Source organism: Pseudomonas sp. BN102, assembly GCF_029871245.1.
Lineage (GTDB): Bacteria > Pseudomonadota > Gammaproteobacteria > Pseudomonadales > Pseudomonadaceae > Metapseudomonas.
On the sequence record NZ_SSON01000071.1, the window covers coordinates 78,638 to 136,308 of the forward strand.

Below are 57,671 nucleotides of genomic sequence, written 5' to 3' on the forward strand. Positions count from 1 at the left end.
CCGCGTCAGGTCATGGCTGCGGTGGCCGAAGTCGGCGGCGGCCGCCTCGATGATTTCCTCCTGGTGGTCTACCAGCATGCCGGCCAGGCGGTCCAGCAGTTCGCAGCGTTGCTCGGCGGTCCAGTTGTCCTGGGCCAGGTAGGCGGCGCGCTGCCGGGCGAGAATCTCGCGCAAGCCGGCCGCTTCAGGTAATTCGATCTTGCTCATGCTTGCCTCGTCATCGTCGGTGCCTTTGGCGCGGCCGCCGGTGCGACGGCAGTTGCCGAAGCTGCCAGACATATGGATCTGAGTGAATCACTTGTTATTGTTTTCACTGCGGGGCTCCAGGTGGGAAAGCCGAGCTGATCCAGCTCGAAAGGGGTTCGTGCCGAATATAGGGAGCCGCTCCTTCTTAACTACCACCCGAAATCGGTAGGTCCGCGGCATCGCGTGGACAGCGCGTTCGGGAGGAGCTGTTCGCCAACGCCGCGCAGATGCCCATCGCCGGACGTGTGGCACCCGGCGTCCTGGCCTATGCCGCTGCGGCTAATGTGCACCTGCGCCAGCCTCGCCAACTGAACGCGTGCTGGCGGGCGCTCGTTTCCCTCTCGAATCGGATCGATCGGTTTCGAGCCTGGAAACTCGGTCCGTGATCGATCCGTTTCGCCTACCCACCGTGGGTAGGACTCCGCCGGCTTCCATGAACGCAAGATTTCTCCAATACCCGGACCGGTGGGCGCTTGCCCCACGGCCGCCGGCCGGACCTGCCACGCACATTGGAGAGCTCCTATGCACATTCAACGATCCATCTTCCGTGAAGACCACGAAATGCTCCGCGAAACCGCGCGACGCTTCTTCGAGCGCGAGTGCGTTCCGCGCCAGGCCGAATGGGACAAGGTCGGCCAGGTGGACCGCGAGACCTGGCTGAAGGCCGGCCGCGAAGGCCTGCTCTGCACCATGGTGCCGGAGGAATACGGCGGCGGCGGCGGTGACTTCGGCCACGCCACCGTGATCGTCGAGGAGATGCATCGCGCCGGAGTCTCCGGCGTAGGCTTTCCCCTGCACTCGGATGTCATCGCCCAGTACATCGTCCGCCTGGGTACCGAAGAGCAGAAACGCAACTGGCTGCCGGGTATTTGCCGTGGCGAAACCATCCTCGCCATCGGCATGACCGAGCCGGGCAGCGGCTCCGACCTGAAGGCCGCGCGTACAACCGCCGTACGCGACGGCGACGAATACGTCATCAACGGCAGCAAGACCTTCATCAGCAACGGCCTGAACTGCGACATGATCGTGCTGGCCTGCAAGACCGACCCGGCTGCTGGCGCCAAGGGCATCAGCCTGATCTGCGTCGAGGCGAATCGCGAAGGCTTCCGTCGTGGCCGCAAGCTGGACAAGGTAGGCCAGCCCGCTGCCGACACCACCGAACTGTTCTTCGACAACGTCCGCGTACCGGTCGGCAACCTGCTCGGCGAGGAGGGCAAGGGCTTCGTCTACATGATGCAGGAGCTGCCCCAGGAACGCCTCTACATCGCCATTGGCCAGGCCACCCAGCTGGAGCGCCTGCTGGATATCACCCTGGACTACGTCAAGGAGCGCAAGGCCTTCGGCCAGACGATCTGGGACTTCCAGAACACCAAGTTCAAGCTCGCCGACGCCAAGGCAGCCTGCGTGGCGGTACGCACCATGGTCGACTACTACGTCGGCGAACACATGCGCCGCAAGCTGACCGTGGAAGAGGCGGCCATCGCCAAGCTCTATGCCACCGAGACCCTGTGGAAGCACCTGGACGAGATGGTCCAGCTCCATGGCGGCTATGGCTACATGCTCGAGTACCCCATCGCCCGCGCCTTCACCGACCTGCGGGTGGCACGCGTGGTCGGCGGCGCCAGCGAGGTCCAGCGGGAGCTGATTGCTCGCAAGCTCTGAGGCAATCGATCCGGGCCGCACCGTGCGGCCCGATTTCGCCCAGTCGTTTCCAAGGAGTGAAGATGAACGCACCAACCATTACCCGCCAACTGCTGCACACCCGCGAGATCGTCTGCCGGGGTTACCTGCGCAGCGATGGTCTGCTCGATGTCGATGGTTGCATCCAGGACGTTCCCGCCGAAGCCAGCGATCTGCCATTCCACCGGGTTGAGGCAGGTGATCCGGTACACGATATGCGACTACTCATGACACTGGATACGAACCTGCTCATCCAATCCATCACCGCAGTCACCAGCGCCGGTGCCACGCCGGTCTGTGGCGCCATCGCCTCGGCGTACGCCAGCCTTGCCGGCTTGAAGATCGGTCCCGGTTTCAAGCAGGAGGTCAAGGCGCGGGTGGGCGGAACAAAGGGCTGCACCCATCTGACCGAACTGGTGGAACGCATGGCCAGCGCCGCCATGCAGGTGCGTTTCACCCTTGGTCGGGCGCAGCAGATGCACCTTCTGCCTGGCACCGAGCCGCCGGCCAGGAGGCACAGCTGGGTGCTGGATACCTGCCACGCCTATCGCCGTGATGGCGAGGTGGTCCGGCTCCTGGGCCTGGTCAGCGACACACCGGCGGGTCCTCCCAAGTCCTGAGCCACTTTTCAGCCGAACCCCGACCGCAGCGACTTCAAGAGCACAACAAGAAATGGACAATCCCAGATACCTCGGCGATTTCGCCACCCTGACCCCGGAAAAGCCGGCCGTGATCAACGGCAGCACGGGGGAACAACTGAGCTTTCGCGAACTCGACGAGCGCTCCAATCGCCTGGCCCGCTATCTGCTGGACGCCGGGCTGCGGCACGGCGATGGCCTCGGCATGTTCCTGGAAAACAATATCCGCTGTTTCGAGGTGTGCTGGGCCGCACTGCGTTCCGGCTTGCAGATTGTGCCGATCAATCGCTTCCTGACCCCGGAAGAGGCGGCCTACATCGTCAACGACAGTGGCGCCAAAGCCCTGGTGACATCCTGGGACCGCCGGGATACCGTCCGGGACCTGTCGGCGCTGATTCCAGACTGTTGCCAGCGACTGATGCTCGATGGCTGCATCGAGGGCTGGACCTGCTACGAGGACGCCATCGCCGCGTTCCCCGCCGAGCGCCTCGAGGAAGAATGGCTCGGCGGCCTGATGCTCTACAGCTCGGGTACCACCGGCCGCCCCAAGGGCATCTATAAGCCGATGCCGAAAGTCGCCGCCAATGTCGGCCTGCCGCTCAACCCGGTGTTCGCCCGCTGCAACTTCGACCAGGACTCGGTCTACCTCTCCACCGCCCCGCTCTACCATTCCGCACCGATCGGCAACGCCCTGGCCATCCAGTGCATCGGTGCCACCGTCGTCTTCATGGAGAAGTTCGATGCACTGCGCGCGCTGGAACTCATCGAGCACTATCGCATCACCCATAGCCAGTGGGTACCGACCATGTTCGTACGCCTGCTGCGATTGTCCTCCGATGAACGCAAACGCTACGACCTGACGAGCCTACGCATGGCCAACCATTCAGCGGCGCCCTGCCCTCAGGACATCAAGCGGCAGATGATCGACTGGTGGGGGCCGATCCTCATCGAGTACTACGGCAGCACCGAAACCGGGGCGGCGACCGTCCTCGACAGCCATCAATGGCTGCAGCACCCGGGCTCGGTGGGCCATCCCATCCCCGGCGTCACGCTGCACATCTGCGACGACGAGGGCAACGAGGAGCCCACCGGCACCGCCGGCCTGATTTACATCGAGCGGCCCGGGCCCGGTTACCTGTACCACAATGATCCCGGCAAGACCCGCGAGGTACAGCACCCGCGCCAGCCCACCTGGACCTGCGTTGGAGACATCGGCTACCTGGATGAGGACGGCTACCTGTACCTGACTGATCGCAAGTCGTTCATGATCATTTCCGGCGGCGTCAACATCTACCCGCAGGCCATAGAAAACGCCCTGGTGATGCACACCAGCGTCGGCGACGTGGCGGTGATCGGCGTCCCCAACGCCGAGATGGGCGAAGAGGTCAAGGCCATTGTCGAACCCGCGCCGGGCGTTACCCCATCGGAGGCCCTGGCCTGCGACCTGCTCGCCTTTCTGGACGGTAAGATCGCCCGCTACATGATGCCGCGCTCCATCGAGTTCATGGATCAGCTGCCGCGCCTGCCTACCGGCAAGCTCTACAAGCAGCAACTGCGCGAGCGCTATTGGCCCAAGGGCTGAGCTCTGTTCCCGTGAGCACAAAGCCGGAGTTCGTCTCCGGCTTTTTTGTGGCTCATCGGGATTGCAGGGGTTGGTGTTGGGCTACACGGGATTGGCTATAACGTGTGAATTGTCAGAGTCCGCGCTTGCGGATACGACCCTCACCCGCGGCCTCTCCCCCAGAGAATGTTGGACCTCGCTGCACTCGGACCAACCTACGAAGTCGAGCTTCGGAAGGTGGGGCGGGCAGCGTTCCGCTGGAGCGAAGCGAAACCCAACGTTTGGCGGCCTGATCCGGCATGCGTGCAGACGGGACTCTTAGTGGGTGAACGAACGATGCAGTGCGATTCACACCCTCCCACCCATCCACAATGAGCAAAAGAAAGCCGGGGCAATGCCCCGGCTAGTTCTTGCAGTGTCAGTCCCTCACCCCAGGTTTTCACCGATGACGCCGGAATCGCGCCAGCGGCCGATCTCCGCTATCGGCAGCCAGCCTTCCAGTGCCGCGTCGATGCCGGCCAGGGTAGCCGGCTGCGGCGCAGTGGGAACGGCCGGCGCGGTGCGGCTGAAACGCGGGGCCGGAGCGGGCTGCTGGATGCCATTGACCTCGACGAAGGTGCCACGGGCCTTGAGATGCGGGTGCTCCGGTGCCTCGGCGAAGGACAGCACCGGGGCGAAGCAGACGTCGGTTCCTTCCAACAGCGCGCACCATTCCTCCCGCGTGCGCCGCTTGAAGGCCTGGGCGAACAGTTCGCGGGCCTTGGGCCAGTTGCGCGGGTCCTGCTGCGCGCCGATGGCCGCCGGGTCAATGTCCAGCTGCTTGAGCAGCTCGGCGTGGAAACGCCCCTCGATAGGCCCCACAGACACGAGCTGGTCGTCCTTGCAGGCGTAGACGTCGTAGAAATGCGCGCCGGAGTCGATCACGTTGCTGCCGCGCTCGTTCTTCCATTGCCCACTGGCCACCAGGCCGAAAAAGCCCAGCGCCATGGAGGCGGTGCCATCGCAGATGGCCGCGTCCACCACCTGGCCCTGGCCGGACTGGCGCGCTTCCAAGAGCGCCGCGAGCATGCCGATGGCCAGGTAGAGGGCGCCGCCGCTCATGTCGCCGAGCAGGGCCAGCGGAATGGAAGGCAACTGGCCCTTGCGGCCGATGGCATTGAGCACGCCGGTCAGCGCGATGTAGTTGATGTCATGGCCGGCGGCGTGGGCCAGCGGGCCGGTCTGGCCCCAGCCGGTGATACGGCCGTAGACCAGGCGCGGATTGACCTCCAGGCAGGCCTCAGGGCCCAGGCCAAGGCGTTCGGTGACGCCGGGACGGAAGCCTTCGATCAGGCCATCGGCATCCTTGAGCAGGTCCAGCACCAGTGCCACGGCCTGCGGATCCTTGAGGTCCAGGGCGATGGCCTTGCGGTTGCGCAGCATCAGGTTGTACTTGAACTCCTTCTTCACCCCCAGCTCAACGGCCTCACGCCGTTCTATGCGCAGTACGGTAGCGCCGAGGTCGGCGAGCAGGGTCGCGGCCATCGGGCCCGGGCCGATGCCGGCCAGCTCGATGATTTTCACTCCAGCCAATGGTCCCATAGTTCTCTCTCACTCTATCCAGGTTCGGGCACTGCCGGCGGCGGTGCCACAGGGTCAGGCCGCCTCGCCGGGCGACAGGTGGTTACGCACGAAATCGAACAGCGTGCTTCCCGCTTCCGCCAGCAACGCCTGTCCGAGTCGCTCGGCGCAGCGCAACTCGTTGCCTGGCGCCATGCGCCACTCGTGCAAGCGGGCGGCGAACAGACCGAGCGGATGCTCCTCGGTTATGCCGATGGCGCCCAGCACGGCATGGCCGATGGCGACAACCCGGCTAGCCGCCTCGCACGCACGCAGCTTGGCAGTCGCCGCCAGCAGCGGATCGGGCAGGTAGCCCTCGGCGGCACAACCCATGCGCGAAGCCAAAGCGGCGGAGCTGACCTGCTCGGCGAGCGCGGCCAATTCCTGCTGCACGGCCTGGAACTGGCCGATCGCCCTGCCGAACTGCCGACGATCGTTGGCGTACTCGACGCTGAGTTCCAGCACACGCTCCATGGCGCCAGCCATGGCCACGGCATGCAGGGCATTGCAGAGGGTTTCAGCGTCCGCGTCCGGGCGCTTGAAGCGGAACAATGCCAGGTCCTCCGAGTACCAGGTCAGGGACGCGGATGCCTGGCGGCGATAGCTGCCGGCGACGACATGGGCGTCGGCGCGGGCCAGCAGCAGCCACTCGCCATTCCACTCCACTAGCACCCGCGATGCCAACAGGGCCCCTGGCACGTCGGCGCAGAACATGCCGCCCTCCGCAGTAGGTTCGGCCCTGGCCAGGGCGATGCAGGCGCCATCGTTGCGGTAGCCGGCCTCGGCCAGCAGCGCTCGAGCCATGGCGGTCTCGCCGAGCGGCAGGCCCAGGCCGGCCTTGCTGGCGGCAAACAGCATGTCCTGCACCAGGGCCAGGGAAAGTCCCGCGCCGCCCAGTGCCTCGGGCACCAGGGCATCGGTATAGCCGAGAGCATCGATGGCGCTCCACAGCTCGGCGGCGTTCTCGTCACGCTCCTGCTCGCGCAGGCGGTCCAGGGGGCAGAGGTCGAGCAGCGCGCGCTCGAACCCGTCGAAAATGGCGTCAGTCATGATGTCTCCCGATCAACGAAGGCCAAGGCCGCGAGCGATAATGCCGCGCAGGATCTGCCGGGTGCCGCCGCGCAGCGAGAAGCTGGGGCAGATCTGGGTGATGTAGGCGAGGGTCTCGCGCAGTGCCGGTGGCGGCGGATGATCGCGGGTCAGCTCCAGGGCTTCGGCGATCCAGCCAGGTACCGCCTGTTCGAATTCGGTACCCAGGTCCTTGACCAGCGCGGCCTCCAGGTCGACGTGTTCGCCCCGGTCCAGCTTGTGCGCCACCGCCAGCGACATGGCGCGTAGCACCGCGAGGCGACCGGCCATCCGCCCCAGCAGCGCGGTCACCGCCCTGCCGGGCTCGACAATGGCACGCAGCTCCGCCAGCCAGCCCTCGATCAGGACCATGGCCGAGTAGATGCGGTCGGGGCCGCTGCGTTCATAGGAGAGTTCGGAGGTGACCTGCTTGAAGCCGGAACCTTCTTCGCCGATCAGCGCGTCGGCGGGCAGCAGGACATTCTCGAACAGTACTTCGCAGAAATGCTCATCGTCGGCCAGGTCCTTGATCGGGCGAACGGTCACGCCCGGCAGGGACAGGTCGATGATCATCTGAGACAAGCCCTTGTGGCGGTCCTCGGTGGTGCCGGAGGTGCGCACCAGGGCACACATGTAGTGCGCGTGCTGGGCGTTGGAGGTCCAAATCTTGCGGCCATTAAGCCGCCAGCGGCCATCCTCGATGCGCACCGCCCGGCTGCGTATGCTGGCCAGGTCGGAGCCGGTGTCCGGCTCGCTCATGCCGATGCAGAAGAAGATTTCTCCGGACAGCATGCGCGGGACGAAGTACTCCCGCTGCGTCTGGTTGCCGAAGCGCAACAGCAGCGGCGCGGTCTGCCGGTCATTGACCCAGTGCGCGGATGACGGCGCGCCACAGGTCAGCAGTTCTTCAACCAGCACGAAGCGCGCGAAGTAGCTGCGCCCTCCCCCGCCATGCTCCCTGGGCAGGCTCAGGCCGATCAGGTGCTGTTCGGCAAGCCTGCGGCTGAAGCCCGGGTCCGCTTCGGAAACGCCACGGGCTCGCATGGCCATGGGGATGCCGCGCAGCGTGTCCTGCAGGAAGACCCGGATGGGCTCGCGCAGCGCCTCGTCTTCCGCTGGCACTGTGGCCAGTCTCAAGGGGGAAAGGATCGAACTCATGATCTCTCTCGAATGGTCGTCAGGGGATGCCCGCCAGCGTGCAGTTACCGCTGGCACTACAGCCGGCAGGCAGGTGCGTGACATAATTTGTTCTCCACCCGGGCGCGTCCAATTCCGCTTTCGGATCGACCGATACACGCGACGCTACCCGGCTCCGAACTACCCCATCGCAATGGCCCCGATATGGAATTCCGTCAGCTCAGGCAGGCGCTCGTACTTGCCGAAACGCTCAACTTCCACCGTGCCGCCGAGCAGCTGAACATGACCCAGCCGCCGCTCTCCACCTCGATCAAGAAGCTCGAGGACGAACTCGGCGTGTTGCTGTTCGAGCGCCTGCCCAGCGGCCTGCGCCTGACCTCGGCAGGCGAAGCCGTTCTGCGCAACGCACGCAGCGTGCTGTTCTTCGCCGAGGAGATGCGCCGCGCCGCGCGCGAAGGCGAGGCCGGCGAGCGCGGCCAGCTTCGCGTGGGCTTCGTTGGCTCGGCCGCCTACGCCTTGCTCCCGAACATCATTCGCAGCTTTCACGAGCGCTATCCGCACGTCGATCTGGTACTGGAAGAAGGCGTCGGCAGCGAGCTGCTGCAACGCCTGGATGAACACGAACTGGATGTGGCGCTGGTGCGCTACCCCATCCTGCAGTCCAGCGCAGCCGAGATCACGCCGCTACAGCGCGAACACCTGGTACTAGCTGTCAGGCACGACTCGCCGCTCGCCGCCTCTGAATCCCTGGGCCTGGCGGACCTGGCCGACCAACCCTTCATCGTCAGCTCGCAGAGCCGCTCGCCATCCTTGCATGCGCTGATGCTGCAGGCTTTCGAGGAAGCCGGCATCCGCCCGCGCATCGCGCAACAGGCAGCGCAGATGTCGACCGTGCTCGGCCTGGTGGAAGGCGGCCTCGGCATCGCCATGATTCCGGCGGCGGCGGCCAAATACGTCGGCCCGCACATCCGCACCATCCCACTGGTCAACCTGTCCGCCAACCTGGTCTCGGGCATCGCCCTGGCCATGCTGGCGGACACCCATTCGGCCACTGCGCGCAACTTCCGCGAGCACGCGCTACGCATGACGGTTTCCGCCGAGGGCTAACGCCCTCGGTGTGGGAGCCTAGCGGGCGCCCAAGCGGGCCAGCATCACTTCCAGCGCATCGCGATGTGCCTGGGTATTGTGGGCTAGAGCCTGCAAGGCCGCGGATAGCTCCAGCACATCCGGCAGGCGGGCATGCCTGGACTCCAGCATCAGGCGCTTGGTCATGCGCAGCGCATCGCCGGGGTTGCTGGCGATGCGCCGGGCGAGGTCGAGTGCCGCCGGCATCAGTTCCTCCGCCGTCACCACCCTCGATACCAGCCCCCATTCCAGTGCCTGGGCGGCGCTGATCGCCTCTCCGGTGAAGGCCATCTCGCAGGCCCGCGAAGCGCCCAGGGCGCGCTGCAGCAGCCAGGCACCGCCGTCACCGGGGATCAGGCCGAGCTTGACGAAGCTCTCGGCGAAGGTGGCCTTTTCCGATGCGATGCGGATGTCGCACATGCAGGCCAGGTCGTTGCCGGCGCCCACCGCCGGCCCGTTGACCGCGGCGATGGTCGGCACTTCCAGGTTGCACAGGGCCAGCGGCACGCGCTGAATCCCGTCGCGATAGAAATAGCGCGACTGCGCCGGCTCTCCGAGGGCTCCCTCGCCAAGCTGGCTGATCTGCTTGAGGTTGCCGCCGGCGGAAAACGCCGGGCCGGCGCCGGTAAGCACCAGCGCGCGAATGGAGCGGTCGCGATTGACCGCCTCGCACATGGCCACCAGCTCGCCGATGGCATCCTCGTCGGTAAGGGCATTGCGGTTTTCCGGGCGGTTCATGGTGACGATGGCGACGGCATCGTCACGCTCGATCCTGAGGAAATCACTCATTTCAGACTTCTCCGTGAGCAGGGTCTTGGGATTCGGACAGGAAGGCCGCGCGGTTCCGGGTCAGGCCGGCGATTGCGCCATCACCCAATGCGTCGACCCGCGCGCGGCAGCAGCTTCCTGAGCATTGGTCGCATGCTAGGAAGCTCGCCAGGTCCGCGCCTAATCTTTTATTTGTCTCGGCCAATACGAAAAGGGAATCGGCATCACGTCCTTGCTGCGCTTAGAATTCACGCGTAACAAGAACAAGACTGCCCCCGGAAAGACTGCTGCCATGCTGACTCCAACCCCAGGCTCCGGCGTTCACCTGCCCGCCAACCGCGAACTGCAGTTGATCCCCGATACGAAGGTCATACCGCCTCGCGGCGCCCGCAACCTGATGGCACGTTCAGCGCTGATAACGCGCCTGATGGATGCCCGCCGGCAACGCTGCGTGGTGGTCCAGGGACCCGCCGGCAGCGGCAAGACCAGCACGCTGCTGGCCTGGCGCCGGGAGCTGGTGGGCATCAATTTCGATGTCGCCTGGCTGTCGGTGATCAGCGAGGACAATGACCCCACCCGCCTCTGCAACTGCCTGCTGGCGAGCCTGGCCGAAGTCAATGCGGACCTGGTTCGCGAGGCCGCGCAACTACTCGGACGAGACGGCGACGAGCTGGCGCTCGAACACTGGATCATCGTGCTTCTGCAGGGGATATCCCGGCACGGCCGTGACCTGCTGCTGGTGATCGACGACCTGCACAACCTCAACGATCCGGATATCTTCAAGGCCTTGGGCTGGCTGCTCGACTATGCGCCGGCGAACCTGCACCTGGCGATCGGCACACGCAGCGCCCTGCCCTCCACCCTGCCCCTGGTGCGGCTACGCGCCCTAGGGCAGCTCAGCGAGTTCGATCTGCGCGACCTGCGCTTCAGTGTTGACGAATCCGAGCGCTACCTGCGCCAGCAGGTCGGTGAGATCAGCCGGCGCGACGCCGAAGTCCTGCATGAGCTGACCGATGGCTGGGTGGCCGGCCTGCAGCTCTTCGCCATCGATCTCAAGTCCAAGCGGGGCGGCGGCTTCAGCCGCATGCAGGTGCGCGATGCCAGCGCCTTCGCCCACTATTTCGAGCAGGAGGTATTGCTGCACCTGCAGGCGTCCGACCTTCATTTGCTGACCTGTGCCTCCATCTGCAACCGTTTTTCTGCTTCGCTGTGCGCGAAGCTGGTCGGCAAGCCACAGGCCATCGCCTGGATGATGAACCAGTTGACCCGCCTGGATGGCGACAACCTGTTCATCACCCAGGTGAAGAGCCATGACCGGGAAACCTGGTACCGCCTCCATCCGCTCCTGCGCGAAGTGCTCCGCGCACGCCTTGCTGTCCAGCCCGAAACGGAGCAGAAACAGCTGCAGGCGATTGCTCGCGACTGGTTTTTTGAGAAGGGGTACATCGACGAGGCGGTACGCCATGCGGTACTCGCCGGGGACGTGAAGGCGGCAGCCGACATAGTCGAAGCCTGCGCCCATGACCTGCTGGCGCGCGGCTCCATCCGCCAGTTGCCCAACCTGCTGCGCAAACTACCCCCGGAAGAAGTGCGCGAACGCTTCAGCCTGCAACTGGTGATGGCCCAGCTGGAACTCTTCGCTCACAACTTCGACGATGCCCGGCGGATCCTCGACAACCTTCGGCAGAACGAGCAGCGCCTGAACGTCCATCAGCGCCACGGGCTGCTGGTGTCGCGCGGTGCCTTGGCCATGCAGCTCGACCGGACCGAGGAGGCCTGGGCGCTGGCGCCGGAGCTCGAGGCGATTCCCGAGGACGCCGACGACCTGGTGCTGACCGGTCGTGGCTCGATCCTGTCCTGGCTGTATGCATTCAACGGCGACTTCGAGCACGCCCGGCGGATCCTGGAAGGCAGCGACCGTCCCGGCACCTCGCCACGCCGGACCCTGCTGGGGCGCTGCATCTACGGCGTGACGCTCGTCATGGAGGGGCGCATCAGCGAGGCCGAGCACATCCTGCGCAACACCCTGGTCGAATCCGAGCAGCACGGCGACAGCACCATCATGGCCAGCTACGCAGCGGCCAGCCTGCTGGGCAGTACCCTCTACGAGCAGAACAGCCTGGCCGAGGCCAGCCAGGTCCTGGAGCCGCGCCTGGATGTGCTGGAGCGCGTGTCCCTGCCCGGCGCCGTGCTGCAATGCCTGGTGACGCTGTGCACCATCTACTGGCTGACCGGCCGCCAGCTCGAAGCCCAGGCCCATCTCGACCGCCTGGAAGAGTACGCTCAACGCTACAACCTCGACCGACCCCGTGCATTCGTCCTGTACATGCGCCTGCGCTGGTGCATCCAGAAGAACCAGTCGGTACAGGCCGAATCCCTGCTCGGGCAACTCCAGAACCTTGCCGGCAAGTACGCCGGCATCGACCGCGGCGTACCCCAGGGCATCGTCTTGCTGGCGACTCGCGCCGGCATCGAGATGAACCTGTACCGCCAGGATTACACCAAGGCGGTCAGCCTACTGCTGCCGCTGATCACTTTGTGCGAGTCCAAGCGCCGCTGGGCCCAGGCCACCTTCCTGCGCCTGCAACTGGCCATCGCCGAGCAGGGTTGCGGACACGCCCAGCTGGCACGCCAGCAACTGGTGGAGGCCCTGCGCCAGGGCCACCGGCTGGGCCTGGTGCGCAGCCTGCTGGACGTTTCCCCGGTCATTCCGGAAATGCTGCAAGCCCTGCTAGACGCCAAGGTTTTGGAGCCGGTGCTGGAGTTCTATGCCGAGCGCCTGCTGGTGGCGGCCAGGCCGGTGGAAAACCCTGCAGCCAAGCCCACCACGCCGATCGAGACCCTCAGCGACCGCGAGTCCGAGGTGTTGCAGCTCATGGCCCAGGCCATGACCAACAAGAAGATCGCGCGCATTCTCAATGTGTCGCCGGAAACGGTGAAATGGCACCTGAAGAACGTTTTCGGCAAGCTCGGCGTGACCGGCCGCGACGAGGCGATCGCCAAGTGGCGCGACCTCAGCCTGCATCGCCCGGATGCGCCGCCCCGTACCGAGGGCGATCACTGAGACCGGGTCTGCCTCGATTGATGGGTATCGCAAGCTCCGCCCATCCTACGAGCCAAAGCAGATATCAGTCCTGTGGGAGCGAATTCGTTCGCGAATGAATTCGCTCCCACAGAAATGTTCCTCACCTGGCCAATACTTAGCTGCGCCAGGCGTCCGCCGGATTCCCGCCCTGCAGGGCGGCCATCACCGCATCGGTATCGCTCCCGCGCACCGGGATCGGGCCGGGTACCGCCACCTTGCCGTCGAAACGCGGCGCGGGTGACGCCTGCAGCACGCCGTCGCGTTGGAAATAGACACCACGCTCCTCCAAGTGCGGATGCTCCGAGGCTTCACGTGGACTGAGCACGGGAGCAAAGCAGACATCGGTTCCCTCCAGCAGTTCGCACCATTGCTCGCGGGTACGCTGGGCAAAGATCCCGGCCAGGATCTCGCGCTGCTCGGGCCAGCGCTGCGGGTCCCACTGGCGGTCGAACCGGGCGTCGTTTTCCAGGCCGAGCTTTTGCCTCATCAGCGCATAGAACTGCGGCTCCATGGAGCCCAGGGCGACGTAGCGATCGTCGGCGCAGCGATAGGTGGCGTAGAAATGCGAGCCGTCATGCACGCTCCTGCCACGGGTTTCGCTGATCAGGCCGCCACGGGCGAGGGATTGCATCAGCTGGGTCATGTGGGCGGAACCATCGACGATGGCCGCGTCCACCACCGTGCCCTTGCCGCTGGCGCGGGCATTGAGGATGCCAGCCAGGATGCCCACCGCGAGGTACAGCGCACCGCCGCCGATATCGCCGATCAGAGTAATCGGCGAGGACGGCGCCTCGCCCGCCGTACCGCTGTGGTACAGCGCACCGGACAGGGCGATGTAGTTGTTGTCATGCCCGGCGGCATGGGCCAGAGGACCTTGCTGGCCCCAGCCGGTCATGCGGCCGTAGACCAGGCGCGGATTGCGCGCCTGGCAGACCTCCGGACCCAGCCCGAGGCGCTCCATCACCCCCGGGCGCATGCCTTCGATCAGGGCGTCGGCGCCTTCGATCAGCCGCAGGACCGCTTCACGGCCTTCGGCGGTTTTCAGGTCGGCCACCACGGAGCGCTTGCCGCGATTGAGCGGGTTGGTCGGGGCGTTGGCCTCACCGGTGATCGACATGGACGCAGCGCGCTCTACGGCGATGACCTCGGCGCCCAGGTCCGCCAGGTGCATGGCGCAGAATGGCCCGGGGCCGATGCCGCAGATTTCCACGATCTTGATGCCCGACAGCATGTTCTCTCCTTCCTTTGCGGTTTCGACGGGCCGGCCCCAATGGGCCGGCACATAAACAAGTCGGCGTCAGGCTAGCAACCCGATACGCCACCTATTGCCCCCCATAGTTGGTGGCCATGGTGGGCACACCCTACCTCGCGTGGGTGGGGCGGCGCGGCAGCCTGCCGGCTATGGTTGGCCCTACCTTCACCCGGAGCGAGCAAGGCCATGCCATTCTCCAGCCACGGCGAGATCCGCCTTCTGAGTGCCATCCGGCGCACCGAATCCGGCCCCCTGCTGCGCCTGTCGCAGGGCCTGGCCTTGGTAGCCCTGCTGTTCCTTCTCGCCACCGGCGCGATCGACGGTCTGCTGCGTCCCGGACCTGATCAGGTGTCGGGTCGCGCCCCGTCCGATGAATCGGCCTGCTGGCGCTGGTACTCGCTGGGCGACACGCCATGCCAGCCGCGAAATGTGCGCGCAAAGTTGCTGAGGTCGCCGAAGCCCAGCAGGTAGGCGATCTGCTTGATGGTGTAGCGACCCTCGCGCAAGTACTGGACGGCGAGTTGGCAACGCACCTCGCCGAGCAGATGACTGAAGGACACCCCCTCCTCCGCCAGCCGCCGCTGCAGGGTGCGGCTGCTGAGTTCGAGGCGCATGGCCATCCCCTCCATGCTCGTCAGGCCGTCGGCCAATTGGCGGCGCACGGTATCGGCGAGCCGGGTTGCCCCAACGGTCCACTCCAATAGCGGCCGGTCTATGTCGGCCAGCTCGAGGCTCAGGCTGCTTTGCCCGGCATCGAAGCGGGGTTCGCAGCCGAAGTATCGCCGCAGTTGTTCGGCGATGGCCGCATCGGCTGGCTCCGTCAGGGCCAGATGCACCTGTCGCAGTTTCAGGTCACAATCCCCGAGCCGCCGCCATACTTCGATGCAGGTCGCCAGGGCCGCAACTTGGCGCAGCGGCGAGAAACCCGGATAGGGAGCGGTCACCTTTAGATGGAATTGGCCCCCTTCGTCGATCAGGTCGTACAGCGGGGCAATTCCAAGGCTCTCGATCGTGCAGGTCAGGCGAGACGTGGCCTCGCGCAGCGTCAGGCTACCGTGCACCCCGTGGGCCAAATGCTCGATGCCACGGGGATGCAGGCGCCAGAGGTCAACCGGCAGGAAGACCTCGGGAATCGCATCAGCGGCAAGCTGCCAGAGCAGGTCCATCTTCCGTGCGCAGACCTGGGCGCTCGGTTGCCGCAGGCTCCCCGGGTCGACGCCGATGCGTTCGAGAAGGCGTCCGGTATCCAGTTCGAATCGTTCCATCCCTCTGACCAGCCGGGACATCCAGCGAGCGGACTGGGGATACTCTCCCGGATGTGGAATGGCACAGGTCACGGAACCCTTCCAGCCGAATCGGGGGTGATCCGGGCGCGCATTCGAATGAACGCGCGCCCGGGCCTTCAGTTGCTGCCGTACAGGGTGACGACGCAGGCGCCACCCAGTCCGAGGTTGTGCTGCAGGGCAAGGTTCACCCCCTTCACCTGGCGCGCCTCGGCGGTGCCGCGCAGCTGGTGGGTCAGCTCATAGCACTGGGCGAGGCCGGTGGCGCCCAGCGGGTGCCCCTTGGACAACAGGCCACCGGAGGGATTGGTCACCACCTGGCCGCCGTAGGTGTTGTCGCCATTCATGACGAAGCGCTCGGCGCCCCCCACCGGGCAGAAACCCAGGGACTCGTAGGTGAGCAGCTCGTTGTGGGCGAAGCAGTCGTGCAACTCGGCGACGCGGATTTCGCGCGGGTCCACACCGGCCTTCTCGTAGACCTCGCGGGCACCGCGTCTGGCCATGTCGAAGCCGACCACCTCGATCATCGAGCGCGCCTCGAAGCAGGCGGGGCTGTCGGTGGTCAGCGACTGGGCCAGGATGGCTACGTTGGTACGCAGGCCATGCTTCTTCGCGAAGGTTTCCGAGCAAATGATCGCCGCCGCCGCACCACAGGTCGGCGGGCAGGCCATCAGGCGGGTCATCACGCCCGGCCAGATCAGGTTGTCCTTCATCACGTCCTCGGTGGTGACCACCTTGCGGAACATCGCCAGCGGGTTGTTGGCGGCGTGGCGGCTGGCCTTGGCGCGGATGGCGGCGAAGGTCTCCATGCGCGTGCCGTACTTCTGCATGTGTTCGCGACCGGCACCGCCGAACATCATCAGGGCGCCGGGAACACCGGTAACGTCGGCGGTCAGCTCGTCGATCACTGCCTGGGTCATGACTGTGGTGGCATTCGGGCGGTCATCCCAGTGCGCCTTGAGGGCGCCTGGCTGCATCTGCTCGAAGCCGAATGCCAGGGCGCAGTCGACCATGCCGCTTTCCACCGCCTGGCGCGCCAGCCAGAGGGCGCTGGAGCCGGTGGCGCAGTTGTTGTTCACGTTGACCAGGGGAATGCCGGTCATGCCCACCTGGTAGAGGGCCGCCTGGCCGCAGGTGGAGGAACCGTAGACGTAGCCGGCATAGGCCTGCTGCACCAGGCCGTAGTCCAGGCCGGCGTCCTTGAGGGCCAGGCGGATCGCCTCGGCGCCCATCTCGATGTAGGTTCCGCTGGTTCCCGGCTTGACGAAGGGGATCATGCCGACACCGGCGACTAAAGGCTTCTGAGACATCGTGTTCTCCAGGTTTTGGGATGCAGCTCGGCCCCGGACGAAGCGTTTCGTCCGGGCCGGCGTTGTTACATGGTTGCCAATCGAAGTGCGGGCCGTACCTGCCCACGATGGGGGGCATGCAGGCTGCTCCGGCAGCCGGTCAGGGCGGCACAGCGTCAGGAAATACCGTGCTTGTGTGCAGCCCAGTAGGGTTTGCGCAGTTCGGTCTTGAGCACCTTGCCGATGCTGGACAGGGGCAAGGCGTCGCGGAACTCGACGGTGCGCGGCACCTTGTAGCCGGCGATGCGCTCGCGGCAGTGGGCGATGATTTCGTCCTCGTCCACCTGCATCTGCGGCTTGCGCACGATCACGGCATGCACTCGCTCGCCCCACTTGTCGCAAGGCACGTCGATCACCGCGCACTGGGCAATAGCCGGATGGCTGGCGATGGCGACTTCCACCTCCGCCGAATACACGTTCTCGCCACCACTGACGATCATGTCCTTGAGGCGGTCGCAGATGTAGATGAAGCCGTCCTCGTCCATGTAGCCGCCATCGCCGGTGTGCATCCAGCCGCCGCGCAGGGCTTCGGCGGTGGCCTCCGGCTTCTTCCAGTAGCCGAGCATCACATTCGGCCCGCGCACCACGATCTCGCCCACGATGCCACGCGGCAGTTCGTTGTCCTCGGGATCGACGATTCGAATCTCGACACAGAACTGCGGCTTGCCGGCCGAGTACATCTTGCCGCTGGCCTGGTGCTCGGCGCAGTGATATTCACCGTCTAGGGTAGTGGCGATGGGGGCCAGCTCGGTCATCCCGTAGCCCTGGGTGAATCCGGCATGGGGGAAAGCCACCCGGGCGCGATCGAGCAATGCCGGGGTGATGGGCGAGGCGCCGTAGCCGATATTGCGCAACGCTTCCAAGTCGAGGGCTACCAGGCGCGGATCGGCATCGCGACAGTCCAGCAGCATCTGGATCATGGTCGGCGCTAGGAGGATTTCGTTGACACGCTCTCTGGCGATGGTCTCCAGCACGGCCTCCGGGGCGAAGCCCGGTAGTATCACCTGGGTGCCACCGCTCATCATCAGGGCGCAGATGGCCGCGTAGCCTGCCAGGTGGAACATCGGCATCACATGCAGGAATGCCGCATCCGAGCGATAGACGCCCGAATTGAGCACCGCCATCGAGGAGAATGCCAGGTTGTTGTGGCTGAGCATCACGCCCTTGGGGACGCCGGTGGTGCCGCCGGTGTAGAAGATGCCCAGCAGCGAATCGCCGCCACGCCGGGCGTCCTCCACCGGCTCGGACCTGGCCACCAGTGCCTCGTAGTTGTACCAGCCGGCTGGCGTTTTTCCCTCGCCCGCGTAGATCAGGGTACGCAGGGTCTTGGCCTCGGTGACGATCTTATGCGCCAGGGGCAGGAAGGTGTCATCGACTATCAGGACCGTGGTTTCCGAATCATCCAGCGAGTAGAGGATTTCCGCCGCGCTCCAGCGGATGTTCACCGGATTGAGCACGGCATCAGCCCAGGGCACCGCCTGGTAGTATTCGATGTAACGCGCTGAGTTCAGCGAGAGCATTGCCACCCGCTCGCCGCTTTCGACACCGAGCTTTGTCAGTGCGCCAGCCAGTCGGGCGACACGTCCGCCAAGCTCGCCAAAGGTCAAGCTGCGCCCCTGGGAACGAATCGCGATGGCCTGTGGACGCTGCTGCAAGTGACGGTGTAACGCCTGGGTGATGTACATCGGAACCTCCAGTCTTGTTGTTATCGGTCTGGCCGGCCTCGTGCCGGTTCCCTCTGCGCTCCGGGCGGGCGACCCGCCCGGCTTCATTCTTCGCGAGTTGCACTGGCGATCCGGTTCTCCTCCTGCCAGCGCTGATCGAGCCGCTGTGCAGCCTCGCCTTCGGGGTGGTAGGTGTGGCAGGCGCCGATGACGAAGGGCCTGGCCGGCTCGAACGCCGGATCCCTGGACGCACGCTCCAGCTCGGCCTGGCGACGCAAGCCGTAGGCGGTCTGGTAGAGCGTGGTGGCCATGGGACCGAGCAACTCGGTCAGATGGGTGCAGCCCCGCGTACCACCCAGCAGTTGGGCGACACGCCGGGTGAAGCCGGGCCCCACCTTCACGCCCACCAGCGACTCGTAGGCGGGTGTGATCCGACCGCACCTGGACATGGGCGCGGCCTCTGTCACCGCCTTGACCTCGCGGATCACGAAATCCAGGCCCACAGTCATTAGCAGGTGCATCAGGTGGCAGGGCTGGCCGGCTCGGATCATGCGTTCCAGCGACTGGTAGTCATGGGTCTTGGTGTCCAGCAGACGCCCTTCGATATCGATGAGGCCGTCCTCGCGCAGGTAGCCGGTACAGGACACCTGGCGGGTATGCAGCGGTTGCCGCTTTTCGTGGGAAGACGTGTCGTTCATGTCGGCTGGCCGGGAAATGGAAAAATGGAGCGGCCCCCGAACCTGTCACGCAGGGGCCGCTCCGAAACCCGTTGGCGAATGCCCTCGCGAACGGATTACGGCTCAGTTGCGGCCGTAAAGGGTCACCACGCAGGCGCCCCCGAGGCCCAGGTTGTGCTGCAGGGCCAGCATGGCGCCCTCGACCTGGGTGGATTGGGCGCTACCACGCAATTGACGGGTGAGCTCATAGCACTGGGCGAGGCCGGTGGCGCCCAGCGGATGGCCCTTGGAAAGCAGGCCGCCGGACGGGTTGGTGACGACGCGGCCACCGTAGGTGTTGTCGCCATCGAGAACGAACTGCTCGGCCCCGCCCACCGGGCACAGACCCAGGGATTCATAGGTGAGCAATTCGTTGTGGGCGAAGCAGTCGTGCAGTTCCACCACCGGGATGTCCCGCGGATCTACCCCCGTCTTCTCATACACTGCCCGCGCGGCCCGCTGGGCCATGTCGAAGCCCACCGCCTGGATCATCGACGGCGGTTCATAGGCCACGGCGGCATCGGTGGTCAGCGACTGGGCAAGGATCACCACATCGGTGCGCAGGCCATGCTTTTTCGCGAAGGCTTCGGAACAAATGATCGCCGCCGCCGCGCCGCAGGTGGGCGGACAGGCCATCAGGCGGGTCATCACCCCCGGCCACATGACCTTGTCATTCATGACATCTTCGGTGCTCACCACATTGCGGAATACGGCCAGCGGATTGTTCGCGGCATGCCGGCTGGCTTTGGCGCGGATCGCCGCGAAGGTTTCCATGCGCGTGCCGTACTTCTGCATGTGCTCGCGGCCAGCGCCGCCGAACATCTTCAGCGCCATGGGCACACTCTCGGCGTCGGCGCAGAGCGCGTCGGTCACCGCCCAACACTTGCCCATGATCGACGGACGATCATTCCAGGCATTGCCCAGGGCGCCCGGTTGCATCTGTTCGAAACCCAGCGCCAGGGCGCATTCGACGGCACCGCTTTCGACCGCCTGGCGCGCCAGCCAGAGGGCGGTGGAGCCGGTGGAGCAATTGTTGTTGACGTTGACCACCGGAATGCCCGACAGGCCGACTTCGTACAGCGCCGACTGGCCGCTGGTCGAGTCACCGTAGACGTAGCCCACATAGGCCTGCTGCACCAGGCCGTAATCCAGCCCGGCATCCCGCAGGGCCAGGCGGGTTGCCTGGGCTCCCATCTCGATGTAGGTGCCGCTGGCACCGGGCTTGGTGAAGGGGATCATGCCGACGCCGGCGACACAGGTTTTCTGCGACATCTCGTTCTCCATTGGATTGCCGCGCGGCCTGCAGGGAAGCCGCCGCGCGCCTTGGGCCTATCGTTGCGAAAGCCGCCCCGCGGCGTCCCTGCCCACGATGGGGGGGCGATACCCCGCCAGCATGGACGGGCCGGAGGCACTCAGCCGACGCCGGCGCCCTCTTCCACCCGTTTCGCCTCGGCGCCCGTCGCCAGCAATGCAGCGCGGATCAGGTCCGCCGCCTTCTCGCCGATCATGATGCTCGGCGCATTGGTGTTGCCGCCCACCAGATTCGGCATGATCGAAGCGTCGACCACACGCAGGCCTTCCACGCCACGCACGCGCAGCTGTGGGTCGACCACCGACTCGCCATCCGCGCCCATGCGGCAGGTGGAAGATGTTGTCCACCTGCCGGCGTACCAGTTCGCGAAGGGCATCGTCATCGGCCTTGCTGCCATCGAACGCCAGCTTGTCCAGGTAGAGGAACTTGCCGCCGAAGCGGCTCAGGGCCTTCTGATCGGGCACCCCAGCGCTCACCGTCGCGCTGGGTGACCTGGAAATGGCCGACACCCTCCTGGCGGGCGCCATTGAAGTAGTGGTTGAAGGGGTGACCTGCGGCGGCGGCCTCAACGAAGTAGCGCGCGAAGGAACAGGGAGAGCGCAGATCGGTGACGTGCAGCGGGCCGTTGCTGCCGTGGAAGGGGTCGTCGTCGCGCCCGGCGACCCGCTCGTGGAGAAAGCTATTGCAGGGCTTAAGGGCAGGACCCCTCCCCAATGTGGGGTGTTCATGTGAAGGGCCATCGGCGCGAGAAAGACATGGCGTGGATGGCAAGGGATGCCAACCAATGACCGCGTGGTCACTGGCGCGAAATGACGATTGATCCTGCTTTCGTCGCGTCGGCGCCGCTGCTTAGGATCGAAACGCCCCGCTACCGGCACACGGCCATCGCTCGAATGCCTTGGCAGTCGCTACCGGGGGTAAACACAGCGCCGCGATCACGCCAAAACAAAAACAACTGGTGGCTCATCAGAATGAAAGACCAATTCCGCACAACCGCACCGCTCCACCTGCGTCCCAGCTTGCTGGCGGCAGGTATCGCCATCGCCAGCCTGGGCAGTCCGCATCTGCTGGCAGCCAACTTCCAGCTCAACGATGACTGGGGTCTGGACGTCAATACCACCCTCAGCCTCGGCACCAGTTGGTCCCTGGAAGACGCCGACGAAAAGTTGATCACCAAGGCCGACGCCGCCTCCATCGGCAAGGAGGGCCGTGGCATCAACTACAACGGTGATGACGGCAAACTCAACTTCGACAAGGGCGACACCTTCTCCACCGTGTTCAAGGGCCTGACCGACTTCGATCTCAACGATGGCGGCCAGGGTGCCTTCCTGCGCCTGAAGTACTGGTACGACCACGAGCTGGAAACCACCAACGGTGATTTCACCCGCTTCGATGACTCCGGCTGGCAGGACCTGGCCAAGTTCAAGGGATTCGAGGCACTCGATGCCTATGTCTGGAAGGATTTCGACATCCAGGGCCATAAGCTCAGCACCAAGCTGGGCAAGCACGTGCTGAGCTGGGGCGAGGCGCTGTTCCTGCAAAACGGCGTGAACGCGATCAACCCGCTGGATATTTCCGCCTTCAACCGTCCCGGTGTGGAGTTGAAGGAAGGCCAGCTGCCGGTGGAGATGTTCAGTTTCAACCTCGACCTATCCGACGCCATGAACGTCGAAGGGTTCTGGCAGTACAACTTCCGTCCCTCGGTGATCGACGGTTGTGGCACCTTCTTCAGTCCCAGCGACAACACCCAGGAAGGCTGCCAGTTCACCACCCTCGTCACCGGTCGCGGCACCACCGCGCAGAACCTCGCCGCTGGCGGCTTCGTGCCACGGGCGGGCACCGAGTGGGCCAGCGACACCGGCCAGTACGGCCTGGCCATGCACTATGTGTTCGAGGAGCTGAACAGCACCGACCTCGGCCTGTACTTCGCCAACTACCACAACCGCACACCGGTGGTGAACGGGCTGGTCAGCACCGGCACAACCGCCGCCACGCTGCTCAACCAGGCGCGTTACTTCACCGTGTACCCGGAGGATGTGCGCATGTTCGGTGCCAGCCTCAGCAGCGTGCTGGGCACCACGGCGGTCTTCGGCGAACTGAGCTACCGGCCCAACCAGCCGATCGCCTTCAACGGCAACGACACCATAGCCACCCTCACCCGCGCCACCACCAGCCCGACGACGCCGTCCGGCGGTGTTCTGCCCGGCACCGAGTTCCAGGGCTATGCACGCCTGCCGGTCTGGCAGTTCAGCCTGGGGGCCACCGACACCATCAACAACGTGCTGGGCGCCACCCGCCTCGCCTGGGCCGCCGAGGCCGGCGCCAACTGGGTCGATGACATCGACGGCCAACGCTTCGGCCGCTCCGGCGCCTTCGGTCGCACACCGCCCACCGATGGCAGCGCCTGCGTGGCCGTACCGCCCGCCGGCGCGATCGGCAGTGGTGGCCTGAGCCGTGACGAGATCCTCGCCTACAACGCCGACAACTGTAATACCAAGGGCCTGGTGGACCACTTCTCCTGGGGTTACCGCGCGCGCCTTTCCCTCAGCTACGAGGGCCTGCTGCCGGCAACCGTGATCACGCCTTCGGTCAACTGGCGGCATGACGTCGACGGTTACGGCCCGAACTTCCAGGAAGGCCAGCAGGCTGCGAGCCTCGCCCTCGCCTTCGACTACCGCAACAACTACTCGCTGGAGCTGGCCTACAACGCGTTCTTCGGTTCCAACGAATTCTCCACCATCGACGACCGCGACTACGCCTCCGTCACTCTCAAAGCGAGCTTCTGATCATGAACCGTACGATGAAGAAACTGCCCCTCGCTATCGCCCTGTTCGCCGCCTGCGCCCTGGTCCAAGCCAAGGAATCCGACGCCAGCAAACTCGATGGTCCCCTCACACCCATTGGAGCCGAGCGTGCCGGCAACGCCGACGGCAGCATTCCGGCCTGGGACGGCGGCCTGAAGCCCGGCGCCGCGCCGATTGCCGCAAACGGCAATTACACCGACCCGTTCGCCAGCGAGAAGTCGCTATTCACTATCGGCAAGGACAACATGGCGCAATACAAGGCGATGCTCACTGCCGGCCAACAGGCGATGTTCGCCCGCTATCCGGACTACCGGATGAACGTCTATCCGACCCATCGCACGGCGCGCATTCCGCAGAAATACCAGGATCAGGCCCGCGAGAATGCAACCAAGGTGAAACTCACCGACGGCGGCAACGGGCTGGAGAACTATGCCTATGGTGTACCCTTCCCGATGCCGACCGAGCCGCTGGAAGTCATGTGGAACCACCTGGGGCGGTACCGGGGAGGCTCCATGCACCGAGAGTACGCCTCGGCCACAGTGCAGGAGAACGGCACTTACACCCTGGTGACCTACGATTCCCTTGCCGCATTCCGTGAGAACGTGAAAGACCTCGATCCCAACTCGAACGTCCTGTTCTACACCTACACCCGCACACTGAGCCCCTCGCGCTACGCCGGCGAGGTGGGGATGATCCACGAGCCAATCAACCAGATCATCGAATCGCGCAACGCCTGGCAATACATCCCCGGCCAGCGCCGCGTGCGCCGCGCCCCGACCATCGCCTACGACAGCAGCGCCCGCTACACCTTCGGGCAGGTGGTCTCCGACAGCCTCGATGGTTACAACGGCGCGCCGGACCGTTATGACTGGAAGCTCGTCGGCAAGCAGGAAATGCTGGTGCCCTACAACTCCTACAAGTTGATGGACAAAAGCTTCTCCTACGATGACCTGCTCAAGGCCGGCCATCTCAACCCCGACGTGACCCGCTACGAGAAGCACCGCGTCTGGGTAGTCGAGGCCACGCTGAAGGCGGGCCAACGCCACGTCTATGCCAAGCGCCGCTTCTATGTCGACGAGGACAGCTGGTCGATCCTGGCCACCGACATCTACGACAGCCGTGGCGAACTGTGGCGCATGCAGGAGTGCTACCTTGTGCAGTTCCACGATGTGGAGGTGCCCTTCTATGCGGGTGAGGCCACCTACGACCTGATTTCCGGACGCTACGCGGTGACCAACATCACCAACGGTATTCCGAGCAAGTGGGAATGGGGCAAGCAGCTGTCGAAGGCGGACTTCACCCCGGCGCAGCTCAAGCGACTCGGCAAGTGATCCGGACTGTGTGAAGAAAGGGGGCGAAAGCCCCCCTTTTTGCTTGGTTCATCGGGGGCTTTTGGCGAGAGCATTGGCTCAGGAGATCGTCCACAACTGATCGAGCCGGGTCGTATAATTTACTGGAGCATGCTCAGTTCAGAGCCGTTTGGATCATCGCTATAGCATCTCAGCGATACGGCGAAACCAAGATTGCACTTCTCCATCAGGATCTCGCTCGGCAATACGTTCTGCCGTCATCCGGGGGAAAGCCTTTTCTGCCAGCCGTTGCTTCGCCTTCGTATCCCCCATAGGCGCATCGGTGTTTTGCTTCGCAAAGAATGCCTCAGCAAACAGTTTTGGCACTGCTTTGTTCTCGTCGTTGGGTTGGTCGGCAATGGCCACATCAACATCGAAGGCGTCTCGAATAGCGTCAGCATGGAGGTAACACTCGATTTCATGCTTTCTGGTCAACACTGCCCAAGACCCATCGCCCCTTGCATTGACTGCGTCCACCGACTTCCCATATTTCGGCACATCACTGTCGTAGATATGGACTTCTCGTCGTTTGAGGACCCGCAGATAGTGTTCGGAAACCCAATGCCCTAAAGTTGACCCCCCCAGTAATACGAAGGCAACTCGATCATCCGTGCTCAAGTCTGGCAGGGTCTTGTCAGCAGCATGGAGGGCTTTGCTCAGGTGCTTCAGTGCCGAAACGTCTGTCGGCCCCTCAACACACAAAAGCACCTTCACACGGCTGTCGGGCACGACGCCAAGAGTTTCCGCGACTAGGCCGAAGACGTCCGCACCTTCCAGTACCGCGGGCTGCTCATCGGCTCGAGTAACGAATCTGATGCTTTCGGTAGGCAGCTCCGAAGCGAACCCCGGACTATGTGTGGTCAACAGCACCTGGCAACCTACTTCCGAGGCTAGAGATTTGAAAGAGTCGATCAAGATCCGCTGGTTATTTGGGTGCTGTGCGGTTTCAGGTTCCTCAATGGCGTAGATGATGCTGCGGCTGTGACTCGACTTCAGGCGCCGCTCTGCCTCCGCTTTGAAAAAACTAACCAGTACCAATCGGCGTACGCCACTCCCGCGCTTATTCAAGGGGATTCCGTCGTCGGTATCCATGCCCACGGCAAACAGACCTGTCCATTTGGACGCGGTTGGCGGGATAAACTGCGGTTTCAACTCTTTAGCCAGGCCAGGATCAATGGTTTTGAGAGCCTCATGAGTATTGGCTGCGATTTCCTCGGCTTTTTCCTGCACCTTGGCCTGGATACGGCTGATGTCCTCCTGCATCTCTGCAATAGCTGCAGCGACGGCAGCCTTCATCGGGTTCTGCACCTCACCATCGGAATCGCGACTGCTACGATCACTCTGGAACAAGGCATACATGGGCAGGTAGATCTCCAGCTTCTCCCATATGCGCTTGGTGTCTTCCTTCGGCTTCGAAACAGGTACTGCTACCTCTCGTAAGAGTAAGTCCTCTTCTGCCCTCCAGAGTGCCTGGCGCATCGCTGGGTTTCCCTTCAGCCCGATATCGATGCCTTTCTCTTTGATGAGTTTTTGCAGGTCCTTTTCTTTGAGTTCCAGCAGGTCCGAAACACCCTCAGCTGTCGGGTGGTTAGCGAGGATGAATACCTCACAGCTGGGTGTTTTCTTGCTGCAATCGAATACCTTCTTGATCTTTAAGGAACCGCTCGGAGATAGCAGGAACTCAGCCGCCAAGCTGGTTTCAGCGCCAGAGTCGAGCGATAGGGTTTCAGGAAGTTCAGAAAACTCACAGGTAATCGAAACGTTGGCGCTTTCGCTGTAGATGTTGGCGTCGCCAGGCTCGATCTTCACGGTTTCGTTATTGAAAAAAATCTCCAACGCTTCCAAAAGTGAAGATTTACCGATGTCATTCTTGCCAACAAAAGTGGTGAGGTCGTCTATCGAAACCTTAATCTCGTGCTGGTAGCAACGAAAGTTCTCAATGGCAACAGAGTCGAGTCGCATCCCTTACTCCATCCTTTTGTTTATTCCACTTCGTTGAAAATCTAGCAGTCCTGAGCCCAAAAGCTCCAGAACGCTACTTGATAGACGGCCTGCTTCAATGGCTGCTTCTGGCCGCATAGCGACCTTTGCTCTGGCTGGCCACGCTTGTCAGTCTCACATGGAGGACAAATCATGCTTTTGAAGCCCAAATGCGGCTCAAGACCTATAGGCGTGGTCGTGGAGAAACACGATTGCAGATGCCGTCAGGTTGATCACGGCCTTCGCTACATGCTCCGGCACAACCTTTTCAACCTCACCTGCGCCATGTGAAGTGCTGATTCGATTTCGAAGTGTTCCGATGATAAGCAGCGGCTGCTCCCAGAATGCTTCTAATCCGGTCTTTTCCATGACGATCTTCAAGAGCTTGGATGTCGTATCCCCCTGCGAGTAGCCAAAACCCTTCTGGCCGCAGATCACCTTCATCACACTCTCATAGCTGCTATTGCACTTCGTCACGCAGTCGCCGAACCGGCGGTGCCGGTAGTCGTCGAGTGCAGCAATAAACTCCGAGTTAGCATTCAGGAACGCGGGGGTCCGCAAAATCTCCAGTGCGGGTTGCATGGCGGTCTCGTGGATGAGTTGGCTGTCCTTCGGTATGACCTTCGCCTCTTCTCGAAGCACCATTGATCCAAACCGCCCTCCCGCGCTATCGATTGGCTCCCAAACCTGCGGGACAACGTGGTATGGGAGATCATCGATCATGAGGAATTCATTGATCCGCTCAACCACATTGTCACGGTTCGCTCCGAAGAAGCACGCGCAATCGAAACGCAGCGCGTACTCAATGAAGTTCAGGAACTGTTCGTCTTCACACTGCCCCAGGTACTCCCCCAAATCATCGGCGGGCCTACTGAAGCGCTTGCCAGTCAAGCTATTGCGACCAAGGAGGTATGCAAACCTGCCATGGATCTGATCCATGAACTCGTACAGCCCGCCATGTGTTGCGTCTCGGAATACCATCAGCGTTCTGTTTCTGAACGCCATAGTAAGCTTCTTCCGCGTCGCCTCCTGATTCTCTTGGCGACGAGAAAACACATCGAAAATTCCTCGTATCACACCAGCCTCCGCTGCTCCTGGGACAAGAGCAGCAGAGCATACAGGCACGCAGCCATTATGTGCCTATGCGCGACCGAAGCAGTATTGAATCCACAGCCGATTGCTGCCGTTCGCAAACGGCAGCTTCGAGGCCAAAGACGCCTGCATAGCGTAAGACTTTCGCTTGCGGCCGGCGCCTGCCGCAATGGCGGCGCTGACCGGGACACACGAAGAAGGTAAAAGCTGAAGGCAAATTCCTTGTCCGAGGACAGGCCTGAGAGATAGCATCGAGCCATCACTCGCAAGGATGCTCGAAGTGCTCGGACCGCTCCACCTTCTTTTCCTTCTCGCCCTAGCGCTCGCTGCACTATCGCAGCAGGCGTACGCCGGCAATACGCCTTGTTCCGGCAGCAAGGGCGGTATCGCTCGTTGCGATGGCGAACTATTTCTCTGCAATGACGGGTCGATCAGTGGATCGAAGCGCAGTTTCTTGCCTTACCTCGGCACCTCAGGCAACTCTCGCAATCAGGCCACTCCCTCCCTTCAGCGCTTTGCCGACTCTTCTAGTGAATGTGCGTGCGGTACCAGTACCTTCTGCACCGGACCTCGTGGTGGCGTCTATTGACTGACGCAGGGAGGGCGGAAGAGTTATGTGCGGAAGTGAAAGTATGACCGTGCTAAGCCAGATGCGTAACTTTAGAGCACGAAAAACAAACATGTTCCACTTTTGGTTTTTATTTGCTTGCAACCGGGAACTGGAATGCACTCTGACAATGCGCTCAACGTCGCTCGCTGCGCTTTTGACTGCTCATTAGCTTAATCATTAGGCAATCCATTCACCAAAACACAGCAAGGAACAACAATTTTGTCCGACAACGCATTTCTTAACGAATTCAAATCTAAATTTGATGAGTTTCGGGAAATAGAAGCCAGCATAGTTGTAGGAAAATTTAAGGATAACGCATGCACTAAAGCGTTCGCCCTGCTACGCGACATGGAGCTATGCTATGCATCAGGAGCATATTATGCATGCCTAATTATTGCCTGCGCCTCCATTGAAGCATGCCTGAATCATGAGTTCGGTGATGGCGGGTTTTTAAAAGCAAAACTTGAGCAGTCCGGTTATGCTCCCGAAGCCGACTGGCTGCGAGAAACCAGAAATAAAATAGTCCACCAGAACGACCACAGCGTTGTTAAATTTCATCTCCTTGAAGAAGATGAGGAAGAGCTTAAAGATCTATGTAGAAGGGCTTTTGCCTTGGTGCACACGATCTATTACCACCCGAGCAAGCAATCGAGTAGTGCCTAAAAGATGACTCAATTCGTTCGCTTCGCGCATTGGGGACGTCCGTAAACTGCGCTTCCAGCCGCCCTTTAGCCAAACGTTAAGAAAATAAAGGAGCCAGTTCCACATGGGATGCATCAGGGCAAATCTATTCAAAAGCAGCTACACCCCTTTCATTGAGATGCTGAAAGAGAACGAAATTAAATATGGAGAAGTTAAAACCTTCTCTACCGCCCCCATGGCAAGCGGCATGGTTCTTGCCCTCTACGGCTTCCTACAAACCGCAGCACCGTGGGCCGCCTTGGCTGCAGTCCTTGTTGCTTGGATAAAATCCAAATCAAGCAGAAAAGTAATAATCACAACCAAAGACAATCAGGTAATTCATCTAGAAGGGCTCTCGCCAAAAGAAACAGAGCGACTCCTTGAAGTAGCTATTAATCTCGCAGTGATCGACACTGACTCCGAGCCAAAGCCCTAACAATGCGCTTAGACGAGCCTATCGAGTACCTCGCTGGCGACGGTAGTAACACCGGAGAGGGGACTCTTGGGTCTGCTCCTTCTCATGAGAAACGTCGAGGACGTGGAGAAGCTGTGCACTTGCCCTGCAGGAAGAACGCAGAGCCGATTAAGCTACCAAGGCAATATGGGACGGGAAAGCACCGCCGACCGGCTAAATCGACAGGCACATAGGAATACCTAACGCCTTGCTGTCCTCCCGGGCTGTGTGTAGTGGTCTACTGATCCCGGACAGTGGGTTGACCACTACAGTGGCGTGCTCGAGAGCGAGTGTAAACAGGAAGGGAGGAAAACGGCCCTACGTTTACAGTTTTCCTAGAAAAAAGCTGCTGCTGCTCAGCAATCCCAGGCCATGCGCCACGTATTGCTTTTTACACACTTGACTAGTGGGTAGAAGAGGGGGACGTAACGCATGTTCTAGGCCTATGAAGAAGATTGCCGCAGCGGCGGAATTCTAACGGGCGTTCAGTTCGCTGACACCCCTATTGGCCAGCTGGTCGGCGCGTTCGTTGCCATGATGGCCGATATGCCCGCGCACCCATTGCCAGGTCACCTTGTGGCGGTTCACCTGCTCATCGAGCATCTGCCAGAGGTCGGCGTTCTTCACCGGCTCCTTGGCGGCAGTCTTCCAGCCGCGCTTCTTCCAGTTGGGCATCCACTCGGTGATGCCTTTCATCACATACTGCGAGTCGGTCACCAGGGTCACTTCGCAGGAGCGCTTGAGCGCGGCCAGGCCCTGGATGGCGGCCATCAGTTCCATGCGGTTGTTGGTGGTATCGCGCTCCCCACCCCAGAGCTCACGCTCGGCGCCCTTGTAGACCAGCAATGCGCCCCAGCCGCCCGGGCCGGGATTGCCCTTGCAGGCGCCGTCGGTATAGATCTCTACCAGTTCGCTCACTTAAGCCTCATGTTTTGAATCGCACCGGCTGACCTTCGCCACCGGCATGGGCACCAGCTTGCCCATCGGCTCGCGCCGGGCCTGACGCAGCGGGCGCAGGCCGACCACCAGCTTGCGCGCCACCAATAGATAGAAGCCCGCGCCGAGTCCCTGCCCGGCGGCGCCCCTGCGCTCCAACCAGGCCAGGCGGGTTTGCCAGGTGGGTGAAGCGAGCGGCGGACGATAGCACCCGAAGCGGCGTTTCTCCAGCGCGAAGCCCAGCAGGTTGAGCCAGTCGCTGACCCGTACCGGTGAAATGCAGCGCGCCTGGCCCAGGGCGTCGCCGGTGAAGTAATGGCGCACGCCCCAGGCACTCCAGGGATTGACCCCGATGATCATCAGGTGCCCGCCCGGGCGCACGCTGCGCGCGGCCTCGCGCAGCAGGCTGTGGGGCGAGAGGCAGAAATCCAGGCCGTGCTGCAGCACCACCACGTCCGCCGCGTGCTCACTGAGGGGCCAGGCGGATTCTTCACAGGCTATCTCCACGCCCGGCAAGGGCGCTCCCAGGTGCACGCTGCGCTGGATCTGCTTGGCGCCGGGCGGCAGTTCGGCACGCGGGCCGTAGTGCACCAGGTAGCCGCCGAAGTAACGCGCCAGCTCGTCCTCCAGCAGGCGCTGCTCTTCGAACAGCAGCAGGCCGCCCAACGGGCCGGAGAACCAGGAACGGGCCCCGGCGATCAGTTCCAGCCAGTCGGCATCGGCTTGGGCAAATGCTTTCTCGGTCATGGCAATCTCCTGCGTCAGAGCCCTAAGATGCTCCATTGCTCTCTGCTTGGCGACTCCCTTCATGATCAAGATCGACGCCCTCCCCGCCTTTTCCGACAACTATCTCTGGCTGCTGCAGGATGCCGAGAGCCGCTGCTGCGCAGTGGTCGACCCTGGCGACGCCGCACCGGTGCTGGCCTGGCTCGAAGCTCATCCCGGCTGGCGGCTGACCGATATTCTGGTCACCCACCACCATGCCGACCACGTCGGCGGCGTGGCCCGGCTGAAGGACGCCTGCGGCTCCCGCGTACTCGGCCCGGCCCAGGAACGCATCCCGGCCCGCGACCAGGCCCTGGGCGAAGGTGATCGGGTGCAAGTGCTGGGACTGGAGTTCCAGATATTCGAGGTGCCCGGCCATACCCTCGGCCATATCGCCTATTACCACGAGGATGCCGGACAGCCGCTGCTGTTCTGCGGCGACACCCTGTTCGCCGCCGGTTGCGGGCGGCTGTTCGAAGGCACACCGGAGCAGATGCATCGCTCCCTCAGCCGACTGGCGACCCTGCCGGCGGCCACCCAGGTCTATTGCACCCACGAGTACACCCTGAGCAACCTGCGCTTCGCCAAGGCGGTGGAACCGGCGAACCCGAATACAGCCGAGCGTTTCGCCCGTGTCAGCCGTCTGCGCGAGCGGGGTGATATCAGCCTGCCATCGACCATTGCCCTGGAACTGGCCACCAACCCTTTCCTGCGGGTAACTGAAACATCCGTTAAACAAATGGCCGACGAGCGGGCCGGTCGGGAAAACCCTACGCCGGTCGAGGTCTTCGCCACCCTGAGGGCCTGGAAAGACCAGTTCTGAGAGGCCGGGGGCCCGGCGCGGACTGGTGAAAACTTGACCACCCCCAGGTCGGTTCCTAGAATCGCCGGACTTTTTACGCCGGATAAACCTCTCAGCCAATGTTGTCTTCGCCGATCAGAACCTTCGACCTGGATGCATTGGCACGAGCCGCGCGAGCGCTTGTGGTGGTGTTCGCCGCCACCCTCGCCGGCTGTGCGGGCACGGGCCAGAAAGACGAAGACCAGGGCAAGGACACCGATCCCGCCCTCGGCATGAGCCAGCCGGCCCAATGGCTGGAAGACGCTCAGGAGTCGCGCGAACCCCAGGACATCTGGGAGCGCATGCGCAACGGCTTCAAGCTGCAGGACGAGATAGGCATCAACCCGCGTATCGAGCGCCAGCGCCTCTGGTACGTCAGCAAGCCTTCCTTCCTGGAAACGGCCAGCGAGCGTGGCAGCCTTTATATCCACTATGTGGTGGAGCGCCTGGAAGAGCGCAACATGCCCCTGGAGCTGGCCCTGCTGCCGGTGGTTGAAAGCGCCTACAACCCCTTCGCCTATTCTCGCAGCCACGCCGTCGGCATCTGGCAGTTCATTCCGTCCACCGGCCGCCACTTCAACCTGCGCCAGACCAACTGGTACGACGGTCGCCGCGACATTACCGCTTCCACCAACGCGGCACTGAATTACCTCGACCGCCTGCACGAGATGTTCAACGGCGACTGGCTGCTGGCCCTGGCCGCGTACAATGCCGGCGAAGGCACCGTCAGCCGCGCCATCGAGCGCAACCAGAAGCTCGGCCTGCCGACCGACTACTGGAACCTGCCGCTGCCGCAAGAGACCCAGGACTATGTGCCCAAGCTGCTGGCCCTGTCGCAGCTGGTGATGGCGCCAGAAGCCTATGGTGTGAACCTCAGCCCCATCGCCAATGAGCCCTACTTCGAAGTGGTGGAGGTCAAGCAGCAGCGCCTGGACCTGTCACGTGTCGCCCGCATGGCCGACATGGACGCCGACGAGATGTACCAGCTCAACCCGGCCTTCAAGAAGCGCATCACCATGGACGGCCCGCAGCACCTGCTGGTGCCCGCCGAGAAAGCCGAACTGCTGACCGCCAACCTCGCGCTGATGAAGCCCCAGCAACTGGTGGACTGGCAGCAATACCGCGTGCGCACCGGCGACAGCCTGCATGGCATCGCCAACCGCTACCACGTGACGGTCAAGACCCTGAAGGAGATCAACGGGCTGTCCGGCAATCACCTGCGGGTCGGCCAAGCGTTGAGCATTCCGGTGGAGCCGGGGCTCAAGCCCGATCGGCCGCTGTTCCAGAACGTCGCCAGCGCCAGTGCCCCGGCACCGGTCAGTAACCACAAGGTGAAGAGTGGCGACAATCTCTGGACCATCGCCCAGCAGCATAAGGTGGACGTCCAGGACATCAAGCGCTGGAACAACCTCAAGGGCAACAGCCTGAAGGCCGGCCAGGTGCTGAAATTGAAGGGTGGCGCCACCCAGGTCGCCAGCGCTGCCAGCGGCAAGTCGAAAAGCAAGGACCGCGAGTCGGTGACCTATTACAAGGTCAAGCGCGGCGATTCGCTCTATCTGATCGCCAAGCGCTTCAATGTGGAAATGAAGCACCTGCAGCGTTGGAACCCTCGCAGCGCGGGTGACCTGAAACCGGGACAGACGCTGACGCTCTACCTCCCCTGAAGCCCTCCTGGCCCCGAGCCTTGAGCTGACGGCAGGGTGGAAATCCACGCATCGGATTGCCACCGCCATGCTGGATAGAAGAGCGCTCCACCCTCACCCGCTAAGGTTTCTGCGCCATGGCCTCCAGGCAGCGCCCAGCCAACTGGGTGAAATGCTGGAAGGCCACGAACTGTTCATGCTTCAGCGCCCTGCCCGAGAGCCGGCAATCGGCGTAGATCACGCCGATCTCACGCTTGCCGGCCAACAACGGCGCGATGAAGAACATCCCCTGTCCCAGCCATTCGCGCATGGGTCGCGTCACCAGGTCGTTGAGGCTGTAGCTGGCGGGCACGCCCATCCAGAGGTTTTCCCGCGCGCGCAGCACATAGCTGAAGAGGTTGGGCTGGCCCGGCGGGCCGGCCGGCAGGGCAAACTCGCTGAGCCAGCGGGCACTGCCTTCGCCCGCCGCCCGGCGCACCTTGAAGCAGCTGCGCTGGTCGGTGAGCACCGCCACCATCACGCGTTCCAGCCCCGCGCCCTGGTGCAATCCCTGCAGCAGGGTATCGAGCACCAGATTCACGTCCGCCTTGCGCGACACCAGCATGCCCAGCTCCTGCAGGGCCTGCTGCATCAGCACCAGGTCCGGCTGCAGCAGGCGCGCCTGGCGTTGTTCCCGTTGCAGGCGAATCTGCTCCGGGTCGGTATGCGGGATCAGGTAGCACAGTTTGCTGGCGCCGAAGGTCGCGGCCACCTTCACGGCCTCGTCGGCGCTGGCCAGCACCTGTTGCAGGGCTTCGTCCGGGCTGACGCCGATCATGCCGGCCAGTTGTTCGAGCAGAGTCGCCATGGCCGGCGAATCCCAGCCCTCCAGGGCCGCTTCGCTGATACGCACACCCAGGTTCACCGCCTTCACCGCCGGGTCGCCCTGGGCCGCACTGGCATGGGCCAGGTTCGCCAGCTCCCCCAGGTTCCAACTGCGCACCAGGCCCTGGGTCAGTTGACGGAAGCTGGTGCCCAGCACCTCGCGAACCGCCTTCTCCTCCTCCACGCCCGGATGCGCCAGAAGTGCGGCCAGTTCATCGGCCTGCTCGCCGCCGCAACCCCAGAACCCCAGCTCGCCGAGGTTGTGCAACAAGGCGGCGATGAACACTTCCTCTTGGCTGCGCGCCAGCAGGTAGCCCGCGATATTGCGTGCCTGCACTGCGGCGTGAAAGGACCGCGCCAGGAGCTCCGGCAACTGCTCCCGCGGGCCGCGGGTCAGCAGGCTGTCGATCAGGCTCACCGACAGGCCGATCAACCGCACATTCTCAAAGCCGATCAGGACGATGGCGCGGGAGATGGTGCGAATGGCCTCCTGGGACGGGTTGTAGTAAACGCTGTTGGCGACCTTCAGCACCTTCGAGGTCAGGGTGGCGTCACGCAGCAGCACATCGGCCAATTGCTGGACCGAGGATTTGTCCTGTTGGGCCAACTGGTGCAGGTCCTGTACCACTGCGGCCAGGGCGGGTAGTTCGGCCTCGTTGAGACGGTCGATCCATGACTGCAAACCATGGCTGCGTTCCCCCAAGATAGGCACCTCTGCGCAAATAACCGGTCTGTGAGCAAAATGATGGCCAGCTCCCCGCAGGCTGGCCCTTTTTTCTTGCCTGTACAAGCTGTTACTGTACTTGCCTGCGGTCACCGCCGACACGTGCGGCGCGTGACTTCCGACACGATTTCGCCGGCCCGTCGCCCGCGCCTTCCTGCCAGCGAGGCCAGCGCCCCACATGCCCGACACGATTGCCATGGATCGGACGCCCGCCTGATGCTTCGCCTTGCCTTCCTGCTCATCGGCCTGCTGGCTCAGCCCTGTTTCGCCAGCCTGATCGAAAGCCACGGCTACGCGCAGTTCGGCACGCTGAAATACCCCGCCCACTTCGAACATTTCGACTGGGTCAACCCCGACGCCCCCAAGGGCGGCACCCTGCGAGTGATGGCCTTCGGCACCTTCGACACCCTCAACCCCTACACCTTCAAGGGCACCAGCCCGGTGGCCACGCCCAACTTCATGCAATACGGCGTGACCGAGCTGAACGAGCCGCTGATGGTGGGCACCGGCCAGTACGACCCCTCGGGCGACGAACCCGCGTCCAGCTACGGCCTGATCGCCTCGAGCGTCGATTACGCCGAAGACCGCAGCTGGGTGGTGTTCAACCTGCGTCCGGAGGCCCGTTTCCACGACGGCAAGACGATTACCGCCTATGACGTCGCCTTCTCCTACCGCACCCTGGTCAAGAGTGGTCATCCGCAGTACCGCACCAGCCTGCAGGAAGTGAAGCGGGTCGACATACTCGGCCGCCACCGTATCCGCTTCGTGCTCAAGCGCGCCGGCAACCCGCTGCTGATCCTGCGCCTCGGCGAGTTGCCGGTGCTGCCCCAGCATTACTGGAAAAACCGCGACTTCAAGGCCACCAGCTTCGAGCCGCCGCTGGGCAGCGGCCCCTACCGCATCACCCAGGTCAGGCCGGGGCGCGGCCTGGTGTTCGAGCGGGTCAAGGACTGGTGGGGCGGAAAGCTGCCGGTCAACCGCGGCAAGTACAACTTCGACCGGGTCGAGGTGGAGTTCTACCGCGACAGCAATGTGGCCTTCGAAGCCTTCAAGGCGGGCGAGTTCGACTTCTACATCGAGCACCAGGCGAAGAACTGGGCCAACGGCTATCGTTTCCCCGCCATCGCGCGAGGCGATGTGATCCGTGCCGAGATCCCTCACCAGATCCCAACCCAGACCCAGGCGCTGTTCATGAACACCCGCCGCGCCGTGTTCCAGGAACGCAAGGTGCGTGAGGCCATGGGGCTGATGTTCGACTTCGAGTGGACCAACCGCACCCTCTTCAACAACGCCTACATGCGCGCCACCAGCTACTACCCGAACAGCGAGTTCAGCGCGGTGGGCAAACCCGAGGGCCATGAGTGGCTGCTGCTCTCGCCCTACCGCAAGGAGCTGCCCGAGACCCTCTTCACCCAGCCCTTCCAGGTACCCGCCACCGAAGGTCGTGGCATCCCGCGGGAAACCCTTCGCCGCGCCCTCGGTCTATTAGCCGAGGCGGGCTGGAAGCTGTCCGGCCAACGCCTGCTCAAAGACCGTGGCCAACCGCTGCGCTTCGAGATACTGCTGGTCAACCCGAACCTTGAACGCATCCTCCAGCCTTACCGCGAGAACCTCGAAAGCATTGGCATCGACGTCAGCCTGCGCACGGTGGACCGCGCCCAGTACAAGCAGCGCCTGGACCACTTCGACTACGACATGATCCTGATGACCCTGCCGCAAACCCTGAGCCCGGGCCTGGAACAGTCCCTCTACTTCCATTCCAGCCAGGTGGGCGTGAAAGGCAGCAAGAACTACGCGGGCGTCGCCAACCCGGTGGTCGACGCCATGATCGACAAGCTGCTCGGCGCCCAGAGCCGCGACGAGCAGCTGGCCGCCGCGCGCGCCCTCGACCGCACCCTGCTCTGGGAGCACTACAGCATCCCCAACTGGTACATCAACTATCACCGCCTGGCGTACCGCAACCGGTTCGCCTTCGTCACCACGCCGCCCTACACCCTGGGTTTGCGCGCCTGGTGGCTGAAGCCAACGGAGAACGCCCGATGAGCAAAACGCTGCGCACTCGCTGCCTGCAAGGCTGTTGCGCCCTGCTGCTGTCCCTGGCCGGCTTCGCCATGGCCGAACCCAAGTACGCCATCACCCTCTACGACGAACCCGCCAAGTACCCGGCAGACTTCACCCACTTCTCCTGGGTCAATCCGGATGCCCCCAAGGGCGGCGTCCTGCGCCTGGCCGGCGTCGGCGGTTTCGACAGCCTCAACCCCTTCATTCCACGGGGCAACTCGGCGGACCAACTCAGCCTGATCTATGACAGCCTGACCTTCCACTCGCCAGACGAGCCCTTCACGGAATACGGCCTGCTCGCCGAGAAGATTGAGAAAGCGCCGGACAACAGCTACGTGCGCTTCTACCTGAATCCCAAGGCACGCTTCCACGACGGCAAGCCGGTGACGGCCGCGGATGTGGTGTTCACCTTCAACACCCTGGTCAAGCACGGCGACCCCATGTACCGCCATTACTACGCCGACGTGGCCAAGGTGGAAGCCGAGGACGACCTGCGCGTGCGCTTCGATTTCAAGCACCCGGGCAACCGCGAGCTGCCGCTGATCCTCGGCCAGATCCAGGTGCTGCCCAAGCATTACTGGGAAGGCCGCGACTTCGGCAAGACCAGCCTCGAGCCGCCGCTGGGTAGCGGCCCCTATCGCATCGCCAAGGTGGATGCCGGCCGCACCATCCGCTACGAGCGGGTCAAGGACTGGTGGGCGAAGGACCTCCCGGTGACCCGCGGCTACTACAACTTCGACGCCATCACGGTGGACTACTACCGCGACATGTCGGTCTCGCTGGAGGCCTTCAAGGCCGGCCAGTTCGACTTCAACCTGGAATTCTCCGCCAAGGACTGGGCCACCGGCTATGAAAGCCCCGCGCTGCGCGCCGGCAAGATCATCAAGGAAAGCATCACCAACCATAACCCCACCGGCATGCAGGGTTTCGCCTTCAACATCCGCCGCCCGGTGTTCCAGGACCGCAAGGTGCGTGAGGCCATCGCCCTGCTGTTCGATTTCGAGTGGGCCAACAAGCAGCTGTTCTTCGGCTCCTACAAGCGCACCAGCAGCTACTTCGAGAACTCGGAGATGGCTGCCCACAAGATGCCCGACGCCGAGGAGCTGAAAATCCTCGAACCGCTGCGCGAGCAGGTACCGGCCGAAGTCTTCACCGAGGTCTTCAAGCCGCCGGTGAGCGACGCCAGCGGCATCATCCGCGAGCAGAAACGCCGCGCTTACCAGTTGCTCACCGAGGCCGGCTACAAGATCGAGAACGACCGGATGGTCGGCCCGGACGGCAAGCCGCTGACCTTCGAGATCCTTATCGCCCAGGCCAACCTGGAGCGCGTGATCCTGCCGTTCAAGCGCAACCTGGCGGAACTCGGCATCGACCTGCAGATCCGCCGCGTGGACGTCTCCCAATACATCAACCGCCTGCGCTCGCGAGACTTCGACATGATCCCGGCCACCTGGGGCCAGTCCAACTCCCCGGGCAACGAGCAGCTCGAGTTCTGGCACTCGCGCAGCGCCGACAGCGCCGGCAGCCGCAACTTCATCGGCCTGCGCGACCCGGCCATCGACAAGCTGGTGGAAGGCCTTATCCGCGCCGACTCCCGGCAGAGCCTGGTGGAGCACGCCCGGGCCCTGGACCGCGTGCTGCTCTGGGGCCACTACGTGGTGCCCAACTACTACGTCGACACCTGGCGCGTGGCCTACTGGAACCACTTCCAGCGCCCCTCTACCACACCGCTCTACGATTTCGGCCTGATGACCTGGTGGCAGAAACCGGGCACGGAAACTGCTAGGCAGTCCGAGCAATCTCCTTCCGAGCCGGATGCCCAGTAAATGCTCGCCTACATACTGCGTCGACTGCTGCTGATCATTCCCACCCTGTTCGGCATCCTGCTGATCAACTTCATCATCATCCAGGCCGCTCCCGGCGGCCCGGTGGAACAGATGATCGCCAAGCTGGAAGGCTTCGATGCCGCGGCCGGCGGCGCCACCGGGCGCATTTCCGGAGGTGGCGCCGAGGTCGCCACGGCCAGTTCCAACTACCGTGGCGCACAGGGCCTGGACCCGGAGCTGGTGGCGGAGATCGAGAAGATGTACGGCTTCGACAAGCCGGCGCACGAACGCTTCTGGCTGATGATCACCAGCTACCTGAAGCTGGATTTCGGCACCAGCTTCTTCCGCGACGCCAAGGTCATCGACCTGATCCTGGAGAAGCTGCCGGTGTCCATCTCCCTCGGGCTCTGGAGCACCCTGATCATGTACCTGGTGTCGATCCCCCTGGGGATCGCCAAGGCGGTGCGCCACGGTAGCGCCTTCGACGTCTGGAGCAGCACGGCGATCATCGTCGGCTATGCCATCCCGGCCTTCCTGTTCGCCATCCTGCTGATCGTGATGTTCGCCGGCGGCAGCTACTTCGACTGGTTTCCCCTGCGTGGCCTGACCTCGAACAACTTCGACGAGCTAAGCCTCGGCGGCAAGCTCCTCGACTACTTCTGGCACCTGGCCCTGCCGGTGACCGCCCTGGTGATCGGCAACTTCGCCACCCTCACCCTGCTGACCAAGAACAGCTTCCTCGACGAGATCAACAAGCAGTACGTGGTCACCGCCCGCGCCAAGGGACTGTCGGAGAACCGCGTGCTCTATGGTCACGTGTTCCGCAACGCCATGCTGCTGATCATCGCCGGCTTCCCGGCGGCCTTCATCGGCATCTTCTTCACCGGCTCCCTGCTGATCGAGGTGATCTTCTCCCTCGACGGCCTGGGCCTGATGAGCTTCGAGTCTGCCCTGAACCGCGACTATCCGGTGGTGTTCGGCACCCTCTTCATCTTCACCTTGCTGGGACTGGTCGTGAAACTGATCGGCGATCTCACCTACACCCTGGTCGATCCGCGGATCGACTTCGAAAGCCGGGAGGGTTGAGCATGGCACTCTCCCCCATCAACCGCCGCCGCTTCGAGCGTTTCAAGGCCCACAAGCGCGGCTGGTGGTCGCTCTGGCTGTTCCTCGTCCTCTTCGTCCTGAGCCTGGGCGCCGAGCTGATCGCCAACGACAAGCCTCTGGCGGTGAAATACGACGGCCAGTGGTATTTCCCCATCCTCAAGCGCTACCCGGAAACCACCTTCGGCGGCGAATTCCCGCTGGAGGCCAACTACAAGACGCCCTATATCCGCGAGCTGATCGAGTCCAAGGGTGGCAGCATGATCTGGCCGCCCATTCCCTTCAGCTACGAGACCATCAACTACGACCTCAAGGTGCCGGCGCCCGCGCCGCCCACGGCGGAGAACTGGCTGGGCACCGACGACCAGGGCCGCGACGTCATGGCGCGGGTGATCTATGGCTTCCGTATCTCGGTGCTGTTCGCCCTAACCCTGACCCTGCTCAGTTCCATCATCGGCGTGATCGCCGGCGCCCTGCAGGGCTTCTATGGCGGCTGGGTGGACCTGACCGGGCAGCGCTTCCTGGAAATCTGGTCGGGACTGCCGGTGCTCTACCTGCTGATTATCCTCGCCAGCTTCGTGCAGCCTAACTTCTGGTGGCTGCTGGGCATCATGCTGCTGTTTTCCTGGATGAGCCTGGTCGACGTGGTGCGCGCCGAGTTCCTCCGCGGCCGCAACCTCGAATACGTACGCGCCGCCCGTGCGCTGGGCATGCAGAACGGCGCCATCATGTTCCGCCACATCCTGCCCAATGCCATGGTCTCCACCATGACCTTCATGCCCTTCATCCTCACCGGCGCCATCGGCACCCTGACCGCGCTGGACTTCCTCGGCTTCGGCCTGCCACCGGGCGCCCCCTCCCTGGGCGAGCTGGTAGCCCAAGGCAAGTCCAACCTGCAGGCACCCTGGCTGGGCATTTCCGCCTTCCTGGTGCTGGCGGCCATGCTGACCCTGCTGGTGTTCATCGGCGAAGCCGCCCGCGATGCCTTCGACCCGAGGAAGTGAGATGAGCGAAAACCTGATTGAAGTCCGCGACCTGTCCGTCGAATTCGTCGCCGGCGAGCAGGTACAGCGCGTAGTCGAGGGTGTCAGCTTCGACATCCGCAAGGGCGAGACCCTCGCACTGGTGGGCGAAAGCGGCTCCGGCAAGTCGGTGACCGCCCACTCGATCCTGCGCCTGTTGCCCTACCCGCTCGCCCGCCACCCCAGCGGCAGCATCGACTACGCCGGCAAGGACCTGCTGAAACTGCCCGAGGCCAAATTGCGCGGCATTCGCGGCAACCGCATTGCCATGGTCTTCCAGGAGCCCATGACCTCGCTCAACCCGCTGCACTGCATCGAAAAGCAGATCAACGAGGTGCTCGCCCTGCACAAGGGCCTCACCGGCCAGGCCGCCACCAGGCGCACCCTGGAGCTCCTGGAGCTGGTCGGCATCCCCGAGCCGCACAAGCGCCTGAAGGCCTATCCCCACGAACTCTCAGGCGGCCAGCGGCAGCGGGTAATGATCGCCATGGCCCTGGCCAACGAGCCGGAGCTGCTGATCGCCGACGAACCCACCACGGCGCTGGACGTCACGGTGCAGCTGAAGATCCTCGAATTGCTCAAGGAACTGCAGGCGCGCCTGGGCATGGCGCTGCTGCTGATCAGCCACGACCTGAATCTGGTTCGGCGAATTGCGCATCGCGTATGTGTCATGCAGCGCGGTTGCATCGTCGAACAAGCGTCGTGTGATGAGCTGTTCCATGCACCGCAGCATCCCTACACCCGGGAACTGCTCGGCGCCGAGCCTTCGGGCCAGCCGGCGGAGAACCCGGTGGGGCCGCCACTGCTGGAGGTCGATGACCTGCGCGTGTGGTTCCCGATCAAGAAAGGGTTGCTGCGGCGTACCGTGGATCACGTCAAGGCCGTGGACGGCGTCAATTTCAGCCTGCCCCAGGGACAGACCCTGGGCATCGTCGGCGAAAGCGGCTCCGGCAAGTCCACGCTGGGCCTGGCGATCCTCCGGCTGCTGGGCAGCCGGGGCGGCATCCGCTTCCAGGGCCATACCCTGGACGGTTTGTCGCAGAGGGAGGTGCGGCCGTTCCGGCGCGAGATGCAGGTGGTCTTCCAGGACCCCTTCGGCAGCCTCAGCCCACGCATGTGCGTGGGCGAGATTGTCGGCGAGGGGCTGCGGATCCACCGCATCGGCACCGAAGCGGAGCGGGAACAGGCCATCATCGACGCACTCCTGGAGGTAGGCTTGGATCCGGAAACCCGGCACCGCTACCCCCATGAGTTTTCCGGCGGGCAGCGGCAGCGGATTGCCATTGCCCGGGCATTGGTGCTGAAACCGGCGCTGATCCTGCTGGACGAGCCCACTTCGGCGCTCGACCGGACGGTTCAGCGCCAGGTAGTGGAGTTGTTGCGCAGGCTACAGACCAAGTACGACCTGACCTACCTGTTCATCAGCCATGATCTGGCTGTGGTCCGGGCGCTGAGCCATCAGTTGATGGTGATCAAGCACGGCCAGGTGGTCGAACAGGGTCCGGCCGATGCCATCTTCGCCGCCCCGCAGCACAGCTATACGAAGCAGTTGCTGGAAGCCGCCTTCCTGGCTCCAGGAACTGCCCATTAACCAGAAGAGGATGAAAGCACATGGGTTTTCTCGCCGGTAAGCGCGTACTGATCGTTGGCGTAGCCAGCAAACTGTCCATCGCATCGGGCATCGCTGCAGCCATGCACCGCGAAGGCGCCGAGCTCGCCTTCACCTACCAGAACGAAAAGCTGAAGGGCCGCGTGGAAGAGTTCGCCGAGGGCTGGGGCTCCAGCGCGGATCTGTGCTTCCCCTGTGATGTGGCCAAGGACGAAGAAATCGTTGCGGTCTTCGAAGCCCTGAGCAAGAAGTGGGATGGCCTGGACTGCATCGTGCACTCCGTCGGCTTCGCCCCGGGCGACCAGCTGGATGGCGACTTCACCGAAGTCACCACTCGTGACGGCTTCCGCATCGCCCACGACATCAGCGCCTACAGCTTCGTGGCCCTGGCCAAGGCCGGCCGCGATCTGATGAAAGGCCGCAACGGCAGCCTGCTGACCCTGTCCTACCTGGGCGCCGAGCGCACCATGCCGAACTACAACGTCATGGGCATGGCCAAGGCCAGTCTGGAAGCCGGCGTCCGCTACCTGGCCGGCAGCCTCGGCCCGGAAGGCACCCGCGTCAACGCCATCTCCGCCGGCCCGATCCGCACCCTGGCCGCTTCCGGCATCAAGAGCTTCCGCAAGATGCTCGCCGCCAACGAGAAACAGACCCCCCTGCGCCGCAACGTGACCATCGAGGAAGTCGGCAACGCCGGCGCCTTCCTCTGCTCCGACCTGGCCTCGGGCATCAGCGGTGAGATCATGTACGTCGACGGCGGCTTCAACACCACCGCCATGGGCAATATCGAAGACTGATATTTGCCTCCGACGAAAAAAGCCCGCACTTGTGCGGGCTTTTTTATGGGATTTGGCGGCTCGGTCCCCCCGGCACGGTGGATCGCGCTCCATCGATCCACCATTGCAGCAATGCGACGCGCCAATGGTGGATATGAAAAGCGAAATCCCCTACCCAAAAGAAAAAGGCCGCATTGAGCGGCCTTTCTCTTCAGCGTGGAAATCAGAAGCGCTCGATCTCGGCTTTCTCTTCCAGCTGGCGGCGGTAGGACGCGAAGTCCTGCTGGCCACTGCGCGAGGCGAGGAAGCGGCTGTACATCGCCTTTTCCTCGTCCGACAGCTTGGCCTCGGCCTGGCTAACGCCGTTCAAGCGGATCACCACGTAGTCGCCGTTGCCCAGCTTCACGCCGGTGAACTCGGGCTTGTCGGCGGCCGCAGGCTTCGGCATACGGAACACGGCTTGCAACAGCACCGGCTCGACGCCTTCCTGGCTCCGGGTAGCGGCTTCGACCACCTGCCAGGACTGACCTTCCTCGGCCTGTTCCACCGGGGTCTTGCCATCGCTCAGACTGGCGATCAGGGCTTCGCCCTTGGCCTTGGCGGCCTCGCTGGCCTTCTCGGTCATCAGGTGCTGGTGGATGCTGTCGCTGACCTTGTCCAGCGCCAGCTGCTCAGGCTTCTTGTGCTCCTTGACACGCAGAACGACCACGGTATCGGGGTCCAGCTCGATGGCCGAGCTGTTGGCGCCATCTTCCAGCACTTCCGGGCTGAAGGCGGCTTGCAGAACCTGGCGGTTGGCAGCCAGGCCTTCACCACCTTCACGACCGAAGGGTGCGCTGGTCTTCACTTCGAGGTTCAGCTCCTGGGCCGGCTGGGCCAGGTCGGACGCCTCGAAGGCGGCGTCTTCCAGTTCCTTGCTCACCTCGACGAAACGCTGTTCCACCTGCTGGGCTTTGATATCGTGCTCCAGCTTCGGTTTGAGGCTGTCGAAGCTCGGCACCTCGGGTGCCTGCACACCCAGCAGCTTGATCAGGTGCCAGCCGTACTGGGTACGCACCGGTGCCGAGACCTCGCCCTCCTTCAGCGCGTACAGCGCCTCTTCGAAGGCCGGCTCATAGACGCCGGGGCCAGCGAAGCCCAGGTCACCGCCATTGGCAGCGGAACCGGAGTCGTCGGAGAACTCCTTGGCCAGGGCGGCGAAGTCCTCGCCCTTGTCCAGGCGTTGCTTGACCTGCTCGATCTTGGCCTTGGCCTGCTCTTCGCTCAGCTTGTCATTGACCTCGACCAGGATGTGGCCGGCCTGGCGTTGTTCGGCCAGGTTGCTGATCTCTTTCTGGTATTGGGCCTGGAGGTCTTCCTCCTTGGCTTCGACCTGGCTGAAGAAGGCGGCCTTCTTCAGCTCGACGTATTCGATGACGACCTGCTCAGGGCTCATGAACTGGTCGACGTGACCATCGTAGTAGGCCTTGATGTCGTCGTCGGAAACGCTGACCGCAGCCGGGTCGGCCTTCAGGGCCAGGGTAGCGAAGTCGCGGGTCTGCTTCTCGAGACGGGCGAAGGCTTCCACTTCGGCGGCAGTGACAAAACTGCTGCCTGCAAGGCCGGCGCGCAGCTGGCCGATGAGCATTTCCTGTTCGAGCATCTGGCGGAACTGCAGGCGGTTGTAGTTCATCTGGCGGATGACCTGGTCGAAGCGGTCGGCATTGAACTTGCCATCCACCTGGAATTCCGGCGTCTGCAGGATGAGTTGGTCAAGGGCGCTCTGCGAGAAGGCGAAATCAGCCTCCTGGGCGCCCTGCAGCAGAAGTTTGCGCTCGATCAACCCTTTCAGCGCGGCATCGCGCAGCAGTTTCTCGTCGAGCAGAGAAGCGTCGAAGTCCTTGCCCAGCTGCTGCTGCAGCTGGCGACGCTGAAGATTGACCGCTTCGCTCAGCTGGTCCTGGCTGATCTCCTCGCCATTGACCTCAGCCGCATTCTGGCGATTGCTGGTGGCATTGAAGATGGCGTCGAAGCCGGTCAGCGCCAGCAGTGCGATGATGACGCCAATGATGGTTTTGGCAATCCACCCCTGTGAATTGTCTCTGATGTTCTGCAGCATGGGTCCCCCAGAAACGGCCGCATGAAATCGCAACCGAGTAACGCGGGTAGAGTATCCGAATATGAGAAAGGCGCATCCTAGGATGCGCCTTCTCGTAGCTTGCGGGCTGGAGGTTCGACCTCTCTGGCAACGGGAAGATAACCTTCGTCGCCACCGCTCCGCTATCGGGCCGAGCTCAAACCCGGCCCGCTCGGGCAGAGCCCGAAAGACGCTTAGTTTACGGCGTCTTTCAGAGCTTTACCGGCCTTGAAGCCAGGAATCTTGGCAGCAGCGATCTTGATCGGCTTGCCAGTCTGCGGGTTACGGCCAGTACGAGCAGCACGCTCTTTAACAGCGAAAGTACCGAAGCCAACCAGCACCACGGAGTCACCAGCCTTCAGAGCGCCAGTAACGGATTCGATAACTGCGTCCAGCGCACGGCCGGCTACAGCTTTCGGGATATCAGCAGATGCGGCGATAGCATCGATCAGTTCCGACTTGTTCACTCTTAAGTCCCCTTATTTCTGTTGAGTTGTTTCTTAGTTGTCTGGTGTAAGCAAAGCGGGTGCTGGACGGCCTGCTAACACATAAGAGCCGCTTTATAACAAGGGCTCTAAAAATGTGTCAAGGAAGCCCCCCGGCTAATGCGTGCTGATTCGCTCCTTGGAATCAGTCTCGCGCTTGTCATCCTTTGCAACCATCTCCGGAGCCGCATCGGGCAAGGGCTCCGGGGCGTATTGCAGCGCAATTTGCAGGACCTCGTCAATCCATTTAACGGGTTTAATTGCCAAGTCTTGCTTGATATTTTCCGGAATTTCTTTCAGATCACGCACATTCTCTTCGGGAATGATCACGGTCTTGATTCCACCACGATGTGCAGCCAGTAACTTCTCTTTCAGGCCACCAATCGCCAATACCTGACCACGCAGGGTAATTTCTCCGGTCATGGCTACATCGGCCCGGACGGGAATCTGGGTCATGGCCGAAACCAGAGCAGTGCACATTCCAATACCGGCGCTGGGACCATCTTTCGGAGTAGCCCCTTCGGGCATGTGGATATGGATATCCCGTTTCTCGTGGAAATCTGCAGGAATTCCCAGGCTTTTCGCGCGACTGCGCACTACGGTCAGTGCCGCAGTGATGGATTCGGCCATCACGTCACCCAGGGAGCCGGTCTTGGTCAACTGGCCCTTGCCAGGAACAACCGCAGCCTCGATGGTCAGCAATTCGCCGCCCACTTGAGTCCAGGCCAGGCCGGTCACCTGACCGATCTGGTCCTGCTGCTCGGCCAGACCGTAGCGATATTTCCGCACACCGAGGAAATGCTCCAGGGACTCAGCCGTGACCTGCACCGCGAAGCGCTTCTCGTGAGCGTGCTCCTTCACCGCCTTGCGGCAGACCTTGGCAATCTGGCGCTCGAGGCTACGCACACCGGCTTCACGGGTGTAATAACGGATGATGTCGCGAATCGCCGCTTCGTCGAAGTCCAGCTCCCCCTTCTTCAGGCCATTGGCCTTGGTCTGCTTGAGTGCAAGGTATTTGACGGCGATGTTGACCTTCTCATCCTCGGTGTAGCCCGGCAGACGGATCACTTCCATGCGGTCCAGCAGCGGTGCCGGGATATTCATGGAGTTGGCGGTGCAGAGGAACATCACGTCCGAGAGGTCGTAGTCGACTTCCAGATAGTGGTCGTTGAAGTTGTGGTTCTGCTCGGGGTCGAGCACTTCCAGCAGCGCCGAGGCGGGATCGCCGCGCATGTCGCTGCCCATCTTGTCGATCTCGTCGAGCAGGAACAGCGGGTTGCGCACGCCAACCTTGGTCATTTTCTGGATCAGGCGGCCAGGCATGGAACCGATATAAGTACGGCGGTGACCGCGGATCTCGGCCTCGTCACGCACGCCACCCAGCGCCATGCGCACGAATTTGCGGTTGGTGGCACGAGCGATGGACTCGGCCAGCGAAGTCTTGCCGACACCGGGCGGGCCGACCAGGCAGAGCACCGGGCCCTTGACCTTCTTCACCCGCTTCTGCACGGCGAGGTATTCGAGGATGCGCTCCTTCACCTCCTCCAGACCGTAGTGATCCGCGTCAAGGATGTCTTCAGCCTTGGCCAGGTCCAGACGAACCTTGCTTTCGGCCTTCCACGGCACATTGACCAGCCAATCGATGTAGGAACGCACCACGGTCGCTTCAGCGGACATCGGCGACATCTGCTTGAGCTTGTTCAGCTCGGCATTTGCCTTGGCCAGGGCTTCCTTGGTCAGGCCGGCGTTGTCGATGCGCTTCTTCAGCTCCTCGACTTCATTGTGGCCTTCGTCGATATCGCCCAGCTCCTTCTGAATGGCCTTCATCTGCTCATTCAGGTAGTACTCGCGCTGGCTGCGCTCCATCTGCTTCTTGACGCGGCCACGGATGCGCTTCTCGACCTGCAGCAGGTCGATTTCGGCGTCCAGCAGGGCCAGGACGTGCTCGACGCGCTCGGGAAGTTCGGTCAGCTCGAGGATTTCCTGCTTCTGCTCGATCTTCAACGCCATGTGGGCTGCCATGGTGTCCACCAGGCGACCCGGCTCGTCGATGCTGTTCAGCGAGGACAGCACCTCGGACGGCACCTTCTTGCCCAACTGGACGTATTGCTCGAACTGGCTGAGCAGGCTGCGAATGAATACTTCGGACTCGCGTTCGCCGGCATCGACCTCGTCTATCAGGCTGACTTCGGCACGGCAGTGGCCATCCACTTCGCTGAAGCGCTCGATGGCGCCACGCTGCTCGCCCTCGACCAGCACTTTCACGGTGCCGTCAGGCAGTTTCAGCAGTTGCAGGACAGTGGCAACGGTACCCATGCGATACAGAGCGTCTTCGCCTGGGTCGTCATCGGCCGGATTCCTCTGGGCAACCAGGAGAATCTGCTTGTCCCCCGTCATCGCGGCCTCGAGCGCCTCGATGGATTTCTCGCGCCCCACGAAAAGCGGGATGACCATGTGCGGATAAACCACGACATCGCGCAATGGCAGGAGAGGTAATTCGACGGTTGTCTTCATGGTATCAGCTCTACGGCGGCCCTCGGGCCGTAAACAGATGGTAAAACCCTTGGCCCTAAGATGGGGTTAGGTCCGGGAAAAAACAAGCGTTGTGGCAGGAAATACAAAGGGGCCCGCAGGCCCCTTTGTTTCATCAAGCGTCAGGCGCCGCCTTCGCAGGCTGCTCGTTGTTCTCGTAGATCAACAGAGGCTTGGACGATCCTTCGATGACACTCTCATCGATTACCACCTTGCTTACATCTGTTTGAGAGGGAATCTCATACATGGTGTCGAGCAGGATACCTTCGAGGATGGAACGCAGGCCGCGGGCACCGGTCTTGCGCTCGAGCGCACGATGGGCGACGGCTTTCAGTGCATCCGGACGGAACTCCAGATCCACGCCCTCCATCTCGAACAACTTGGCGTACTGCTTGGTCAGCGCGTTCTTCGGCTCGGTGAGGATCTGCATCAACGCAGCCTCGTCGAGCTCGTCGAGGGTGGCGATGACCGGCAAACGACCGACGAACTCCGGAATCAGGCCGAACTTCACCAGATCTTCCGGTTCTACTTCGCGAAGAGCCTCGCCAACCTTCTTGCCCAGGTCCTTGCTGCGAACCTCGGCATTGAAACCGATACCACCCTTGGTGGAACGGTTCTGGATCACTTTCTCCAGGCCAGCGAAAGCGCCACCGCAGATGAACAGGATGTTACGGGTATCAACCTGCAGGAATTCCTGTTGCGGGTGCTTGCGACCGCCTTGCGGCGGAACCGAGGCCACAGTGCCTTCGATGAGCTTCAGCAGCGCCTGCTGCACGCCCTCGCCCGACACGTCACGGGTGATGGACGGGTTATCGGACTTGCGAGAAATCTTGTCGATCTCGTCGATATAGACGATGCCCATCTGGGCCTTCTCGACATCGTAGTCGCACTTCTGCAGCAGCTTCTGGATGATGTTCTCAACATCTTCGCCGACATAGCCCGCCTCGGTGAGGGTGGTGGCGTCAGCGATGGTGAAGGGAACATTGAGCAGACGAGCCAGGGTTTCCGCCAGCAGCGTCTTGCCCGAACCGGTGGGACCGATCAGCAGGATATTGCTCTTGCCCAACTCGACGTCATCTTTCTTTTCACGCTGGTTCAGGCGCTTGTAGTGGTTGTACACCGCTACCGCCAGCACCTTCTTCGCACGCTCCTGGCCGATGACGTACTGGTCAAGAATGGTGCGGATTTCCTTGGGCGCCGGCAATTTGTGCGCACTGCTCTCGGCCTGGGCTTCCTGCACCTCCTCGCGGATGATGTCGTTGCACAGGTCCACGCACTCGTCGCAGATAAAGACGGAGGGGCCGGCAATCAGTTTGCGCACTTCGTGCTGGCTTTTGCCGCAGAAGGAGCAATAAAGCAGCTTGCCGTTGTCCTCGCCATTGCGGGTGTCAGTCATTCGATCGATCCAATCGGGTAGGCTTGAAACACAAGATGAAGGCAAATGCGGGCATTTTCAACCCCGCGAAGCGGCCGGATTCACTCCGGCCGCGGTCCTGCGGAAGGGCTTAGCCCACGAGCTGGCGCTTGTTCAGCACTTGGTCGATCAGGCCGTATTTGACCGCCTCTTCGCCACTCATGAAGTTGTCACGGTCCGTGTCGCGAGCAATCACATCGATCGGCTGACCGGTGTGGTCGGCCAGGATCTTGTTCAGGCGCTCACGAATGGTGAGGATTTCCCGGGCATGGATCTCGATGTCCGAGGCCTGCCCCTGGAAGCCACCCAGCGGTTGGTGAATCATCATGCGCGAGTGCGGCAGGCAGTAACGCTTGCCGGCGGCGCCGCCCGCGAGGAGCAGAGCACCCATGCTGCAGGCCTGGCCGATGCAGATGGTGGATACATCGGGCTTGATGAACTGCATGGTGTCGTAGATCGACATGCCGGCAGTTACGGAGCCGCCCGGAGAGTTGATATAGAGGTGGATGTCCTTGTCAGGGTTCTCCGCCTCCAGGAACAGCAACTGGGCCACTACCAGGTTGGCCATGAAGTCCTCGACCTGGCCGACCAGGAAGATCACCCGCTCCTTCAACAGGCGCGAGTAGATGTCGTAGGCGCGTTCGCCACGGGCGGATTGCTCGATGACCATCGGTACCAGGCCGCCAGCGGCTTGGATATCAGGCATTTGCTGCATAAAAGAATTGCGGGACATGTCCTGCGATCACTCCCTAACTAGATAGTCATGTCTCAAAGACGCATAAGCCAGCTCGGAGGCTGGCTTATGGTGTATTCGAACGAGGCGAAACAATCAGTCGGCTTGCGGAGCTTCTGCCGGCTTGACTGCCTCTTCGTAGGAAACCGATTTGTCGGTTACGTTGGCCTTCTGAAGGACAGTATCTACAACTTGTTCTTCCAGCACAACAGAACGGACTTCGTTCAGCTGCTGGTCGTTCTTGTAGTACCAGGACACGACCTGTTCCGGCTCCTGGTAGGCGGAAGCCATCTCTTCGATCAGCTCGCGTACGCGGGCTTCATCGGGCTTCAGCTCGAACTGCTTGACCACTTCTGCAACGATCAGGCCCAGGACTACACGGCGCTTGGCCTGCTCTTCGAACAGCTCGGCCGGCAGTTGGTCAGGGTTGATGTTGCCGCCGAACTGCTGCACAGCCTGTACGCGCAGACGGTTGACTTCGTTACCGATCAGGGCCTTCGGCACTTCTACCGGGTTGGCGGCCAGCAGGCCGTCCATCACCTGGTTTTTCACCTTGGACTTGGTGGCCTGACGCAGTTCGCGCTCCATGTTCTTGCGAACTTCGGCGCGGAAGCCTTCCAGACCGCCTTCCTTGATACCGAACAGGGAGAAGAATTCGTCGTTCAGTTCCGGCAGTTGCGGTGCGGAAACGCCGTTCACGGTCACGGTGAACTCGGCGGTCTTACCGGCCAGGTCCAGGTTCTGGTAGTCAGCCGGGAAGGTCGGGTTGATCACGCGCTCTTCGCCAGCTTTGACGCCGACCAGGGCATCTTCGAAGCCCGGGATCATACGGCCGGAGCCCAGCACCAGCAGGGTGCCCTTGGCGGAACCACCAGCGAAGGCTTCGCCGTCGATCTTGCCAACGAAGTCGATGTTCAGCTGATCGCCGTTCTCGGCAGCACGCTCAACGGATTCGAAACGGGTGTTCTGCTTGCGCAGGATGTCCAGCATGTTATCGACGTCGGCGTCGCCCACTTCGGCTTGCAGGCGCTCGATGGCGATGTTTTCGAAACCGGCCACCTGGAACTCGGGGAACACTTCGAAGGTGGCGGTGAATTCCAGATCCTTGCCCTTCTCGAACACTTTCGGCTCGACGGCCGGAGCACCCGCGGGGTTCAGCTTCTGCTCGACAACAGCCTCATAGAAGGAGGACTGGATCAGGTCGCCCAGAACTTCCTGACGAGCGGAGTCCTCGAAGCGCTGACGAATGACGCTCATCGGCACTTTGCCCGGACGGAAGCCGGCAACCTTGGCGCGGCGGGCAGTCTGCTGCAGGCGCTTGGTCACTTCGTTCTCGACGCGCTCGGCCGGCACGCCGATGGTCATGCGGCGCTCAAGAGCGGAGGTGCTTTCTACAGAAACTTGCATGGATATTCCTCGTTGCACAGACGTTAGCCGGCCGTTCCGGCCCCAGAATCAAGGGCATGCATTCTAGTGGGTCGACTTGCAGAAGTCACCCCAGCAGAAACAGCCGGCAAAACGAAGGTATAGAAGATAAAGAAAGAAGGACGGCGCAGCCGGAGAAACTCGAACTCTTGCGCCTTGCGGCGATGAACCTGAATCCAGTGCGCCCGCCGATTCCACCACGCCCGCAAGGGGCCTTGAAACGAAAACGCCAGGCACGTGGCCTGGCGCTTTCTCGAATATGGGGTGGACGATGGGAATCGAACCCACGACACCAGGAGCCACAATCCTGTGCTCTACCAACTGAGCTACGCCCACCATATTACGTCTTGCTGAAAAGCTTGGTGCGGACGGAGAGACTCGAACTCTCACGCCTTGCGGCGCTGGAACCTAAATCCAGTGTGTCTACCAATTCCACCACGTCCGCAAAGGGTAACGCTTCAAACAAAAACGCCAGGCACGTGGCCTGGCGCTTTCTCGAATATGGGGTGGACGATGGGAATCGAACCCACGACACCAGGAGCCACAATCCTGTGCTCTACCAACTGAGCTACGCCCACCATATTGCGTCTTGCTTGCGCCAAATGTGCCAAGTGGCACGCCCGGCAGGACTCGAACCTGCGACCATCCGCTTAGAAGGCGGATGCTCTATCCAGCTGAGCTACGGGCGCTTATATCTGCGAGCAGATTATAGAGCTTCGACTCAGGTAGAATCAGCCGATTCACCCTTGCCGCCTTACCCAGCGACTGGCTGTGCTCGACAAGCGGGGCGCATGTTATCGATAGCCCTACACCTCGTCAACAGGAAATTTGAAAAAAATCAGAAAGATAAAGGAGTTACGGGAAAATGCTGACCAGCCGCCTTTGCCCGCCCGCCCCTCCATGCGAGAATACGCGCCCTTTTTAGCCTTCCCGATGGTTAATCTAGCGTCATGACCGCACAACTGATCGACGGCAAAACGATCGCCGCCCGCCTCCGCCAGCAGATAGCCCAACGCGTCACCGAGCGCCGCCAGCAAGGACTTCGGGTCCCCGGCCTCGCGGTGATCCTGGTCGGCAGCGATCCAGCCTCCCAGGTCTATGTCGCCCACAAGCGCAAGGACTGCGAGGAAGTCGGCTTTCTGTCCCAGGCTCATGACCTGCCCGCCAGCACCAGTCAGGCCGACCTGCTTGCCCTGATCGACCGCCTCAATGAAGACCCGGCCATCGACGGCATCCTGGTCCAGCTGCCGCTGCCCGAGCACCTGGACGCTTCACTGTTGCTGGAACACATCCACCCCGACAAAGACGTGGACGGCTTCCACCCGTACAACGTCGGTCGCCTGGCCCAACGCATTCCCCTGCTCCGCCCCTGCACCCCGAAGGGCATTATGACCCTGCTGGAAAGCACCGGCGCCAACCTCTACGGCATGAATGCAGTGGTGGTGGGCGCATCCAATATCGTCGGCCGCCCCATGGCGCTGGAACTGCTACTGGCGGGCTGCACCGTCACCGTCACCCACCGCTTCACCAAGGACCTGGCCGGTCATGTCGGCAATGCCGACCTGGTGGTAGTGGCTGCGGGCAAGCCGGGCCTGGTCAAAGGCGAATGGATCAAGCCTGGCGCCATCGTCATCGACGTCGGCATCAACCGCCAGGAAGACGGCAAGCTGGTGGGCGACGTGGAATACGATATCGCCCAGCAACGCGCCAGCTGGATCACCCCGGTTCCGGGTGGGGTCGGCCCCATGACCCGCGCCTGCCTGCTGGAGAACACCCTTTACGCAGCCGAGACGCTGCACGCCTGAGGCGAAGGGAAATGAAAAAGGCCGCATCATGCGGCCTTTTTCGTTTGGATAGCTCGACTCAAGGCCTGATCACGATCTCGCGGCTATTCAGACGCGCAGCAGATCGTGAACAGGTCGTTAGTCGGCCAGGCGCCAGGTAGTGGTGCCCTTGCCGTCTTCCAACACCACGCCCATGGCGGTCAGCCGGTCGCGGATACGGTCGGACTCGGCCCAGTTCTTCTCTGCCCTCGCCTGCAGACGCGCCTGGATCAGCGCCTCGACCTCGGCGGCATCCACCTTGCCCTCGGCGCCAGCGCGCAGGAAGGCATCCGGCTCCAGCTGCAACACGCCGAGCAGGCCGGCCAGCGACTTCAGGCGTGCCGCGAGGCCCGCGGCCGCCGCCAGATCGCTATCACGCAGGCGATTGACCTCGCGCACCATCTCGAAGAGCACGGCACAGGCTTCCGGACTGTTGAAGTCGTCGTCCATGGCGGCGCCGAAGCGCTCGACGAAGGCCTCTCCGCCCGCCGGAGCGGCCTCGGGCAGCCCCCGCAGGGCGTGGTAGAAACGCTCCAGGGCTCCCTTGGCTTCCTTGAGGCTCTCTTCGGAGTAGTTGATCGGGCTGCGGTAGTGGCTGGAAACCAGCAGGTAGCGCACCACCTCCGGGTGGTACTTCTCCAGCACTTCGCGAATGGTGAAGAAGTTGCCCAGGGACTTGGACATCTTCTCGCCATCCACCCGCACCGCCCCGGCGTGCATCCAGGCATTGGCGTAGAGCTTGCCGGTGGCCGCTTCGCTCTGGGCGATCTCGTTCTCGTGGTGCGGGAACACCAGGTCCGGACCGCCGCCGTGGATGTCGAAGGTCTCGCCCAGGCAGCATGTGGACATCACCGAGCACTCGATGTGCCAACCCGGACGGCCAGCCCCCCAGGGCGATTCCCAGCTCGGCTCGCCCAGCTTGGCGCCCTTCCACAAGACGAAGTCCAGCGGATCTTCCTTGGCCTCGTCGACCTCGATGCGCGCGCCGATGCGCAGGTCTTCGATCTTCTTGCGCGAGAGCTTGCCGTAGCCGACGAATTTACCGACCCGGTAGTAGACGTCGCCATTGCCCGGCGCATAGGCGAAGCCCTTGTCGATCAAGGTCTGGATCATCTGGTGCATGCCGGCGATATGGCCGGTGGCACGCGGCTCGATGTCCGGACGCAGGACGGAGAGGCGCGCCTCATCCTCGTGCATCGCCGCGATCATGCGCTCCACCAGGGCCTCGAATGGCTCGCCGTTCTCGTTGGCGCGGCGAATGATCTTGTCGTCGATATCGGTGATGTTGCGCACGTAGGTGAGGTCATAGCCGCGATGGCGCAACCAGCGCGCCACCACGTCGAACGCCACCATGACCCGGGCATGGCCGATATGGCAGAAGTCATAGACGGTCATGCCGCAGACATACATGCGCACCTGGTTGCCGACCAGCGGCTTCAGGGGCTCCTTGGTCTTGCTCAGGGTGTTGTAGATCGACAGCGTCATCATTGGCCCCAGGAATCGCGCAGGGTCACGGTACGGTTGAACACCGGCTTGCCGGGCTGGGAGTCCTTCAGGTCGGCGACGAAGTAGCCTTCACGCTCGAACTGGAAGCGATCTTCGGGCTGGGCCTGGGCCAGGGACGGCTCGGCACGGCAGCCGGTCAAAACCTGCAGGGAGTCTGGGTTGATATTGTCGAGGAAGCTGCCGCCATGCTCCGACTTCTCCGGGTTCGGCGAACGGAACAGGCGGTCGTACAGGCGCACTTCGCATTCCACGCTGCCTTGGGCCGGCACCCAGTGGATCACGCCCTTGACCTTGCGGCCTTCCGGGTTCTTGCCCAGGGTGTCCGGATCGTACGAGCAGCGCAGTTCGACGATGTTGCCCGCGGCGTCCTTGATCGCTTCGTCGGCACGGATCACGTAGCTGCCACGCAGGCGCACTTCACCGCCCGGGATCAGGCGCTTGTAGCCGGCAGGCGGCACTTCCTCGAAGTCGCCGGCATCGATGAACAGCTCACGGCCGAATGGCAGCACGCGCACGCCCATGTCTTCCTTCGGATGGCACGGCAGTTCGAGGTTCTCGACCTGGGCTTCCGGGTAGTTGGTGATGACCACCTTGAGCGGCTTCAGCACGCACATGGCGCGTGGCGCGGTGGCGTCCAGGTGATCGCGGATGCTGAATTCCAGCATGCCCACATCCACTACGCCGCTGGCGCGGTTCACGCCGATCATTTCGCAGAAGTTGCGGATGGACTCCGGGGTGTAGCCGCGACGACGGTAGCCGGACAGGGTCGACATGCGCGGGTCGTCCCAGCCATTCACATGACCTTCGTCCACCAGCTGCTTGAGCTTGCGCTTGCTGGTGATGGTGTAGTTCAGGTTGAGGCGCGAGAACTCGTACTGGCGCGGCTGGGCCGGCACCGACAGGTTTTCCAGGAACCATTCGTAGAGCGGGCGATGATCCTCGAACTCCAGGGTGCAGATGGAGTGAGTGATGCCTTCGATGGCGTCCGACTGGCCATGAGTGAAGTCATAGCTCGGGTAGATGCACCACTTGTCACCTGTCTGGTGGTGGTTGGCGTGCCGGATACGGTAGAGGATCGGGTCGCGCAGGTTCATATTCGGCGACGTCATGTCGATCTTCGCCCGCAGCGAGCGCGTACCATCCGGGAATTCGCCGGCCCTCATGCGGGCGAACAGATCCAGGTTCTCTTCCACCGAACGATCACGGAAGGGGCTGTTCTTGCCGGGCTCGGTCAGGCTGCCGCGGTAGTGGCGCATGTCTTCCGACGACAGGTCGCAGACGAAGGCCTTGCCGGCCTTGATCAGCTCGACGGCCCAGTCATGCAGCTGGTCGAAATAGTTGGAGGCGTAGCGCTCTTCGCCGGCCCACTGGAAGCCAAGCCATTTCACGTCGCTCTCGATGGCGTCGATGTACTCCTGGTCTTCCTTGGCCGGGTTGGTGTCGTCGAAGCGCAGGTGGCAGTCACCACCGAACTCCTTGGCCAGGCCGAAATTCAGGCAGATCGACTTGGCATGGCCGATATGCAGGTAGCCGTTGGGCTCCGGCGGGAAGCGGGTGACGATCTTGGTGTGCTTGCCTGCATCCAGGTCCGCCTGGACGATCTGGCGCAGGAAGTTGGAGGCGACGGGAGTGTCTGGCTTGCTCATGGGGTCCTTTAGGTCTAACTGGTGCGCGGCTCAGGGTAGGCCGGCCAAATCAAAGCGCTTATCATAGCCGAAGCTGTCAATCCCCTGACAGGCCTTGGAATTCTCGATAGAGCGAATAGCCCAATGATCAAGCTGCACACCAACCACGGCGTCATCACCCTGCAACTCTTCGAAGACAAAGCCCCGGAAACCGTGGCCAACTTCAAGGAGTACGTGAAGGCTGGCCATTACGACGGCACCATTTTCCACCGCGTGATCGGCAACTTCATGATCCAGGGCGGCGGTTTCGAGCCGGGCATGAAGCAGAAGGCCACTCGTGCGCCCATCAAGAACGAGGCCAACAACGGCCTGTCCAACAAGGTCGGCA

45 protein-coding genes, 4 tRNA genes and 1 pseudogene (2 of these 50 running past the window's edge) are annotated in these 57,671 nt (G+C 62.8%); 21 read left to right on the forward strand and 29 right to left on the reverse strand.

Annotation, left to right across the window (positions count from 1 at the left end; all coding sequences use genetic code 11):
* A protein-coding gene (locus tag E8F12_RS18095; protein ID WP_280326590.1) for a coniferyl aldehyde dehydrogenase crosses the window boundary here: on the reverse strand, positions 1-207 show its beginning. 1,203 nt of this gene lie to the left of the window's left edge; the window shows 207 of its 1,410 coding nt (coding positions 1-207); it begins with the start codon at positions 205-207; its stop codon lies off the left edge, out of view.
* A gap of 561 nt (positions 208-768) precedes the next feature.
* Between E8F12_RS18095 and E8F12_RS18100 the strand changes: the two genes are divergently transcribed.
* From E8F12_RS18100 to E8F12_RS18110, 3 genes are all read left to right on the forward strand, one after another.
* The gene (locus E8F12_RS18100; RefSeq protein ID WP_280326591.1) at positions 769-1,908 is read left to right on the forward strand and encodes an acyl-CoA dehydrogenase family protein; all 1,140 of its coding nucleotides are present in this window, start codon (positions 769-771) and stop codon (positions 1,906-1,908) included.
* A gap of 62 nt (positions 1,909-1,970) precedes the next feature.
* Complete coding sequence (locus E8F12_RS18105; RefSeq protein WP_280326592.1) at positions 1,971-2,546, forward strand: DUF2889 domain-containing protein; 576 nt, start codon at positions 1,971-1,973, stop codon at positions 2,544-2,546.
* Positions 2,547-2,598: 52 nt separating this feature from the next.
* Complete coding sequence (locus tag E8F12_RS18110; RefSeq protein WP_280326593.1) at positions 2,599-4,146, forward strand: acyl-CoA synthetase; 1,548 nt, start codon at positions 2,599-2,601, stop codon at positions 4,144-4,146.
* Between the two features lie 405 nt (positions 4,147-4,551).
* On the opposite strand, the gene E8F12_RS18115 is transcribed toward E8F12_RS18110, so the two are convergent.
* From E8F12_RS18115 to E8F12_RS18125, 3 genes are all read right to left on the reverse strand, one after another.
* Complete coding sequence (locus E8F12_RS18115; RefSeq protein ID WP_280326594.1) at positions 4,552-5,688, reverse strand: CaiB/BaiF CoA-transferase family protein; 1,137 nt, start codon at positions 5,686-5,688, stop codon at positions 4,552-4,554.
* 72 nt (positions 5,689-5,760) lie between these two features.
* Positions 5,761-6,774, reverse strand: a complete 1,014-nt coding sequence (locus tag E8F12_RS18120) for an acyl-CoA dehydrogenase (RefSeq protein ID WP_280326595.1) — start codon at positions 6,772-6,774, stop codon at positions 5,761-5,763.
* A 12-nt stretch (positions 6,775-6,786) separates the two neighbouring features.
* Positions 6,787-7,950 (reverse strand): acyl-CoA dehydrogenase family protein, encoded by a 1,164-nt coding sequence (locus E8F12_RS18125; RefSeq protein WP_280326596.1) that lies wholly within the window; start codon positions 7,948-7,950, stop codon positions 6,787-6,789.
* A gap of 183 nt (positions 7,951-8,133) precedes the next feature.
* Here E8F12_RS18125 and E8F12_RS18130 point away from each other — a divergent pair, with 183 nt between their 5' ends.
* The gene (locus tag E8F12_RS18130) at positions 8,134-9,036 is read left to right on the forward strand and encodes a LysR family transcriptional regulator (RefSeq protein WP_280326597.1); all 903 of its coding nucleotides are present in this window, start codon (positions 8,134-8,136) and stop codon (positions 9,034-9,036) included.
* An 18-nt stretch (positions 9,037-9,054) separates the two neighbouring features.
* Here E8F12_RS18130 and E8F12_RS18135 read toward each other — a convergent pair whose 3' ends face one another.
* Positions 9,055-9,843: a crotonase/enoyl-CoA hydratase family protein gene (locus E8F12_RS18135; RefSeq protein ID WP_280326598.1), complete on the reverse strand. Its 789-nt coding sequence runs from the start codon at positions 9,841-9,843 to the stop codon at positions 9,055-9,057.
* 271 nt (positions 9,844-10,114) lie between these two features.
* Between E8F12_RS18135 and E8F12_RS18140 the strand changes: the two genes are divergently transcribed.
* Positions 10,115-12,886: a LuxR C-terminal-related transcriptional regulator gene (locus E8F12_RS18140; RefSeq protein WP_280326599.1), complete on the forward strand. Its 2,772-nt coding sequence runs from the start codon at positions 10,115-10,117 to the stop codon at positions 12,884-12,886.
* Positions 12,887-13,022: 136 nt separating this feature from the next.
* Here the strand turns inward: E8F12_RS18140 and E8F12_RS18145 are convergent, their stop codons facing one another.
* From E8F12_RS18145 to E8F12_RS18175, 7 genes and pseudogenes are all read right to left on the reverse strand, one after another.
* Complete coding sequence (locus E8F12_RS18145) at positions 13,023-14,138, reverse strand: CaiB/BaiF CoA-transferase family protein (protein WP_280326600.1); 1,116 nt, start codon at positions 14,136-14,138, stop codon at positions 13,023-13,025.
* A gap of 365 nt (positions 14,139-14,503) precedes the next feature.
* Complete coding sequence (locus E8F12_RS18150) at positions 14,504-15,496, reverse strand: AraC family transcriptional regulator (protein ID WP_280326601.1); 993 nt, start codon at positions 15,494-15,496, stop codon at positions 14,504-14,506.
* A 65-nt stretch (positions 15,497-15,561) separates the two neighbouring features.
* A complete protein-coding gene (locus E8F12_RS18155; protein WP_280326602.1) occupies positions 15,562-16,752 on the reverse strand; it encodes a lipid-transfer protein in 1,191 nt (396 codons plus the stop codon).
* 155 nt (positions 16,753-16,907) lie between these two features.
* Complete coding sequence (locus tag E8F12_RS18160; RefSeq protein ID WP_280326603.1) at positions 16,908-18,476, reverse strand: long-chain-fatty-acid--CoA ligase; 1,569 nt, start codon at positions 18,474-18,476, stop codon at positions 16,908-16,910.
* A gap of 83 nt (positions 18,477-18,559) precedes the next feature.
* Positions 18,560-19,153 carry a DUF2889 domain-containing protein gene (locus E8F12_RS18165; protein WP_280326604.1) on the reverse strand — a complete coding sequence of 198 codons (594 nt, stop codon included), beginning with the start codon at positions 19,151-19,153 and terminating at the stop codon, positions 18,560-18,562.
* 102 nt (positions 19,154-19,255) lie between these two features.
* Entirely contained in the window at positions 19,256-20,443 is a 1,188-nt protein-coding gene (locus E8F12_RS18170) for a lipid-transfer protein (protein WP_280326605.1), read from the reverse strand.
* A gap of 140 nt (positions 20,444-20,583) precedes the next feature.
* Positions 20,584-20,814: pseudogene (locus tag E8F12_RS18175) on the reverse strand (GMC oxidoreductase); the annotation flags it as partial.
* Positions 20,815-20,981: 167 nt separating this feature from the next.
* Here E8F12_RS18175 and E8F12_RS18180 point away from each other — a divergent pair.
* The 3 genes from E8F12_RS18180 (at position 20,982) to E8F12_RS18190 (ending at position 24,618) form a co-directional block, all read left to right on the forward strand.
* Positions 20,982-21,215 (forward strand): hypothetical protein, encoded by a 234-nt coding sequence (locus E8F12_RS18180; protein ID WP_280326607.1) that lies wholly within the window; start codon positions 20,982-20,984, stop codon positions 21,213-21,215.
* A 239-nt stretch (positions 21,216-21,454) separates the two neighbouring features.
* Entirely contained in the window at positions 21,455-23,269 is a 1,815-nt protein-coding gene (locus E8F12_RS18185; RefSeq protein ID WP_280326608.1) for a DUF1302 domain-containing protein, read from the forward strand.
* A gap of 14 nt (positions 23,270-23,283) precedes the next feature.
* Positions 23,284-24,618, forward strand: a complete 1,335-nt coding sequence (locus E8F12_RS18190) for a DUF1329 domain-containing protein (RefSeq protein WP_280326609.1) — start codon at positions 23,284-23,286, stop codon at positions 24,616-24,618.
* A gap of 159 nt (positions 24,619-24,777) precedes the next feature.
* Here the strand turns inward: E8F12_RS18190 and E8F12_RS18195 are convergent, their stop codons facing one another.
* Together E8F12_RS18195 and E8F12_RS18200 are read right to left on the reverse strand one after the other, a co-directional pair.
* Positions 24,778-26,598, reverse strand: a complete 1,821-nt coding sequence (locus E8F12_RS18195; RefSeq protein ID WP_280326610.1) for an ATP-binding protein — start codon at positions 26,596-26,598, stop codon at positions 24,778-24,780.
* Positions 26,599-26,793: 195 nt separating this feature from the next.
* Entirely contained in the window at positions 26,794-27,672 is an 879-nt protein-coding gene (locus tag E8F12_RS18200; protein WP_280326611.1) for an abortive infection family protein, read from the reverse strand.
* 307 nt (positions 27,673-27,979) lie between these two features.
* On the opposite strand from E8F12_RS18200, the gene E8F12_RS18205 reads away from it, so the two are divergent.
* The 3 genes from E8F12_RS18205 to E8F12_RS18215 all read left to right on the forward strand — a co-directional run bounded on the left by E8F12_RS18205 (position 27,980) and on the right by E8F12_RS18215 (position 29,435).
* The gene (locus E8F12_RS18205; RefSeq protein WP_280326612.1) at positions 27,980-28,297 is read left to right on the forward strand and encodes a hypothetical protein; all 318 of its coding nucleotides are present in this window, start codon (positions 27,980-27,982) and stop codon (positions 28,295-28,297) included.
* A gap of 240 nt (positions 28,298-28,537) precedes the next feature.
* Positions 28,538-28,981 carry a hypothetical protein gene (locus tag E8F12_RS18210; RefSeq protein WP_280326613.1) on the forward strand — a complete coding sequence of 148 codons (444 nt, stop codon included), beginning with the start codon at positions 28,538-28,540 and terminating at the stop codon, positions 28,979-28,981.
* 103 nt (positions 28,982-29,084) lie between these two features.
* Positions 29,085-29,435 carry a hypothetical protein gene (locus tag E8F12_RS18215; protein WP_280326614.1) on the forward strand — a complete coding sequence of 117 codons (351 nt, stop codon included), beginning with the start codon at positions 29,085-29,087 and terminating at the stop codon, positions 29,433-29,435.
* Between the two features lie 492 nt (positions 29,436-29,927).
* Here E8F12_RS18215 and rnhA read toward each other — a convergent pair whose 3' ends face one another.
* A complete protein-coding gene (gene rnhA / locus E8F12_RS18220) occupies positions 29,928-30,371 on the reverse strand; it encodes a ribonuclease HI (protein WP_280287517.1) in 444 nt (147 codons plus the stop codon).
* Complete coding sequence (locus E8F12_RS18225) at positions 30,372-31,136, reverse strand: methyltransferase domain-containing protein (protein ID WP_280326615.1); 765 nt, start codon at positions 31,134-31,136, stop codon at positions 30,372-30,374.
* Positions 31,137-31,197: 61 nt separating this feature from the next.
* Between E8F12_RS18225 and gloB the strand changes: the two genes are divergently transcribed.
* Together gloB and E8F12_RS18235 are read left to right on the forward strand one after the other, a co-directional pair.
* Positions 31,198-31,977: a hydroxyacylglutathione hydrolase gene (gloB, locus tag E8F12_RS18230; RefSeq protein ID WP_280326616.1), complete on the forward strand. Its 780-nt coding sequence runs from the start codon at positions 31,198-31,200 to the stop codon at positions 31,975-31,977.
* 98 nt (positions 31,978-32,075) lie between these two features.
* Positions 32,076-33,659 carry a LysM peptidoglycan-binding domain-containing protein gene (locus tag E8F12_RS18235; protein WP_280326617.1) on the forward strand — a complete coding sequence of 528 codons (1,584 nt, stop codon included), beginning with the start codon at positions 32,076-32,078 and terminating at the stop codon, positions 33,657-33,659.
* A 100-nt stretch (positions 33,660-33,759) separates the two neighbouring features.
* Here E8F12_RS18235 and E8F12_RS18240 read toward each other — a convergent pair whose 3' ends face one another.
* Entirely contained in the window at positions 33,760-35,205 is a 1,446-nt protein-coding gene (locus E8F12_RS18240; protein WP_280326618.1) for an HDOD domain-containing protein, read from the reverse strand.
* A gap of 237 nt (positions 35,206-35,442) precedes the next feature.
* Between E8F12_RS18240 and E8F12_RS18245 the strand changes: the two genes are divergently transcribed.
* Genes E8F12_RS18245 through fabI form a run of 6 tightly spaced genes read left to right on the forward strand, consistent with a single transcriptional unit; the run spans position 35,443 to position 43,645 of the window.
* A complete protein-coding gene (locus tag E8F12_RS18245; RefSeq protein WP_280326620.1) occupies positions 35,443-37,269 on the forward strand; it encodes an extracellular solute-binding protein in 1,827 nt (608 codons plus the stop codon).
* The gene (locus tag E8F12_RS18250) at positions 37,266-39,113 is read left to right on the forward strand and encodes an extracellular solute-binding protein (protein ID WP_280326621.1); all 1,848 of its coding nucleotides are present in this window, start codon (positions 37,266-37,268) and stop codon (positions 39,111-39,113) included. The genes E8F12_RS18245 and E8F12_RS18250 overlap by 4 nt, the downstream gene beginning before the upstream one ends.
* Positions 39,114-40,199: a microcin C ABC transporter permease YejB gene (locus E8F12_RS18255; RefSeq protein WP_280289877.1), complete on the forward strand. Its 1,086-nt coding sequence runs from the start codon at positions 39,114-39,116 to the stop codon at positions 40,197-40,199.
* 2 nt (positions 40,200-40,201) lie between these two features.
* Entirely contained in the window at positions 40,202-41,221 is a 1,020-nt protein-coding gene (locus E8F12_RS18260; RefSeq protein ID WP_280326622.1) for an ABC transporter permease, read from the forward strand.
* A gap of 1 nt (position 41,222) precedes the next feature.
* Entirely contained in the window at positions 41,223-42,830 is a 1,608-nt protein-coding gene (locus tag E8F12_RS18265; RefSeq protein WP_280326623.1) for an ABC transporter ATP-binding protein, read from the forward strand.
* A gap of 20 nt (positions 42,831-42,850) precedes the next feature.
* On the forward strand, positions 42,851-43,645 hold the full coding sequence (fabI, locus tag E8F12_RS18270; RefSeq protein WP_280326624.1) for an enoyl-ACP reductase FabI: 795 nt from the start codon (positions 42,851-42,853) through the stop codon (positions 43,643-43,645).
* Positions 43,646-43,847: 202 nt separating this feature from the next.
* Here fabI and E8F12_RS18275 read toward each other — a convergent pair whose 3' ends face one another.
* The 10 genes from E8F12_RS18275 to E8F12_RS18320 all read right to left on the reverse strand — a co-directional run bounded on the left by E8F12_RS18275 (position 43,848) and on the right by E8F12_RS18320 (position 53,018).
* On the reverse strand, positions 43,848-45,722 hold the full coding sequence (locus E8F12_RS18275; protein WP_280326625.1) for a SurA N-terminal domain-containing protein: 1,875 nt from the start codon (positions 45,720-45,722) through the stop codon (positions 43,848-43,850).
* 212 nt (positions 45,723-45,934) lie between these two features.
* Positions 45,935-46,207: a nucleoid-associated protein HU-beta gene (hupB, locus tag E8F12_RS18280; protein ID WP_003087931.1), complete on the reverse strand. Its 273-nt coding sequence runs from the start codon at positions 46,205-46,207 to the stop codon at positions 45,935-45,937.
* A 135-nt stretch (positions 46,208-46,342) separates the two neighbouring features.
* On the reverse strand, positions 46,343-48,739 hold the full coding sequence (gene lon, locus E8F12_RS18285; RefSeq protein WP_280326627.1) for an endopeptidase La: 2,397 nt from the start codon (positions 48,737-48,739) through the stop codon (positions 46,343-46,345).
* Positions 48,740-48,872: 133 nt separating this feature from the next.
* Complete coding sequence (gene clpX, locus E8F12_RS18290) at positions 48,873-50,153, reverse strand: ATP-dependent Clp protease ATP-binding subunit ClpX (RefSeq protein WP_280326628.1); 1,281 nt, start codon at positions 50,151-50,153, stop codon at positions 48,873-48,875.
* Positions 50,154-50,262: 109 nt separating this feature from the next.
* Positions 50,263-50,904 carry an ATP-dependent Clp endopeptidase proteolytic subunit ClpP gene (clpP, locus tag E8F12_RS18295; protein ID WP_280326629.1) on the reverse strand — a complete coding sequence of 214 codons (642 nt, stop codon included), beginning with the start codon at positions 50,902-50,904 and terminating at the stop codon, positions 50,263-50,265.
* A 96-nt stretch (positions 50,905-51,000) separates the two neighbouring features.
* Positions 51,001-52,311, reverse strand: a complete 1,311-nt coding sequence (gene tig, locus E8F12_RS18300; RefSeq protein WP_280326630.1) for a trigger factor — start codon at positions 52,309-52,311, stop codon at positions 51,001-51,003.
* 278 nt (positions 52,312-52,589) lie between these two features.
* Positions 52,590-52,665, reverse strand: a tRNA-His gene (locus E8F12_RS18305).
* 24 nt (positions 52,666-52,689) lie between these two features.
* Positions 52,690-52,774, reverse strand: a tRNA-Leu gene (locus E8F12_RS18310).
* A 57-nt stretch (positions 52,775-52,831) separates the two neighbouring features.
* Positions 52,832-52,907, reverse strand: a tRNA-His gene (locus tag E8F12_RS18315).
* 34 nt (positions 52,908-52,941) lie between these two features.
* Positions 52,942-53,018, reverse strand: a tRNA-Arg gene (locus E8F12_RS18320).
* A 261-nt stretch (positions 53,019-53,279) separates the two neighbouring features.
* Between E8F12_RS18320 and folD the strand changes: the two genes are divergently transcribed.
* Complete coding sequence (folD, locus tag E8F12_RS18325) at positions 53,280-54,134, forward strand: bifunctional methylenetetrahydrofolate dehydrogenase/methenyltetrahydrofolate cyclohydrolase FolD (protein ID WP_280326631.1); 855 nt, start codon at positions 53,280-53,282, stop codon at positions 54,132-54,134.
* Between the two features lie 117 nt (positions 54,135-54,251).
* Here folD and cysS read toward each other — a convergent pair whose 3' ends face one another.
* On the reverse strand, positions 54,252-55,637 hold the full coding sequence (gene cysS, locus E8F12_RS18330) for a cysteine--tRNA ligase (protein WP_280326632.1): 1,386 nt from the start codon (positions 55,635-55,637) through the stop codon (positions 54,252-54,254).
* A complete protein-coding gene (locus E8F12_RS18335; protein WP_280326633.1) occupies positions 55,637-57,304 on the reverse strand; it encodes a glutamine--tRNA ligase/YqeY domain fusion protein in 1,668 nt (555 codons plus the stop codon). Before E8F12_RS18335 ends, cysS begins: the two co-directional genes overlap by 1 nt.
* A gap of 123 nt (positions 57,305-57,427) precedes the next feature.
* On the opposite strand from E8F12_RS18335, the gene E8F12_RS18340 reads away from it, so the two are divergent.
* Positions 57,428-57,671: the 5' end (the start) of a peptidylprolyl isomerase gene (locus E8F12_RS18340; protein ID WP_280326634.1), read on the forward strand. The gene runs 251 nt beyond the window's last position; 244 of the gene's 495 nt are visible here — the first part of the coding sequence; it begins with the start codon at positions 57,428-57,430; its stop codon lies beyond the right edge, outside the window.

Coding starts and splice junctions, on each gene's coding strand:
- E8F12_RS18100 (WP_280326591.1), top strand. CDS start 769: ATGCACATTCAACGATCCATCTTCCGTGAAGACCACGAAATGCTCCGC.
- E8F12_RS18105 (WP_280326592.1), top strand. CDS start 1,971: ATGAACGCACCAACCATTACCCGCCAACTGCTGCACACCCGCGAGATC.
- E8F12_RS18110 (WP_280326593.1), top strand. CDS start 2,599: ATGGACAATCCCAGATACCTCGGCGATTTCGCCACCCTGACCCCGGAA.
- E8F12_RS18120 (WP_280326595.1), bottom strand. CDS start 6,774: ATGACTGACGCCATTTTCGACGGGTTCGAGCGCGCGCTGCTCGACCTC.
- E8F12_RS18125 (WP_280326596.1), bottom strand. CDS start 7,950: ATGAGTTCGATCCTTTCCCCCTTGAGACTGGCCACAGTGCCAGCGGAA.
- E8F12_RS18130 (WP_280326597.1), top strand. CDS start 8,134: ATGGAATTCCGTCAGCTCAGGCAGGCGCTCGTACTTGCCGAAACGCTC.
- E8F12_RS18135 (WP_280326598.1), bottom strand. CDS start 9,843: ATGAGTGATTTCCTCAGGATCGAGCGTGACGATGCCGTCGCCATCGTC.
- E8F12_RS18140 (WP_280326599.1), top strand. CDS start 10,115: ATGCTGACTCCAACCCCAGGCTCCGGCGTTCACCTGCCCGCCAACCGC.
- E8F12_RS18145 (WP_280326600.1), bottom strand. CDS start 14,138: ATGCTGTCGGGCATCAAGATCGTGGAAATCTGCGGCATCGGCCCCGGG.
- E8F12_RS18155 (WP_280326602.1), bottom strand. CDS start 16,752: ATGTCTCAGAAGCCTTTAGTCGCCGGTGTCGGCATGATCCCCTTCGTC.
- E8F12_RS18160 (WP_280326603.1), bottom strand. CDS start 18,476: ATGTACATCACCCAGGCGTTACACCGTCACTTGCAGCAGCGTCCACAG.
- E8F12_RS18165 (WP_280326604.1), bottom strand. CDS start 19,153: ATGAACGACACGTCTTCCCACGAAAAGCGGCAACCGCTGCATACCCGC.
- E8F12_RS18170 (WP_280326605.1), bottom strand. CDS start 20,443: ATGTCGCAGAAAACCTGTGTCGCCGGCGTCGGCATGATCCCCTTCACC.
- E8F12_RS18180 (WP_280326607.1), top strand. CDS start 20,982: ATGGCCGACACCCTCCTGGCGGGCGCCATTGAAGTAGTGGTTGAAGGG.
- E8F12_RS18185 (WP_280326608.1), top strand. CDS start 21,455: ATGAAAGACCAATTCCGCACAACCGCACCGCTCCACCTGCGTCCCAGC.
- E8F12_RS18190 (WP_280326609.1), top strand. CDS start 23,284: ATGAAGAAACTGCCCCTCGCTATCGCCCTGTTCGCCGCCTGCGCCCTG.
- E8F12_RS18195 (WP_280326610.1), bottom strand. CDS start 26,598: ATGCGACTCGACTCTGTTGCCATTGAGAACTTTCGTTGCTACCAGCAC.
- E8F12_RS18205 (WP_280326612.1), top strand. CDS start 27,980: ATGCTCGAAGTGCTCGGACCGCTCCACCTTCTTTTCCTTCTCGCCCTA.
- E8F12_RS18215 (WP_280326614.1), top strand. CDS start 29,085: ATGGGATGCATCAGGGCAAATCTATTCAAAAGCAGCTACACCCCTTTC.
- E8F12_RS18225 (WP_280326615.1), bottom strand. CDS start 31,136: ATGACCGAGAAAGCATTTGCCCAAGCCGATGCCGACTGGCTGGAACTG.
- gloB (WP_280326616.1), top strand. CDS start 31,198: ATGATCAAGATCGACGCCCTCCCCGCCTTTTCCGACAACTATCTCTGG.
- E8F12_RS18235 (WP_280326617.1), top strand. CDS start 32,076: ATGTTGTCTTCGCCGATCAGAACCTTCGACCTGGATGCATTGGCACGA.
- E8F12_RS18245 (WP_280326620.1), top strand. CDS start 35,443: ATGCTTCGCCTTGCCTTCCTGCTCATCGGCCTGCTGGCTCAGCCCTGT.
- E8F12_RS18250 (WP_280326621.1), top strand. CDS start 37,266: ATGAGCAAAACGCTGCGCACTCGCTGCCTGCAAGGCTGTTGCGCCCTG.
- E8F12_RS18255 (WP_280289877.1), top strand. CDS start 39,114: ATGCTCGCCTACATACTGCGTCGACTGCTGCTGATCATTCCCACCCTG.
- E8F12_RS18260 (WP_280326622.1), top strand. CDS start 40,202: ATGGCACTCTCCCCCATCAACCGCCGCCGCTTCGAGCGTTTCAAGGCC.
- E8F12_RS18265 (WP_280326623.1), top strand. CDS start 41,223: ATGAGCGAAAACCTGATTGAAGTCCGCGACCTGTCCGTCGAATTCGTC.
- fabI (WP_280326624.1), top strand. CDS start 42,851: ATGGGTTTTCTCGCCGGTAAGCGCGTACTGATCGTTGGCGTAGCCAGC.
- E8F12_RS18275 (WP_280326625.1), bottom strand. CDS start 45,722: ATGCTGCAGAACATCAGAGACAATTCACAGGGGTGGATTGCCAAAACC.
- lon (WP_280326627.1), bottom strand. CDS start 48,739: ATGAAGACAACCGTCGAATTACCTCTCCTGCCATTGCGCGATGTCGTG.
- clpX (WP_280326628.1), bottom strand. CDS start 50,153: ATGACTGACACCCGCAATGGCGAGGACAACGGCAAGCTGCTTTATTGC.
- clpP (WP_280326629.1), bottom strand. CDS start 50,904: ATGTCCCGCAATTCTTTTATGCAGCAAATGCCTGATATCCAAGCCGCT.
- tig (WP_280326630.1), bottom strand. CDS start 52,311: ATGCAAGTTTCTGTAGAAAGCACCTCCGCTCTTGAGCGCCGCATGACC.
- folD (WP_280326631.1), top strand. CDS start 53,280: ATGACCGCACAACTGATCGACGGCAAAACGATCGCCGCCCGCCTCCGC.
- cysS (WP_280326632.1), bottom strand. CDS start 55,637: ATGACGCTGTCGATCTACAACACCCTGAGCAAGACCAAGGAGCCCCTG.
- E8F12_RS18335 (WP_280326633.1), bottom strand. CDS start 57,304: ATGAGCAAGCCAGACACTCCCGTCGCCTCCAACTTCCTGCGCCAGATC.